The sequence below is a fragment of the Hymenobacter duratus genome (assembly GCF_014698995.1).
GTDB lineage: Bacteria > Bacteroidota > Bacteroidia > Cytophagales > Hymenobacteraceae > Hymenobacter > Hymenobacter duratus.
Genome location: NZ_JACWZZ010000001.1, coordinates 1,855,280 through 1,910,563, shown reverse-complemented (window position 1 = coordinate 1,910,563; position 55,284 = coordinate 1,855,280). Strand labels below are relative to the sequence as shown.

Annotated in this window: 43 protein-coding genes and 1 tRNA gene (1 of these 44 running past the window's edge); 18 read left to right on the top strand and 26 right to left on the bottom strand. The window is 59.4% G+C overall.

The window, feature by feature from the left end; all coding sequences use genetic code 11:
* Positions 1–500: 500 nt before the first annotated feature.
* The 4 genes from IC231_RS07940 to IC231_RS07925 form a co-directional block, all read right to left on the bottom strand.
* A complete protein-coding gene (locus tag IC231_RS07940) occupies positions 501–1,772 on the bottom strand; it encodes an adenylosuccinate synthase (protein ID WP_190783938.1) in 1,272 nt (423 codons plus the stop codon).
* The gene (locus tag IC231_RS07935) at positions 1,772–2,119 is read right to left on the bottom strand and encodes an STAS domain-containing protein (protein WP_190783937.1); all 348 of its coding nucleotides are present in this window, start codon (positions 2,117–2,119) and stop codon (positions 1,772–1,774) included. Before IC231_RS07935 ends, IC231_RS07940 begins: the two co-directional genes overlap by 1 nt.
* Positions 2,116–2,589, bottom strand: coding sequence for a Fur family transcriptional regulator (locus tag IC231_RS07930; RefSeq protein ID WP_185889286.1), 474 nt, complete (start codon positions 2,587–2,589; stop codon positions 2,116–2,118). The genes IC231_RS07935 and IC231_RS07930 overlap by 4 nt, the downstream gene beginning before the upstream one ends.
* A 142-nt stretch (positions 2,590–2,731) precedes the next feature.
* A complete protein-coding gene (locus tag IC231_RS07925; RefSeq protein WP_190783936.1) occupies positions 2,732–4,939 on the bottom strand; it encodes a RelA/SpoT family protein in 2,208 nt (735 codons plus the stop codon).
* Between the two features lie 230 nt (positions 4,940–5,169).
* Between IC231_RS07925 and IC231_RS07920 the strand changes: the two genes are divergently transcribed.
* From IC231_RS07920 to clpX, 4 genes are all read left to right on the top strand, one after another.
* A tRNA-Leu gene (locus IC231_RS07920) sits at positions 5,170–5,251 on the top strand.
* A 123-nt stretch (positions 5,252–5,374) separates the two neighbouring features.
* A complete protein-coding gene (gene tig, locus IC231_RS07915) occupies positions 5,375–6,703 on the top strand; it encodes a trigger factor (RefSeq protein WP_190783935.1) in 1,329 nt (442 codons plus the stop codon).
* A gap of 112 nt (positions 6,704–6,815) precedes the next feature.
* Positions 6,816–7,523, top strand: a complete 708-nt coding sequence (locus IC231_RS07910; RefSeq protein WP_262892753.1) for a ClpP family protease — start codon at positions 6,816–6,818, stop codon at positions 7,521–7,523.
* A gap of 191 nt (positions 7,524–7,714) precedes the next feature.
* On the top strand, positions 7,715–8,938 hold the full coding sequence (clpX, locus tag IC231_RS07905) for an ATP-dependent Clp protease ATP-binding subunit ClpX (protein ID WP_190783934.1): 1,224 nt from the start codon (positions 7,715–7,717) through the stop codon (positions 8,936–8,938).
* A gap of 80 nt (positions 8,939–9,018) precedes the next feature.
* Here the strand turns inward: clpX and lpxB are convergent, their stop codons facing one another.
* The 4 genes from lpxB to IC231_RS07885 all read right to left on the bottom strand — a co-directional run bounded on the left by lpxB (position 9,019) and on the right by IC231_RS07885 (position 12,781).
* Positions 9,019–10,128 carry a lipid-A-disaccharide synthase gene (lpxB, locus tag IC231_RS07900; protein WP_190783933.1) on the bottom strand — a complete coding sequence of 370 codons (1,110 nt, stop codon included), beginning with the start codon at positions 10,126–10,128 and terminating at the stop codon, positions 9,019–9,021.
* A gap of 101 nt (positions 10,129–10,229) precedes the next feature.
* A complete protein-coding gene (locus tag IC231_RS07895; RefSeq protein ID WP_185889281.1) occupies positions 10,230–10,646 on the bottom strand; it encodes a 6-pyruvoyl trahydropterin synthase family protein in 417 nt (138 codons plus the stop codon).
* Positions 10,647–10,783: 137 nt separating this feature from the next.
* Positions 10,784–11,782, bottom strand: coding sequence for a FecCD family ABC transporter permease (locus tag IC231_RS07890; protein ID WP_190783932.1), 999 nt, complete (start codon positions 11,780–11,782; stop codon positions 10,784–10,786).
* A 78-nt stretch (positions 11,783–11,860) separates the two neighbouring features.
* A complete protein-coding gene (locus IC231_RS07885) occupies positions 11,861–12,781 on the bottom strand; it encodes an ABC transporter substrate-binding protein (RefSeq protein WP_190783931.1) in 921 nt (306 codons plus the stop codon).
* A 124-nt stretch (positions 12,782–12,905) separates the two neighbouring features.
* Between IC231_RS07885 and rfaD the strand changes: the two genes are divergently transcribed.
* Both rfaD and IC231_RS07875 read left to right on the top strand, forming a co-directional pair.
* A complete protein-coding gene (gene rfaD, locus IC231_RS07880; RefSeq protein ID WP_190783930.1) occupies positions 12,906–13,874 on the top strand; it encodes an ADP-glyceromanno-heptose 6-epimerase in 969 nt (322 codons plus the stop codon).
* 249 nt (positions 13,875–14,123) lie between these two features.
* Complete coding sequence (locus IC231_RS07875; protein ID WP_190783929.1) at positions 14,124–15,497, top strand: FAD/NAD(P)-binding protein; 1,374 nt, start codon at positions 14,124–14,126, stop codon at positions 15,495–15,497.
* Between the two features lie 64 nt (positions 15,498–15,561).
* Here the strand turns inward: IC231_RS07875 and IC231_RS07870 are convergent, their stop codons facing one another.
* The 4 genes from IC231_RS07870 to IC231_RS07855 form a co-directional block, all read right to left on the bottom strand.
* Entirely contained in the window at positions 15,562–15,855 is a 294-nt protein-coding gene (locus IC231_RS07870) for a hypothetical protein (protein ID WP_190783928.1), read from the bottom strand.
* A 125-nt stretch (positions 15,856–15,980) separates the two neighbouring features.
* On the bottom strand, positions 15,981–16,982 hold the full coding sequence (locus IC231_RS07865) for a zinc-binding dehydrogenase (protein ID WP_190783927.1): 1,002 nt from the start codon (positions 16,980–16,982) through the stop codon (positions 15,981–15,983).
* Positions 16,983–17,052: 70 nt separating this feature from the next.
* Positions 17,053–17,460, bottom strand: a complete 408-nt coding sequence (locus IC231_RS07860) for a thiol-disulfide oxidoreductase DCC family protein (protein WP_190783926.1) — start codon at positions 17,458–17,460, stop codon at positions 17,053–17,055.
* A gap of 60 nt (positions 17,461–17,520) precedes the next feature.
* The gene (locus IC231_RS07855) at positions 17,521–18,276 is read right to left on the bottom strand and encodes a Dph6-related ATP pyrophosphatase (RefSeq protein WP_211538939.1); all 756 of its coding nucleotides are present in this window, start codon (positions 18,274–18,276) and stop codon (positions 17,521–17,523) included.
* Positions 18,277–18,352: 76 nt separating this feature from the next.
* Here IC231_RS07855 and IC231_RS07850 point away from each other — a divergent pair, with 76 nt between their 5' ends.
* Positions 18,353–18,562 carry a hypothetical protein gene (locus tag IC231_RS07850; protein ID WP_190783925.1) on the top strand — a complete coding sequence of 70 codons (210 nt, stop codon included), beginning with the start codon at positions 18,353–18,355 and terminating at the stop codon, positions 18,560–18,562.
* Between the two features lie 49 nt (positions 18,563–18,611).
* Complete coding sequence (locus IC231_RS07845; protein ID WP_190783924.1) at positions 18,612–18,932, top strand: hypothetical protein; 321 nt, start codon at positions 18,612–18,614, stop codon at positions 18,930–18,932.
* Between the two features lie 70 nt (positions 18,933–19,002).
* On the opposite strand, the gene IC231_RS07840 is transcribed toward IC231_RS07845, so the two are convergent.
* The 5 genes from IC231_RS07840 to IC231_RS07820 all read right to left on the bottom strand — a co-directional run bounded on the left by IC231_RS07840 (position 19,003) and on the right by IC231_RS07820 (position 25,601).
* Entirely contained in the window at positions 19,003–19,506 is a 504-nt protein-coding gene (locus IC231_RS07840; protein WP_190783923.1) for a DUF4126 family protein, read from the bottom strand.
* A gap of 85 nt (positions 19,507–19,591) precedes the next feature.
* Positions 19,592–20,224 (bottom strand): flavin reductase family protein, encoded by a 633-nt coding sequence (locus tag IC231_RS07835; protein ID WP_190783922.1) that lies wholly within the window; start codon positions 20,222–20,224, stop codon positions 19,592–19,594.
* A gap of 90 nt (positions 20,225–20,314) precedes the next feature.
* The gene (locus tag IC231_RS07830; protein ID WP_190783921.1) at positions 20,315–22,264 is read right to left on the bottom strand and encodes a S9 family peptidase; all 1,950 of its coding nucleotides are present in this window, start codon (positions 22,262–22,264) and stop codon (positions 20,315–20,317) included.
* Positions 22,265–22,511: 247 nt separating this feature from the next.
* Positions 22,512–24,359, bottom strand: a complete 1,848-nt coding sequence (locus tag IC231_RS07825; RefSeq protein WP_190783920.1) for a DUF885 domain-containing protein — start codon at positions 24,357–24,359, stop codon at positions 22,512–22,514.
* A 135-nt stretch (positions 24,360–24,494) separates the two neighbouring features.
* Complete coding sequence (locus IC231_RS07820) at positions 24,495–25,601, bottom strand: T9SS type A sorting domain-containing protein (protein WP_190783919.1); 1,107 nt, start codon at positions 25,599–25,601, stop codon at positions 24,495–24,497.
* A gap of 536 nt (positions 25,602–26,137) precedes the next feature.
* On the opposite strand from IC231_RS07820, the gene IC231_RS07815 reads away from it, so the two are divergent.
* Both IC231_RS07815 and IC231_RS07810 read left to right on the top strand, forming a co-directional pair.
* The gene (locus tag IC231_RS07815; RefSeq protein ID WP_190783918.1) at positions 26,138–26,854 is read left to right on the top strand and encodes a 3-ketoacyl-ACP reductase; all 717 of its coding nucleotides are present in this window, start codon (positions 26,138–26,140) and stop codon (positions 26,852–26,854) included.
* A gap of 169 nt (positions 26,855–27,023) precedes the next feature.
* Entirely contained in the window at positions 27,024–27,773 is a 750-nt protein-coding gene (locus IC231_RS07810) for a superoxide dismutase (RefSeq protein ID WP_190783917.1), read from the top strand.
* Positions 27,774–27,947: 174 nt separating this feature from the next.
* On the opposite strand, the gene IC231_RS07805 is transcribed toward IC231_RS07810, so the two are convergent.
* Both IC231_RS07805 and IC231_RS07800 read right to left on the bottom strand, forming a co-directional pair.
* The gene (locus IC231_RS07805; protein WP_190783916.1) at positions 27,948–29,243 is read right to left on the bottom strand and encodes a carboxypeptidase-like regulatory domain-containing protein; all 1,296 of its coding nucleotides are present in this window, start codon (positions 29,241–29,243) and stop codon (positions 27,948–27,950) included.
* A gap of 172 nt (positions 29,244–29,415) precedes the next feature.
* Positions 29,416–30,036: a hypothetical protein gene (locus IC231_RS07800; protein WP_190783915.1), complete on the bottom strand. Its 621-nt coding sequence runs from the start codon at positions 30,034–30,036 to the stop codon at positions 29,416–29,418.
* Positions 30,037–30,227: 191 nt separating this feature from the next.
* Between IC231_RS07800 and IC231_RS07795 the strand changes: the two genes are divergently transcribed.
* The 3 genes from IC231_RS07795 (at position 30,228) to IC231_RS07785 (ending at position 35,553) form a co-directional block, all read left to right on the top strand.
* Positions 30,228–33,425 carry a glycoside hydrolase family 3 N-terminal domain-containing protein gene (locus IC231_RS07795; protein ID WP_211538937.1) on the top strand — a complete coding sequence of 1,066 codons (3,198 nt, stop codon included), beginning with the start codon at positions 30,228–30,230 and terminating at the stop codon, positions 33,423–33,425.
* A gap of 53 nt (positions 33,426–33,478) precedes the next feature.
* Positions 33,479–33,856 (top strand): GxxExxY protein, encoded by a 378-nt coding sequence (locus IC231_RS07790; protein WP_190783914.1) that lies wholly within the window; start codon positions 33,479–33,481, stop codon positions 33,854–33,856.
* Between the two features lie 68 nt (positions 33,857–33,924).
* The gene (locus IC231_RS07785; protein ID WP_190783913.1) at positions 33,925–35,553 is read left to right on the top strand and encodes a 3-(methylthio)propionyl-CoA ligase; all 1,629 of its coding nucleotides are present in this window, start codon (positions 33,925–33,927) and stop codon (positions 35,551–35,553) included.
* Between the two features lie 131 nt (positions 35,554–35,684).
* Here IC231_RS07785 and IC231_RS07780 read toward each other — a convergent pair whose 3' ends face one another.
* The 4 genes from IC231_RS07780 to nagB form a co-directional block, all read right to left on the bottom strand.
* Entirely contained in the window at positions 35,685–36,851 is a 1,167-nt protein-coding gene (locus tag IC231_RS07780; protein ID WP_190783912.1) for an acyltransferase family protein, read from the bottom strand.
* Between the two features lie 131 nt (positions 36,852–36,982).
* Entirely contained in the window at positions 36,983–38,299 is a 1,317-nt protein-coding gene (locus IC231_RS07775; RefSeq protein ID WP_190783911.1) for a RagB/SusD family nutrient uptake outer membrane protein, read from the bottom strand.
* A 34-nt stretch (positions 38,300–38,333) separates the two neighbouring features.
* Positions 38,334–41,534 carry a SusC/RagA family TonB-linked outer membrane protein gene (locus IC231_RS07770; RefSeq protein ID WP_190783910.1) on the bottom strand — a complete coding sequence of 1,067 codons (3,201 nt, stop codon included), beginning with the start codon at positions 41,532–41,534 and terminating at the stop codon, positions 38,334–38,336.
* 306 nt (positions 41,535–41,840) lie between these two features.
* Positions 41,841–43,760 carry a glucosamine-6-phosphate deaminase gene (gene nagB, locus IC231_RS07765; RefSeq protein ID WP_190783909.1) on the bottom strand — a complete coding sequence of 640 codons (1,920 nt, stop codon included), beginning with the start codon at positions 43,758–43,760 and terminating at the stop codon, positions 41,841–41,843.
* A gap of 352 nt (positions 43,761–44,112) precedes the next feature.
* On the opposite strand from nagB, the gene IC231_RS07760 reads away from it, so the two are divergent.
* From IC231_RS07760 to IC231_RS07740, 5 genes are all read left to right on the top strand, one after another.
* On the top strand, positions 44,113–47,238 hold the full coding sequence (locus tag IC231_RS07760; RefSeq protein WP_190783908.1) for a SusC/RagA family TonB-linked outer membrane protein: 3,126 nt from the start codon (positions 44,113–44,115) through the stop codon (positions 47,236–47,238).
* Positions 47,239–47,364: 126 nt separating this feature from the next.
* On the top strand, positions 47,365–48,924 hold the full coding sequence (locus IC231_RS07755) for a SusD/RagB family nutrient-binding outer membrane lipoprotein (protein WP_190783907.1): 1,560 nt from the start codon (positions 47,365–47,367) through the stop codon (positions 48,922–48,924).
* 38 nt (positions 48,925–48,962) lie between these two features.
* Positions 48,963–50,252 (top strand): hypothetical protein, encoded by a 1,290-nt coding sequence (locus IC231_RS07750; RefSeq protein WP_190783906.1) that lies wholly within the window; start codon positions 48,963–48,965, stop codon positions 50,250–50,252.
* 157 nt (positions 50,253–50,409) lie between these two features.
* Positions 50,410–50,847, top strand: a complete 438-nt coding sequence (locus tag IC231_RS07745) for a Fur family transcriptional regulator (protein WP_190783905.1) — start codon at positions 50,410–50,412, stop codon at positions 50,845–50,847.
* A gap of 33 nt (positions 50,848–50,880) precedes the next feature.
* A complete protein-coding gene (locus IC231_RS07740; RefSeq protein WP_190783904.1) occupies positions 50,881–51,372 on the top strand; it encodes a hypothetical protein in 492 nt (163 codons plus the stop codon).
* Between the two features lie 86 nt (positions 51,373–51,458).
* Here the strand turns inward: IC231_RS07740 and IC231_RS07735 are convergent, their stop codons facing one another.
* The 3 genes from IC231_RS07735 to IC231_RS07725 all read right to left on the bottom strand — a co-directional run.
* Entirely contained in the window at positions 51,459–53,237 is a 1,779-nt protein-coding gene (locus IC231_RS07735; RefSeq protein WP_190783903.1) for a glycoside hydrolase family 10 protein, read from the bottom strand.
* A 124-nt stretch (positions 53,238–53,361) separates the two neighbouring features.
* Positions 53,362–53,985: a M15 family metallopeptidase gene (locus tag IC231_RS07730; protein WP_190783902.1), complete on the bottom strand. Its 624-nt coding sequence runs from the start codon at positions 53,983–53,985 to the stop codon at positions 53,362–53,364.
* On the bottom strand, positions 53,982–55,284 hold the 3' portion of the coding sequence (locus IC231_RS07725; RefSeq protein WP_190783901.1) for a serine hydrolase. 8 nt of this gene lie beyond the right edge of the window; only the last 1,303 of its 1,311 coding nucleotides appear in the window; its start codon lies off the right edge, out of view; it ends in the stop codon at positions 53,982–53,984. The genes IC231_RS07730 and IC231_RS07725 overlap by 4 nt, the downstream gene beginning before the upstream one ends.

Sequence of the window (55,284 nt, the reverse complement as noted above, 5' to 3'; positions counted from 1 at the left end):
CTCAGTGACTCATCCGCTGAGTCCGTATGCCGGCTTCCGATCGAAGCGGGCTGCAAAGGTAACACCGTTTTTCCAACTGACAAGAAAAAGTTGCTTTCTTTTTTCCTGTCGCCCCGTTTCGCTTCTCGTTCGAAGCGCGGCGGGCTGCAAAGGTAAGTACCTTTTCTTCGTTTCCAAGTTCTGAGCGAAAAACTTTTTAGTGCTTTTCTCAGAACCTGCAACCGCTTCCGATCGAAGCGGGCTGCAAAGGTAAGAGTTGTTTTTCATCAACCAAACTCTTTTTTTCACTTTGCTACTTTCGACCCATATCCTTTCGATTTGGGAGTGCAAAGGTGCGACGATACATCTAGAAAAGCAAGCGTGTAGTGTAAACTTCTCTTGCACTGCACATGATGTTTTAGCTACTATCCTGAAAATCAAATACTAAATTGTTTACAGCACTAAATGAGCGAGCCGGGACGCCTTATATAGGCATCCCGGCTCGCTCATTTAATGGGTTTCTACTTTAACCGTAAGGTGCTCTTTCGGTCAGGTCCAACACTCACGATGCTTACTGGCACTGACAAGTACCGTTCCAGGTACTCTATATAAGAGGTGAGGGCTGCCGGAAGAGCCGTGGGGTCCGATATAGACTGCAGGGTTACTTTCCAGCCGGGGAGGCTAACGTATACCGGCTGCATGTTTTCCAAGTCGCCGTGGTCTGGGAGTTGGTCGGTGAGACGACCATCGGGAAACTGGTAATGAGTGCAGACTCGGATTTCGTCAAACTCATCGAGTACGTCGGCTTTCATCAGATGAATCTCGGTGACACCGTTGAGCATGATGCTGTAGCGTAGAGCCGGCAGATCAATCCACCCGCAACGGCGGGGTCGGCCTGTGGTAGAGCCAAACTCGCGGCCCGCCTGCCGAATCTGCTCCCCTACTTCGTCGTGCAACTCGGTTGGGAACGGCCCGCTGCCTACACGCGTGCAATATGCCTTGCTGATGCCATATACCTTCTGGATATGCTGCGGCGCAATGCCAAGGCCAGTGCAGGCACCAGCTACAATAGTGCTGGAAGAAGTAACGTACGGATACGTACCAAAATCAATATCCAGCATAGAGCCTTGGGCCCCTTCCGCCAGAATGTTTTTGCCTTGTTTTAACAAGTCATTCAGCAGATACTCTGTGTCGGTGAGCTTGAGGGTACGCAGAAATTCTACGGCGGAAAAGAAATCGGCCTCGAATTCTTCAATTTCGAGGCCGCGGCCGTGGAATTCAGAGAGAGTAGCGTGGCGGGATACGGCCTCCTGGTAGCGCTGCTGGAAGTCGGGGAGCAGAATATCGCCGACACGAAGACCGGTACGGCCAATTTTATCCTGGTACGTAGGCCCGATTCCTTTCAGAGTAGAGCCAATTTTGCTGCCGCCGCGTGCCTCTTCGTTGATACGGTCGAGGGCGCGGTGCGAAGGCAGAATCAGCTGGGCCTTGCGCGAGATGTAAAGAGTCTTGCCCCAATCGATGCCACGGTCGGTGAGTTTTTGGAGCTCCTGGCGGAACACTACCGGGTCGAGCACGACACCGTTGCCGACAACATTGATGATGTGCGGATGGAAAATTCCGGATGGCACCTGGTGCAACACATGCTTGATACCATCGAAATAGAGGGTGTGGCCGGCATTGGGGCCACCCTGGAAGCGGGCTACTACATCGTAGGTGGGGGCCAGCACATCGACAATCTTGCCTTTGCCTTCATCCCCCCACTGCAATCCTACTAGTACGTCAACGGGCATTAGTTTGCGGCTTTCAACTGTTGGGCAGCCGACTGCTCGTCGTCTGCGATGGAAAAAATAGCGTTCAGCTTGGTCAGAGCGAGCATCTTGCGTGGATGATCCGCAGGATTTATGAGTACCAGCTCACCGCCGCGGCTACGAAACTTGGTCAGCAACGACACCAGCACGCCGATACCGGTGCTATTGATGTAGCGGATTTCGGACAGATCGACGGCACAATGGCGAACATCTTCGCCTAGGTGCTGATCAACGGATTGCAAAAGCTGCTGAGTATCGGGGCTGCCGATAAGGTCGCCGGAGAGGCGCACAAAGAGGATGCCGTCTTGGACAGTAGATTCGGTTTTCATTCAGCTAGAGAGCGGGCAGCGGCTTTGGCACGGCAGTCGCCGCATACGCCGTAAAGGTTCAAAGAGTGATGCAAGATATGGAAGTTGAGTAACTCCCCGACCATCGTCTGGATGCCATGAATGCGCGGGTCGCAGAATTCAACCACCTTATGGCACTCGGTACAAATCACGTGGTCGTGCTGACGGTAGCCGTACGATTTCTCATACTGCGCCAAGTTACGGCCGAACTGGTGTTTGCTGACAAGGCCATGCTCTACCAGCAGGTCGAGGGTATTGTACACCGTTGCCCGGCTCACCTGCAGGCCTTGCTCCTTCATGCCGGCGTAGAGTTCCTCTACATCGAAGTGACCGGTGCGGGAATAAATTTCTTCCAGAATGGCGTAGCGCTCTGACGTCTTGCGCAAGCCTTTGTTTTCGAGGTAAGCGGTAAAGATCTTCTTTACCTCCTCGTACTTTTCTTTATCAGGCATCTTAGGCAACCTTATATATAAGGAGTGGTGCAAAGGTACTAGATAACAATCGGTGGACACTTAAGCTGGCTGGATAGCAAAGGAAAGCCGCTTTTTTATGTGCCATTTTATACTCACACTCTATTTTAAAGCTATTTATAACTTACGTATCGAAGCGCTCCACCTGCAGCACCCCGTTTACCCGTGATAGGCGCTGAATCAGCTTGGTCAAGTGGTCGGTATCGTTGACGAACACCATAATCTGGCCCTCGAACATACCATCATCAGAGTCGATAGTGATGGAGCGCATGTTTACCTTCAGGCTGTTGCTGATGATGCGCGTGACATCGTTTACCAGCCCTACCCTATCGGAGCCTTTGATGCGGATACCCGCCAGAAACGCCAGCTCCAGCTGATCGGTCCATTTGGCGCGCACGATCCGGTTGCCGTAGTTGGACATCATCTGCACGGCCTTGGGACAGGACGTACGATGGATAACGATGCCATCTTCGGTTTCAAACCCAAACACATCATCGCCGGGAATTGGGTTACAACAGGGCGCAATGGTGTAATCGAATTTGTCTGTCCGCTCCCCGATGACGAGCATATTGGCATTTACGCCGCGTACTTTCTGCACCTCATGGTCAAAAGCTTTGGGCTCCAGCATGGAAGGCAGGCGGGGCACTTCAATATTGGGGTCGAACAGCTCGGTTTTTATTTCGCGCCCATCAACCTGCCCAATGGCTACGCGGTAAAAAAATTCCTGCGTGCTGTAGGTGTTGAAATGAGCCAGCAGCCGGTTGAGGTTTTCGGGCGTAAACTCTATTCCCAGCAGTTCCAGGCGCTTTTCCACCAGGAAGCGTCCGTCTTCGGCCTTGGCGCGCTTGTCGTCACGGAGCCAGTCCTTGATTTTGGAACGGGCCTTGGACGTAATAACGTACTGCAGCCACTCTTCAGTAGGCTTCTGGCGCTGCGAGGTCAAAATTTCTACTTGGTCGCCGTTGCGGAGCTGGTAGCTGAGCGGCTGCAGCTTCTGGTTTACTTTGGCCCCGAGGCACTGCAACCCGATGTGGGTGTGGATATCGAAGGCAAAGTCCAGGGCAGTGGCCTTATCCGGCAGAATGATCAGCTTGCCTTTGGGCGTGAAGGCGTAAACTTCCTTCACGAAGAGGTTTTGGCGGAACTCGTCCATGAACTCCAGGGCGCTGGAGTTGTTGGTTTCGAGCATCTCGCGCACCTTGTTGATCCAGGCTTCCAGCGTTGATTCGGGCTGCGGAACACCAGTGTCCTTGTATTTCCAGTGCGCGGCGTAGCCCTTCTCGGCAATATCGTCCATGCGGCGGCTCCGAATCTGCACTTCCACCCACTGGCCCGAACGGCTCATGACCGTGGTATGGAGGCTCTCGTAGCCGTTGGCCTTGGGCGTGCTCACCCAGTCGCGCAGGCGGTCGGGGTTGGGCTGGTAGAAGTCCGTGACGATACTATACACCTGCCAGCAAGCGGCCTTCTCCTGCTCCTGCGGCACATCCAGAATCACGCGAATGGCAAACAGGTCGTACACCTCGTCGAAGGTGATGTTCTGCTTGCGCATCTTCTTGAGGATGGAGTAGATGCTCTTGGGCCGGCCTTTGATTTCGAATAAGAAGCCCTGGGCCGCCAGCTCTTCATCAATGGGCTGCACAAACTCCTTGATGAACCGGTTGCGGGCACTACGGCTCTGGCGCACGCGGTTCACCAGCTCGTTATACACCTCCGTATCGGTGTATTTTAGGTGAAGGTCTTCCAGCTCCGTCTTGATGGCATAGAGGCCCAAGCGGTGCGCCAGCGGCGCGTAGAGGTAGATGGTTTCGGAGGAAATCTTGAGCTGCTTGTGACGCGGCATCGAGTCGAGAGTCCGCATGTTGTGCAGGCGGTCGGCGAGCTTGATGAGAATCACGCGCACATCTTCCGACAGTGTGAGCAACATCTTGCGGAAGTTTTCGGCCTGCTCCGAAGTGCCGTATTCGAAGACGCCCGAAATTTTGGTCAGGCCATCCACAATGCGGGCGACCTTCGTCCCGAACTCCCGCTCTACATCAGCAATTTCCCAGGGTGTGTCTTCCACCACATCGTGCAGCAGCGCCGCCACAATGCTAGTGGTACCCAGTCCTATTTCCTCTACCACAATCTGGGCTACCGCCAGCGGGTGCAGAATATATGGCTCGCCGGACTTGCGGCGCATTTCCTTGTGCGCCTCCAAAGAGGTATTGAAGGCTTTTTTGATGAGTTTGGCGTCGCCGGGCTTGAGGTACGGTTTGGCGGTGCGGAGGAGGCGGCGGTAGTGGCGCAGGATTTCCTGACGCTCTACTTCGGGGTCGATGAGGGTGGCCATGCTACACGGGCGGCGCCAGAGCGCCAGAGTCAATGAGTGCTAAAGTACGGCATCAGGCCCCAGCTTGGACCAGTACACAGGAGAATTTGCCGGTTTTTGCCCATATAACAAGCCTGCGGCTCATAAGGTGCGCAGTACCCGCCTTAGCAACGCAGCTAAAGTGAATACTGCGTTGGAATTTCCGGTTGGCTTCTGTAGCTTTGCGCCCCCAAGGCACTTGGCCTCAGGACGCGGATGTGGCGAAATTGGTAGACGTGCCAGACTTAGGATCTGGTGCCGCAAGGCGTGTGGGTTCGAGTCCCTCCATCCGCACTATAGTTTAGGTTTTTACTCTAAAAACCGCTTCTCAACCCTCAACCCACCCGTTGGGGGTTTCTTTTTAACCGGGCTAGCCCGCTGTTTACCACACGTAGTACCCTTAACCGACCTCTCGTTTTGGACATTACCCTCGACAAAAAAGACGACCAGCTGAATGCCATCCTGACAGTACATCTCACGGAGGCTGACTACGCTCCTGCCGTAGATGCCAAGCTGAAGGAATACAGCAAAAAGGCGCAGATCAAAGGGTTCCGGCCGGGCAAAGTGCCGGCTACACTGGTGCGCAAAATGTATGGTAAAGGCATCCTGGCCGACGAAATCAACGCGTTGCTGGGCAAGGCGGTAGATGGCTACATCAAGGAAAACGACCTCAAAATCCTGGGCGAGCCCCTGCCGATGTCGAACAACATCGACCTGGACGCGCAGAAGGATTTTGCTTTCCAGTTCGAGCTGGGCTTGCTGCCTAACTTCGAGCTGCCCGCCGACCAGAGCATTTCGGTGGACCGCCACAAGGTAGACCTCGACGAGAATACGCTCAACGAAACCTACGAGCAGATTGGCCGCCAGTTCGGCGAAACCTCGGAGCCTGAGGCGTCGGAAGCTGGCGACTACATCTTCGGCAAGCTGAAAAAGGCGGACGAAGAAGGCGAAGGCCGCCAGGTGCTGCTGCCCACGAGCAAAGTGACGAAAGGTGCTGACAAGTTTGTAGGCGTAAAAGCTGGCGACGTTGTGACCTTCGACCTGAAAGATTCGTTCGGTGGCGACGCTACTGCTATCCGCAACTTCACCGGCTTCGGCAAGGAGGAAGCAGCGGCTGTGGAAGGCGACTACACGCTGACCGTGGACAAAGTGAACCGCACTGTTACGCCGGAGCACAATCAGGAACTGTTCGACAAAGTGTTCGGCAAGGATATCGTGACTTCGAAAGAAGAGTACGACGAGAAAATCCGGGGCACGGTACAGGAAAACTACGATCGGGAAGCTGACAACCTGGTGAGCCGCCAGATCATCGACAAGATGCTGGAAAACACCACGATTGAGATTCCGAAGGAGTTCTTCAAGAAGTGGTTGCTGCGCGCTAACGAAGGCAAGCTGACTCCCGAGCAGATTGAGGAGCACTACGACGACTACGAGAAGGAGTTGAAGTGGAGCCTGATCCGCAACAAAGTGGTGGAAGAGCAGGGCCTGAAAGTGGACAACGAGGAAATCGTGGACCGCACAATGCAGAAGATTCTGGGCCAGTTCAACATGGAAATGACCCCGGAGCTGGAAGAGTCGGTACGCGGCTTTGCTGACAACTTCCTGCGCCAGGAAAACGGCAAAAACTACGTACAGGAGTATGAAGCCATTCTGGCAGAGAAAGTGCTGGAAAACCTGCGCGGCAAAGTTGTTGTTAACGACAACCCGATTACGGCCGAGGACTTCCGCAATCAGAATGCTGGCTAAGCGCTGACATTTCCGGTTTTCGAACCAACAAAAAAGCCCTTACTTGCCGTATGGGCTTTTTTGTTGCCCGTCGGTTTCGGTTTGACACATTTCATCTCCCACTTTTTCTCCCATGCTGAATAAACAAGAGTTCCGCAAATTTGCCGTTAAAGGCCAGGGCCTGAACGGTCTGGGCGTTGACCAATACATCCAGCACGTAGAAGGCCAGACTCGCAACGGTCTGATTATGCCTACCGGCATGACCCGGTCGGTAATTGAGGAACGTCCGACGCGCTTTGCTGAAATTGACGTGTTTTCGCGCCTGATCATGGACCGGATTGTGTTCCTGGGTACGGCCGTTGACGATTATATTGCCAATATCCTGACGGCGCAGATGCTGTTTCTGGAGTCCGTAGACGCCAAGAAGGATATTCTGCTCTACATCAACTCGCCTGGTGGCTCGGTGTATGCCGGCCTCGGTATCTATGACACCATGCAGTATGTGAACCCCGATGTGGCCACTATCTGCACGGGTCTGGCTGCCTCCATGGGTGCCGTGCTGCTGGCTGGTGGTGCCAAGGACAAACGTTCGGCCCTGCCCCACGCCCGCGTCATGATTCACCAGCCTTCGGGTGGTGCGCAAGGCCAGTCGTCGGATATCGAAATCACAGCTCGTGAGATTCTGAAACTCAAGAAAGAGTTGTACGACATTCTGGCTGACCACACCGGCAAAACTTACCAGGAAATCCACGACAACTCGGACCGTGACTACTGGATGCGTGCTGATGAGGCGAAGGAATACGGCCTGATTGACGAAGTTCTGGAAAAGAAGAAGGCGTAATTTCTTCCTTTCACGTCATTCTGAATGACGCTTGTATAGTAAAAAGCCCGCTTCGGCGGGCTTTTTCTTTTTAGTAGAAGGCAACCCCGACGGCACTTTTTTAACTCTGTGGGGCGTTGGCCTTTTCGTACCTTTGAGGTAGGTTTAGTGTAAACAGCCTACCCTCCCCTACCCTGAGAGCTTCCCTGGCAATGGCAGATATAACGTGTTCTTTCTGCGGAAAGAATAAAAAAGACGTCTCGGTTATGATTTCCGGCATCAACGCGCACATCTGTGAGCGGTGTGTCGGGCAGGCCCAGCAGATTCTAAACGAGGAAAATAAGATTCGGACGAACTCGAAAGCGCCGAAGTTCAACCTCGTGAAGCCACGCGAAATGAAGGACTACCTCGACCAGTACGTGGTAGGCCAGGATGAAGCCAAGAAGGTGATGTCGGTGGCGGTGTACAACCACTACAAGCGCCTGATGCAGAAGCCGCAGAAGGACGATGTGGTGATTGAGAAGTCCAACATCATCATGGTGGGCGAAACCGGTACCGGTAAAACGTTCCTGACGCGCATGCTGGCCAACATTCTGCAGGTGCCTTTCTGCATTGCTGATGCTACTGTACTTACCGAAGCCGGCTACGTAGGTGAAGACGTGGAAAGCATCCTGACGCGGTTGCTGCAGGCTGCCGACTACAACGTGGAAGCCGCCGAGCGCGGCATAGTGTACATCGACGAAATTGATAAGATTGCCCGCAAGAGCGACAACCCCAGCATCACCAGGGACGTGAGCGGCGAAGGCGTGCAGCAGGCCATGCTGAAGCTGCTGGAAGGCACCACGGTGAACGTGCCCCCGCACGGCGGCCGCAAGCACCCCGAGCAGAAGATGATTACGGTGAACACCGAGAACATCCTGTTCATTTGCGGCGGCGCCTTCGTGGGCATTGAGCGTATCATCAAAAATCGCCTCAACACCAAGCCGATTGGTTTCGCCAAAACCCAGCTGGACGAGAAGGTGGACACTAACAACTTCCTGCGCTATGTAACGGCCCAGGATCTGAAAGCCTTCGGGCTGATTCCGGAGCTGATTGGCCGCCTGCCAGTACTCACGCACCTCAACCCGCTCGACCACGCCACGCTGCGCAAAATCCTGACGGAGCCCAAGAACTCCATCGTGAAGCAGTACCAGCGCCTCTTCGACATGGAAGGCATTCAGCTCAGCTTCTCGGAAGGTGCGCTGGAGTACATTGTAGTGAAAGCCGACGAGTACCGCCTCGGCGCCCGCGGACTGCGCAGCATCTGCGAAGGCATCATGACCGACGCCATGTTCGACATGCCTTCTGAGGAAGGTGTGAAAGAACTGGTGATTGATGAGGAATACGCCCGGAGCAAGTTCGAGCAGACGGCTATTAAGCAGCTGCGCGCGGCGTAGAAGCCAGCAGACAACTAAAAAGAAAAGCGGCTCACTACATGGAGAGCCGCTTTTCTTTTTAGTTGTCTGCTGGCTATGATCTACTTTTTCAAATACCCCACCATCAGCTTAGCGGCTTTTTCGGCGGAGTTCTGCTGGCCTAGTTTCTCGCGGATTTCGGCATAGCCGGCTTTCTGCTGGGCAATGAATGCTTCGTCGGCAGTTACCTTTTTCAGCTCCGTGACGAGGTTGCGGGAGTTGAAGTCGCCCTGGATCAACTCTTTCACCACTTCCTTGTCAGCAATGAGGTTGACAAGGGAGATGTACGGGACTTTGATGACGGCTTTACCAATAGCATACGACACGGCACTGGTGCGGTAGCACACCACCTGCGGTACATCGAACAAGGCGGTTTCCAGCGTGGCGGTGCCGCTCGTGACGAGGGCCGCTTTGGCGTGGGCCAGCAGGTCGTAGGTCTGGTCGAAGATAATGCGGACGTTGTTGCGCTCGAAGTGGGCGTAGTAGTTCGGGTCCAGGTTATCAACGCCGGCGACGATGAACTGGTAGTCCAGAAATGGCGGAATGATGGCCGTCATTTCGTAGAGCATTTCTTCGATTTCCTGCTTGCGCGAACCGGGCAGCACCGCAATAATGGGCCGTTTCGGGTCGAGGTGGTTGCGCTGGTAGAAGTCGGGGGACGTTTGGTGCTCGGCCACGGAATCGGCAATAGGGTTGCCGATATAATCTACGTCATAGCCAAAGCGCTGGTAGAATTCCTTCTCAAAGGGCAGGATGACGAACATCTTGTCTACCAACTTCTTGACAGTATGCACGCGGCTCTGATTCCAGGCCCATATTTTCGGCGAGATATAATAAAACACCTTAATTCCCTGGGCCTTGGCAAACTTGGCTACGCGCAGGTTGAAACCGGCGTAATCTACCAGAATCAATACATCGGGCTTATACTGCAGCAAATCCTGCTGTACTTGCTTCAGGTAGCCCCGGAACTTGAGCAGGCTGGTAGCGGCTTCCCAGAAACCCATGATGGCCATTTCCTGGTAATGACGCACTTGGGTACCTCCTACTGCCTGCATCTGGTCGCCGCCCCAGAAGCGGAACTCGGCCTGCGGATCCTGCTGCTGCAGCTCTGACATGAGACTGGCAGCATGAAAGTCGCCGGACCGTTCGCCAGCAATGAGGTAGTATTTCATTTGTTGTATTAAGAATTAGTAATTAAGAATCGGGAATTGGAAACAATTAAAACGTAGCGCCGGGCAGCAGCCATTCTTACTTGTTAATTCCTAATTATTAATTATTCTCCCAGATATTCCACGAAGTTCCGAGGAGTCTCGTAGAGCTTGATGCTGTGCAGCCGGGCCGAAGAAATCAACTCAATTTCGGGAGCCAGAATCTGCCAGAACGCAATAGCTAGATTTTCGGTGCTGGCCATCTGGCCTTCCATGAACGGCACATCTAGGTTGAGGTTCTTGTGGTCTACCTTGTCGATGACATGTGTGCGGATGAGCGTACTAAGCTGCTTGAGGTCGATGACAAAACCGGTTTCCGGGTCGGGCTTGCCCTTCACGGTCACAATTAGGTCGAAGTTATGGCCGTGCCAGTTGGTGTTGGCACAGGGACCGAACACCTCCCGGTTGCGCTCCTCGCTCCACTTGGGGTTGTAGAGCTTGTGCGCGGCGTTGAAGTGTTCCTGTCGGCTGATATAAATCATGGGTAGGCGGGTGGCTGCAAGACGGTTGTTGACAAATAGCCTGTCATCAGGAGTGGTACGAAGCGCCTAAGCTGTAGGGCGAATTCTACTCGCACCACAGCCAGATTGTTCGTTTCACGCGGGATGACAGGCGACAATCAACCTTTATTTCGCAGCAAATATACGAAGAACGGTACGCCGAACAGGGCCGTGACCAACCCTACGGGCAGGCCGGCAGGTGGATAGAGCAGCCGAGCCAATAGGTCGCAGGCCAGCAGGAAATTACCGCCGAGCAGTGCGCAAAACAGCATATTGGCCCGCCCCGTGACACCCAGCAGCCAGCGAGTAAGATGCGGCACCATGAGCCCGACAAAGCCCACCGGGCCGCACAACGCCACTACGCAGCCTGTCAGACCGGAAGCCGTGAGCAGTAGCAGCCAACGGGTACGGGCCACGTTTACGCCCAGGCCTTGGGCGCGTTCCTCTCCCAGCAGCAAAATATTGAGGTCTTTCTGGACGAAGCCAAAGAGCAGTAACGCCGCCGCCAGCATAAGCGCCGGATAGGGCAATACGCTCCAGCCGGCCCGCTCGAAGCTACCAGCCGCCCAAAACGTGACACTCCGCAGCTTCTCCTGCGTGGCTGACAGAAAGGTGAACACACCGCCAATGGCTGTAGTGAGCGAACCAACCGCCACACCTGCCAGTAGTAGCTGCGCCGGAATAATCTGCCCCCGCCGGCTCCCTACGGCCACCACCACCAACGTAGTGCCCAGCGCACCAGCCAAGGCAAAGAACGGCGGCAGATAAAATCCGCCCAAGGTGAGGCTGGGCAGCAACGAGAGGCACAGAATAGCGCCCAATGAGGCTCCGGAAGCCGTACCAAGCAGATAGGGGTCGGCCAGCGGGTTGTTGACCATGGCCTGCATCAGATAGCCGCTGAAAGCCAGTCCGGCCCCGGCCAGCAACGCCAGCAGAATGCGTGGCAGCCGCAGTTCTACCAATACCAGTTGCGCCGGGTCCTGAGGGTTGTAGTGCGTGAGCGTGCGCAGGATGAATCCATAATCGGTTTCGTAGGAACCGATGCGCAGGCCCAGCACTACCAACGCCAGCATCAGCAGCAGGCTGGCCACAATCCAGGGCAGGGCGCGTTGGTTCATGCAGTCAAAGGTAGTTTGCAGGGGGCGTCGGTTGTTTGTTGCAGCTGTCTCCTTGATTCGATAAGTGCTTGCGAGCAGCTAGCGGCCGGATACTATCCGCTGCAGTTCCCGCACCGACTCTACTACGCGCGGGCCGGGGCGCTCCATCAGGTTGCCGGTGATACTGTAGACGCGACGGTTGCGGTAGGCGTTGATGCGCTTTAGTTCGGGGTAATTTCTGAAGAATGTACTGTCCAGCTTGCCGAAGCTGCCGCCAATCAGCACGTCGGGGTTCAGTTTGAGAATATATTCCCGGGTAAGCGCCGGATAGGGCTGAGCAAATTCTTCTGTCACCGCATTCTGGCCGCCTGCCAGACGGATTTTATCAGTGAAAAGCGTGTTCTGGCCATACACATAGATGGGGTCCTGCCAGGTGATGGCCAGCACGCGCGGACGTGGCTTACCTGCAGGTGTAGCAGTTGTCACGGCTTGTAGCTCTGCCTGCAGCGAGTCGGTGAAGTGCCGAGCCTGGGCCGGGCGGCCAAGAATTCGGCCCATATCATTCAGGGTCCGGAATATATCCTTCATGCTACCGAAACGCTGGAAATAGACTGGAATACCAAATTTTTCCAGCCGGGCGGCATCATCCAGAGACGTAATGCCTTCCACGGTAAACACGATGTCGGGGTGCAACTGCACAAGCTTCTCCATATCCAAGGGGTAGCTGCTGACAACAGGCTTGCGCAACACCGCCGCCGGGTAGTCGCAGACCTGGGTGCGCGCCGCAATGGTGGCTGTGTCGGCCACGGCGTACAGCATTTCGGTTGCGGAAGGTGCCAGCGCCATTACACGGCGCGGGTATGCCACTACGGTGAGGCGGCGGCCCAGGTCGTCGGTGAGTTGCTGCGGGGCAGTAGCTGGCGTGGGTTTCTCGGTGGTAGCGGGCGTACCGGGGCGGCAGGCCAGCAGCAGGAGCAGCGGCAGAGCCTGTAGTAGTGGCTTCAGGAACGGGTAGTGCATGCACCAAAGGTAGAACACAGCCGGGGCCAATAACGCAAATCTGCAGCGGCCCCTGTTTAGCTGAAAGTGGGCCGGGGCGCGTACTGAACCAAATCGGTCCTACTTTTGAGAAAATTTCTGCCCTATGATAGTCGTCACCGGAGCCGCCGGCTTTATTGCCAGCTGCCTTGTCACCCGCCTCAACGCCGCCAATTTCAACGACATCGTGGTGGTGGACAATTTTGCCGTGGAGCGTAAGCTGGCCAACCTCGCCGGCAAGCATCTGCGGGAATACGTAGACCGCAACGAGTTTTTTGAGTGGCTGGATGCCAATCATGAGGAAGTGGAATTCATCTTCCACCTCGGAGCCCGCACCGACACCACCGAGCAGGACCGTGCCGTGCTGGACCTGCTCAACCTGAACTACTCCAAGCAGATGTGGCAGGCCTGCGTACAGTACCAGCTGCCGCTAGTCTATGCCTCGTCGGCGGCTACTTACGGCTCCGGCACGCTCGGATACTCCGACCACGACGACGCCCTGCTCCCCCTCTACCGCCCGCTAAACCCGTATGGCGACTCTAAGAATGACTTCGACAATTGGGCTGTCAACCAAGCAGAAAAGCCGTTTTTCTGGGCTGGGCTGAAGTTTTTCAATGTGTACGGCCCCAATGAATACCATAAGGGCCGCATGGCGTCGGTGATAATGCACGCCTTCGAGCAGATCAACAAAACCGGCTCCATGTCGCTGTTCCGCTCGCACAACCCCGACTACACCGACGGAGGCCAGATGCGCGACTTCGTGTATGTGAAAGACGTAGTGGAAGTGTGCTACTTCCTGATGCACCACCGCCAAAATTCCGGTATCTACAACCTGGGTACCGGTGAGGCGCGCTCCTTCCTCGATTTGGCCCTGAACACCTTTGCGGCACTCGACCGGGTGGCAGATATCCGCTTCATCGACACGCCGGAGGACATCCGCGACAAGTACCAGTACTTCACCCAGGCCGACATGAGCAAGCTGCGCGGCATCGGTTACGACCGGCCTTTCACTCGCCTCGAAGACGGCATCAACGACTACGTGCGCAACTACCTGGTGCCGGGCACATACTACTAAGCCTAAATTTTGTTGGCTCCCTCCTACTCGCGGGATGCAGCAGTAGGCTTTCGGGCGCAAATACTATCCTGACAGTTCGCCCGGCCCGGTTGTGGTAGCTCCACAACCGGGCCGGGCCTTTTTAGAAAAGCCTGTAGCTCGGGCATTTTGACTTTCTGATTTGGATGGAAACAGCCGGCCGGATTTGTTAAGAACTATTTTTCACCCATTTTTTCGGGCCGATTCGCCACTTTTCACCTCTCTCCCCTAGTGCAGCAACGAACTATTACGATTGTAGGCGGTGGCTTTTCGGGTTCTATGGTAGCCATGCAGCTGGCTCGGCTACCCGGGCCGCTGGCAGGCACGGTGCACATCGTAGAGCCGCGCCCGGTACCAGGGCCCGGCCTGGCCTATACCGCCCGCCGGCCCGAATATCTGCTCAACGTGCGGGCCTCTTTTCTGAGTGCATTCCCCGATGAGCCGTCTCACTTCTCGGACTGGCTGCGCACCAATGCTCTTCGCTGCGAGTATGATTTCTGCTCCCGCCAGACCTACGGCCGCTACCTGCAGGAAATGGTAGCGGGCCTGCTACAGCAGCCCGCCGCCAATGGCCTGGCTTTTCACTGGCATCAGCAGGCGGCCGTAGCGGCTGAAGCTGCCCCTGACGGCCTCCGCGCCACTGTGCGCCTCGCCAGTGGCACGGAGCTGCTCAGCGACGCAGTTGTGCTGGCCCTAGGCAACTTTCCGCCTGCCTCACCTGCCCACCCCGGTGCCTACCTCGCGCATCCGAATTTCCATGGCAATCCGTGGGCCCAGGGCGCGCTCCGCAATATTGCCCCCGACGACGAAGTGCTGCTCATCGGGACGGGCCTGACAGCCGTGGATGTGCTGCTGGGCCTGCGTGCTGATGGCCACCGCGCGCCTGTCACGGTGGTGTCGAGGCACCAACGCTGGCCGACGGCGCACGGGCCAGCCAGCGCACCATATCCCAGCTTTTACGAACAGGAGCTCCGGGGCCTGCACACGGTGGCGGAAGTGCTGGCCGCCGTGCGCCATCGTGTCCGGGAGGCGGCGGCGGCAGGATGGGACTGGCGGCCGGTATTTGACTCGCTTAGGCCAGATCTGGGCCGGATCTGGGCGGCGTGGCCACTTGCCGAGCAGGCGCGGTTTCTGCGGCATCTGGCGTCCATCTGGGCCGTACTGCGCCACCGCAGCCCCCCGCAAAATGATGAGATAGTACGCGGCATGATGGCAACAGGCCAAGTACGCATGCTTAGCGGCCGGGTGAGCGGTATTGCAGTGGAAGGAGAAGAACTGGTGGTCCAGACCCACTACAGACAACAACAGCACGCGCTGCGCACCCGGCACGTCATTAGCTGCACCGGCCCCCTGCTGAACTACAGCCGCATTCAGGACCCGCTGGTAGTGAGCCTGCGCGCTGCCGGCCACCTGCAGCCCGACCCGTTAGGCCTCGGTATCCGGACGGATGCGCATGGCGCACTGCTCGATGCCGCCCAGCAAGCGTCGCCGCTGTTCTTTACGCTTGGCCCCAGCCGCCGCCCTGCTTACTTCGAGTCGACAGCTGTGCCGGAGTTGCGGCAACAAGCGGTGGCACTCGCGCAGGAACTGGGGCGGCGCTGGTAATATCGTTTGGGCACAAAAAAGCCAGACCCTAGGGTCTGGCTTTCGCAATAGCACTACATACTAGTTAAGCAGCCTGCTCGTCGGGGTAGAGTGGGAGAACGGGCGTATCGGGCTGCGCAACATATTCCTGGAATCGGGAGACCGGCGGTATCAGCGACGGGCCCACTGCCGTATTAGCATGGTGGCGGCGCAAGGCGCGCATCAACAGATACTTGTATTTCTCGGCATCGGCCAAGGCCGCATCCACAGCGCGCAGCGCGTCGTCGTAAGCAACTACCGGCACCGATTCGGCTGCATCACCCGTAGGATACGTCAGTTCAAAAACCGGACATTGCAGGTATTCAGCAGGCGTTTTCATAGAGGCAAGTTAGTAGGTTTCCGAGTTAAAATCCCATCAAAATACTAACACAGCTAGCATCCTTTTCATTCCGCGCATTTCAACTATTTATATTGGCTTTTACACGCCTAAGCACCTGAACACAACTACTTTATTTTCAATACTATTTTCCCAAACTGCAGGCCCTCGTCCATGCGACGGAGCGCTGTTTCTCCTTCGGCCAGAGCAAAGGTTTCATCAATAGCAGGCACGATGTGGTAGTGCTCCACCAAACGTACCATGTCGGCAAAATCCTGCGCCGTGCCCATCGTGGAGCCTAGTAAGGAAAGTTGCTTCCAGAACACTTTGCGGGCCGCCAACTCCGGAATGTCGCCGTGGGTAGCTCCGTAAAACACGATGCGCCCGCCGGGGGCAGCGGCATCAATCAGGTCGTTGAAGCCCGGTCCAGCAGCACTATCCACAATAACGTCGAAGCCGCCACCAGCCTGTTTGGTGAGCGTAGCAGGCCATTTTTCGGCTTTGTAGCTGATGCCTCCCTTAGCTCCCAGCGCTACGGCTTTGGTTATCTTCTCCTCTGAGCTCGATGTAACCCACACGTCGGCGCCAACGGCTACTGCCATCTGCAGCGCCAGCAATGCCACTCCGCCGCCTACTCCGCTGATGAGCACCCGCTCACCGGCTTGTAACTGCGCGCGCGTGAACATGGCGCGGTATGCAGTGAGCCCGCCCAAGGGCAGCGTCGCGGCCTGCTCGAAGCTGAGGTGAGCCGGCTTGGCGCGCACCTGCGCTGCCTCGACGCACACATATTCGGCAAAAGTACCATCCTGCGGCAAGCCCAGAATTTGGAAGTCGCGGCCCTGCGCGGCAGGCTGGCTGCCCCAGTGGCTGCCGGGGTTGATAAGCACTTGCTGGCCCTGCAGAGTGGCATCTACCCCTTCGCCCAGCATCGTAACAGTACCAGCACCATCAGAGCCCAGAACGATAGGAAACTTCAGGCCGGCGTACTGCCCTTTCTGAATCCAGATATCACGGTGGTTGAGAGCGGCGGCGTGTAGCTGCACCTGCACTTGGCCTGGCGCGGGCTGCGGGGTAGTAACTTCGCGGAGTTGCACGGATTGGTTGATGCCGTCGAGGACGAGTGCTTGCATGTGGAGAGGTAATGAGTGAGTGGATGAGTAAATCAGAACGGAATAGGGGATTGAGTGCGGACGCAACGCCTCAGAGAAACCGTGCTTTCAGCTCGGGAGTGGGCATCCAGCAGCTTTCTTCGCGGCCAAACCACCGGTAGCGGTTCCGGGCCACGAAGCGGTACGCGGCGTCGCGCAGGAAGCGGGGAAGCAACAGGGACGCCGCGAAACCGCGCCACGGCCAGCCCAACTGCCGGGCAATTCGCAAAGCCGCCGTAGAATGGGTGTAGAGCCGGCCATTTTCGAGCAGCAGCACTGTTTCGGGAGCGGCTGCTACTGTCTGGCCATGCGCCGCCAGTAGCGCCTGCCCGGCCTCCGACTGCAAGGAGGCGAAACGGAACCGGCCGGCCGCATCGTGACGGATGATGAACTGCACAAAGCCGTTGCAGAGGTTGCAGACCCCATCAAAGAAGACAATACGGACAGATGAATCGGGCATGGAGGGTATACGCTGGTGGTGTCGTAACAGACAATGGCATAAAACTTCCCGTCCGCACAGTTAGGCCGGCAGCAAGTCGCAGTACCAAAAGCCGGTAGCATAAGGATCTGGTGTAGCAGAAGCAGCTTCATCAGGGCCATTGGGCTGGTAGCCGGTAGATTGGGCAACGGCGGGCGGTGCATACGTGCGGTGCACCAACTCGCCTCGCTCAACGGCAATGGGCGCGCTGAAGTACGGCGCATCGTACACGAAGCTGTGGTATTCACCATTCTCACCGCAGGCATCTACTTCTGGTGGCAGGTCGCGCAGAAATTCTGCATCCAATTCACGGCCGCAGAAACTGGCATCCAGCATCTTCTCGTTGACACACACCACAATGGCCCGAAACCCCAGGTCGAGGTACTCTCTTAGCAGGTCGGCGGTAGGACGCTGCCACAGCGGAAACACGGCTTGCATGCCAGCCCGGGCCAACTGCTGCTCGCGGTAGTAGCGCAGGTCTTCCAAATGAATATCGCCGAAGATGGCGTGCTGTATGCCGCGGGCCTGCAAAGGCACCAATGCGGCCTTCATCAGCCGTTCGTAGTCGTCCATGCCGGGCATTTCGGGGAGTTCCAGCTTGGTGAGCGGCAAGCCAATGCGCTGCGCCTGCTGCTCCAGTAGCGCTACCCGCACGCCATGCATGGATACCCGCTGGTACTGCGCGTTTACGCTGGTCAGCAGGTCCGTGACGTGGTAGCGGGGGTTCTGGAGGGCGTGGTAGAGAGCGAGGGCCGAGTCTTTGCCCCCACTCCAGTTCATGAGGGTTGGGGCGGGCATGAGCCAAAGGTAAGGGTCTCGCAACCGAAGCAGGCTTGCGGCCGTTTGCCCAAAGCATCCTTTTCCGATTTCGCCCATGCACTATCCTGTTCGTATTCTGTCCCTTTCCGCTTTGCTGCTCAGCCTTATGCTGGCCAGCTGCGGCTCCGGCTCCTCCACTTCGGGCGCGGCCAATCCCTCTACCCCAGCCAACACCTCCGACTCTACCGGCACCGATGGTGCCCAGAACCAGAGCGCCGTACAGAACTCGACGCAGGCGGGCCCCGCGCCCGGCCCCGCCCAGTAGCACGACGGCTTCCTTGTCTTCCCTTCCATCTCTACCCTACTCTTCTTCTATGAAACGCTCCTTCACTTTCCTGCTGGCACTCAGCCTGGGTGCTGCCCTCACGGCCTGCGACTACAACAACACGCCGGGCAAAGACCCGCAAGCCAGCCAGGACTTCTCAGACGCGCCCAAAGCCACGACCAACGAAACCGACCGGGACAGTCTCAGCGGCGGGCAGAACGTGGAAACACCAACTGGCTTAGGCTCAGCCGCCGACCAGAAGACCTCGACCAACGCAGCGCTGGAAGGCGCCCCAAGCAGCCCTGGCTCCCCTACTACCACCATGCCAACCGAATCGGAAGAAGGCCGCTCTACAACTCGTGAAGAATAGCAGCCAGTCTGTTGCATAAAAAAAGTGCCGCCAGCATTGCTGGCGGCACTTTTTTTATGCAACAGACTGGCTACAACGCCCGGCCGGCGGGTGCTCCAATATCAGTACCCTTAGAAAGAGCTAGGCCACTGCTTAGTACCACTATATCCTCAAAGCCCCCCACCAGCGCACTGGGTAGGCCCGATTCGTCGGTGGTCTTTTTGCGTAGCCAGAAGCTACCAAATGTGGCCAGCCCCGCCACAGCGCTACCCAAAAGCGCACCATTCAGGGTTTTGCCGTGGTTTATTTTGTAGAGCGTGGCCCCTACCAAAGCCCCCGAAAGCAGCCTGCCCAACAGCACGGGCGGGGCAATCCGGTTGGGTGTTTGTGGGAGCTTGTCGCCTACCATCTCGCCGCCGGCCAGCAGCTTGAAACCCGTAGCTACCAGCGGTTTTTGCAAGTAGCGAAGCGGGGAGCCGGCCAAGGCCTGCGGATGGAATTTAGCCAGGTTGCCCGTCAACAGCGCCGGGGCCATCATGCTACGGAAGCCGGCTACAGTGCCTAGGCCAATGGTTTGCCAAAAGTGTTTGCTCATGATTTCAGGTAGTCAGATGAGGAAGGTAGTTGGCTTAAACGGCCCACGCGGTATCGTGGCTATGCGGGCTACCACTCTGCCGCAGCTATGGCTTGGGCTGCGGCCCCTGCCCCGGCCGGGCATAGGCAAAGGCTCCCACTGGCTGGGCCCGGAAATAGGTATCAAGCCCCGAAATACTTACGTCCTCGACGGCCGCCAGGTCGAGTGTACCGTCGGCCAGCAACACAGTATCCGGCAGATAGATATGTTCTACGCTGCCTACCAGCAGCACGGTGCCATTATGAATCGGTAGCTCTTCCTGCAGCCGCAGCCCAATGCCGATCTGGCTTTCGGCTACGTAAGGGGCCGGAAAATCGTCGCGCCAGACCGGGGTGAAGCCGCACGCGACAAACTCCGACTCGCCGGCCGGGAAGTCGGCGGAGGTGTAGTGAGCCTGCGCCACGAAACCGGCGTGCACATGGTTGATGGTGAAGCAGCCGGTGGCTTTCAGATTCTGGTAGGTGTGGCGCGGCACCGTGGTAGGCCGCGTGACGATGCCCAGCACCGCCGGCGCCGAGCCCAGATGCAGCACGGAGCTGAAAATAGCCAGGTTGGTAGCACCGTCGGCATCAGCCGTCCCGATAAGGTTGGCAGGTTTGTAGCCGGGTAGGGCGTTTATCAGGTTGAGACGAAACACCTTTTCAAAGGCCTGCAGGTCGGTGGGCGTAATATGGCGCATACTGGCGTACGGAGAGTGGATTGATAAACGCCACGGCCGGCCGGCGCATCATGCGCGCCGGCCGGCCGTGATACTTCTGTAGGCTAAGCCCTATTTCAGCAAATTGTTGCGCAGAAACAGCAGCATGGCCCCGTAGGTGTAGTCGCGGTTGGCTTTTTTGGCAAGGCTGTGGCCTTCGTCCTTCGCCATGATGTACCACACAGATGTGCCCTGCTGCTGCAAACCAGCTACCATCTGCTCCGATTCGGAAAGTGGCACGCGCGGGTCGTTTTTGCCCTGATACACCAGCATAGGCTTCGTGATATTCTTGATTTTGCTGATGGGCGAAATCTGCGCAAATATGGCCTGCATGGCCGGGTCCCGCTCGTCGCCGTACTCGGCGCGGCGCAGGTCGGCACGGTAAGGACTGGTGTTTTTGAGGAAAGTGGTGAAGTTGCTGATGCCGAACAGGTCAATACCGCAGCGCATCTGGTCGTTGTAGTTGGTCATGGTGGCCAGGCTCATGTAACCGCCGTAAGAGCCGCCGTACACCGCCACTCTGCCCGGATCCAGATCAGGCTGGCGGCCAATCCATTCCAGCAGCGCGCCAATATCTTTCACCGATTCTTCGCGCTTGGCCCCGTTATCTAGCTTGAGGTAGGTCTTGCCGTAGCCGCTGGAACCGCGCACGTTGGGCACCACCACCGCAATACCCAGCTCATTCACCAGCAGATTAATCAGCGGGCTGAACGTCGGCAGCGACTGGCCTTCGGGCCCGCCATGAATGCTGATGAGCACCGGCGTTTTGCCCGTCGCGTTTTTGGGCTTATACAGGAAAGCCGGTATCAGGCGCGCCTGCCCGTCTACTTGGTCGAAGGTGGAATACTGAATCAGGCTGGGCTCCACGAAGTTCGCCGAGTTCAGGCCCCCCAGCTCACTGGTGGTCCAGCGCGTCAGGGTCTTGGTGGTCAGGTCGGCTACATACACGTCGCTGCTGGCGGTGGGCGTCGATACGCTCAGGGCCAAGCGGCGGCTGTCGTCGTTGAGGCGGAAGTTGCTGATCACGCCTTTCGGCACGTTGGCAACGGGCTGATACTTGCGGGTTTTGGTATCAAGCATATAGAGCTTCGAGTAGCCATCCTCGTTCGTGGCAAACACGAGCTTTGTGCCGTCCTTGCTCAGGTCCATGCCTTGCACGTCCCAGGGGATGGGTGCCGTGAGCGGAGCTTGCTGCTTGCTTGCCAGATCCACGTAGCGCAGGGTCTGGAACTCGGTGCCTTCGTCAGAAACAAGAAACAGCCCTTTGCCATCTTTGGTAAATTCCGCGCCGCTATAGCTCACGGGGCCAGCCGTGGCAAACAGCCGCTCCAGCTTGCGGCTGGCCACATCGAAGCGGTAGAGCTCGGCTTCGTTGATGGATTTGTAGTTACTGAGAATCATCTGCTTTCCATCATCCGACCAGGCCGACACGCCCCAGCCCCCACCCTTCAGCTCCGTAAGCAGGGTGGGCTTGGCCTCGGGCTGGAAGTTGAGCAGATACAGGTCGAGGTCGGCACCGTTGCGCTGGTTGCTCATGTACGCCAGCTGCGACCCGGCCCGGTTCCAGCCCTGAAACTGGTTGCGGCTTTTGCCATCCGTCAGCAGCCGGGCGCGGCCCGTACTCAGGTCGAAGAAGTAGATCTGGTAGTTCTCATTGCCACCATTGTCGCGGCTGAAAACGAAGCCGTTTTGCTTTTTGTCGGGCGCTACGGCAGCAGCGGCCAGCGGCTCTTTATAGAACGTAATCTGGCGTCGGTCGGCGCCGGGTGCCGCCACATGGTGGATCTGGGGCACCTCGGCGAAACGAGTGGAGATGAACAGACCTTTGCCTTCCCGGTCCCAGTCGGCCACTGTGGCGCCGCGCACGTTCTGGTACTGGTCGACGCGCTCCATCAGATCGGCGGGCAGAGCCGGGATATTGCGCACCACCAGATTACCGATTTCCTGCGTAGCTTCTTGATTTTGAGCGTCTCCGCTGTATGCAACAGCCAGCAGCCCTGCGAGTAGTAGTTGTTTTCTCATCATGAAAAGATAGAGTTCCTGAACAATCAAAGCTACCCTTTTTCATGTCCCAAAAAACACCACCTCACGACGCAATAACCACCTGTGTCACAGTCAGCCTGTCGCACGAGAAGGTGCTGAATCCGGTACGCACGCACCTCCTATCCAACAGATGCGAATACGCCAGCCAAGTGGCTCCAACAGAACACTGCCCGCCTCATCCGGAAACCAGAACTGAAGCGGGCAGTGCAAGCGGCATGCAGGGCCTCTACCGATGGCGAGAAGCCCAGTTGTCCATTTTGCGCTCCAGCACGGCCAGTGGCATCACACCGTCCTTCAACAGCTCGTCATGAAACTGTGGGAGTCGGAAATGCTCCTTATTCTGGCCGGCATATTTTTCCCGCAGCGCATTTGGCTTGCTGCCGAGCTGCTTGGCGTATTTCTCGCGCATCTCTCGGATTTTGAGCGCTCCTATCTTGTAAGACAGTGCTTGGCCAGGAATGGCCATATACCGTTCAATTTCGGCAGTAGCACCTTCTTCGCTAATGGCTTCGTTGCTCATCATGTACTTGATAGCCTGCTCGCGGGTCATATTTTTGGTGTGCATGGCCACGTCCACTACCAGGCGTACAGCGCGGTGCATTTCGTCGCCGAGGGCGCCCATATACTGGTACGGGTCGGTGTAGAGGCCCAGCTCTTTGCCCAGACTTTCAGTGTAGAGCGCCCAGCCTTCGCCTATGGCCCCATACCACGCAAAGCGGCGGAACTTAGGCAAGTCGGTGTTTTCCTGCTGCAGCGAAATCTGGTAGTGGTGTCCGGGAATAGCTTCGTGCAGAAACAGCGACTCCATCCCCGACGTCGTGTTGAATTTCGTGGCATCTACAATCGGAATATAGAAAATGCCGGGCCGCGAGCCATCCGGGGAGCCTTGGTTGTACTCGGCGGAGGCAGAGGCAGCACGGAAGGCTTCGGTCTGCCGGATTTCGAACGGCGTTTTGGGGGTGCGCCCAAATAGCTTGGGCAGGTTTGGGGTGATTTTGGCCTGGATACCGCGGAAAGCGTTCAGCACATCTTCCGGCATCTTGTAAGGCATCAGCTTAGGGTCGGTTTTCAGCGAGGCGAAGAAGGCCGGCAGGTCGCCTTGGAAGCCTACCTGTGCTTTTACCTTCTCCATTTCACCCCGGATGCGGGCCACTTCCTTCACGCCGGTTTCATAGATTTCCTCCGGCGTTTTGTCGGTGGTGGTCCAGCTCTTCACGTAGTAGCGGTAGATGTCGGGGCCGCCGGGCACCGCCGAAATGCCGGTGCTGGGGCGTGCTTTAGGCGCATACTCCTTCTCCAGGAAGTCGCCGAGCTTCCTGTATGTAGGCACCAGTTCCTCCATGATGGCCTTCTTGTAAGCAGCCGTAATACGCTGCTTGTCAGCGGCCGAAATATCGGCGGGCATCTTGTTGATGGGACCGTAGAACAGGCTCTTAGTAGGATCTGTCACTTGCAGGTCGCGCATCTGCGGAATCATCTTCGTGACCAGCGTTTTGGGCAGCACCACGCCAGCCTTCATGCCCTGCCGAAAATTGCTGATGGCCGTATCGGCCCACACCGAGAAGCCGCGCACGCGGCCCAGCCAGTTGTCGTAGTCCTTGGCAGTTTTGAAGGGCTGCATGCCCTCACCCGAGCCGTATTGCCCCATCGTGATGGGCAGCCCCCAGAACTGCTGGAAAGGTATCATCCAGGTGTTTAGCTTCAGTCCTTCCAGCTTGGTTTCGAGGTCGTACTGGAAAATATCGTAGCTGATTTTGTCGTTGTCGGCCAGCGTAGCGCGGTCAAACTTCTTCAGGCCATCCAGATATTTCTGGTAGAAGGCCGTCAGATTCTGCCGGAAAGCTTTGGTACCGTCGTTCGGCAGCTGGTCGTTGTAGCGGTTGTCGCCTTGCGTGGTAGCATCGAGCGGAAAGAGCTTGGCGTTTTCTTCCCAATACAGTTCAAACAACTGGTTGATTTCTTTCACGTCGGCGAGGCTGGTGGGAGCTGTAGTGTCCCCTGTTTTCGGCTTCTGCTGGTTGCAGCCGCCAAGCAGCATTCCGGCCAGCAAGCCTGTCAGGACGATATTTTTCATGCGGAAAGCGGGAGTAAGGTTGGTACCGGGCAAGATAAGAGGTTTCGCGGGGCGCTGGCTGCCAGACACAAAAAGCCCCCGAAGAAAATCTTCGGGGGCTTCCGTGTAAAGTGCGACGTGGCTTACCGCTTTGGGCTATTCGGCCAGCATAAACTTGCGGCTGATAGTGCCTTGGTTCGTTATTGCCTGCACAATATAGACGCCTGAACCAGTGCTGCTCAAAGGCACCTCGCGGCTCACAACTCCAGTGGTGCTGGTAGGCATATTTTCGGTGTACACGACCCGGCCCATGCTATCCATCACACGGAGCATTTGGCACACGGCTGGCGTATTTACCTGGATGTTCAGGCGGCTGCTAGTGCCGTAGGCGTTCAGGTCCTGCTTATCGATACCAGCCAGTAGAACATTCACCACCGGCGAATAAGCGAAGGTGCCGTCTTTGTCAATTTGCTTGAGACGGTAGTAATTGTTGCCGGCCAGGGGCTTGCGGTCAATGGCCGAATAGGAGCGAAGCGTTTGCGACGAGCCCGCGGCAGCAACGGACGTTACCGGTACAAACTCCTTGCTTTCGCCTGCCCGCTCTATCAAGAAACTATCCGAGTTCTTCTCGGTAGCCGTGGTCCAGACTATCTGTACTGTACCGCCCGTGTTGCGGGCCGAAAAGCTGCGCAGCTCCACCGGCAGCGGCGCCCGGCAGCCATCAATCGTGATATACTGGGCAATATTGGGGTTGCAGCTGAGGCCTTCCGTGTCACAAGCATTGGCCGTGCCCTGCACACATACACTGATGTTAGGGCCAAAAAGACCGTTGAGCGAACCATTGTTGTTGGTAAGTACGCAGCCGCTGATGTTCACCTGGCCGGTACCTTCAATGGTAGGGTTGCCTTGGCGGACAATCAGATTTCCTTCAATTGTCACGCTGCCGTTCACTTCCAGCGTCGACTGGTTGGCTACCGATATGTTGCAGCTGGTGCGCAACGAGGCATTGATTTCAGCGTCAGCTTTGTAGAAACTCAACGACGTTACCTGCAGAGTCCCGTTCAGGACGAGACGCAGCTTGTCGTTGCCCTGCTGGCTTCCGAAACTCAGCCGGCGGCCGGCTCTGTCCTCGATGAGTGAACCACCAGCATTTACCGTCAGGAGGCCGTTGCCTCCTTCAATCGAATAATCCTGGTCGAGAACTACGGCCGAGTTGATGACGATAATGTTGTTCGTTTCTCTTTGGCGGGTGGTAGAATTCATTGCTGGAGCCGAGACACCTGCTATTCCATCTACAAGCCAAGTGTTGGGGTTACTCCAGGCGCCACCGCCGGGGCGAGAGACGTAAGTTGTCTGGGCCAGCACCCGCGAAGATGCGCCGAAGCCAAACAGAAAAAGTATAACAAAAGAAAGTAGGTAGGCTTTCATGGGAATGTGGTTTAAGTTTTATTTCTTTGAACTCGTTTGCGGCTTGTACGCCGCCACTGCTCATTAGGGTATCCATAACAAGACCGTATATAATATTTTTATATTTATTTATATAAATAAATCAATTTTTGTTAAAATTACACATATAACAAATTTGTACCTCGTATGCGGTGCATTCTGCCTCACACATTGCACTTAAATAATATCTCCGCGCTGCTATAAAGAGCAGAAAGCAGCGTATATTTTTTAGAAAAACTTTTCCCTTCTTAGGAATATGTCTGCTCAGGCCAACCCAGAGCCGACATTTCAGGTTATCCTACCTGCCGTCTTAGCGGTTTAAGACAGCTCACTCACTATCTAATCTGGAAGTAATGGCATCAATAGCCGGTAAAAACGCCCTTGTTACGGGTGCAGGCAAAGGAATCGGGCGGGCAGTGGCGGTGGCCCTGGCACAGGAAGGCGTGAACGTGGCGTTGCTGGCCCGCACTGAAGCGCAGTTGCAGGAGGTAGCGAAGGAAATAGAAGCCCTGGGCGTGAAAGCCGTGGTACTGGCCGCTGATATTGCCGACCGCGCCGCCGTGGAAGCCGCCGTAGCGCAAGCTACTGAGGCTCTCGGCTCCATTGATATCCTGATCAACAACGCCGGAATCGGCACGTTTGCCAAGCTCGTAGACATGGACCCCGCCGAGTGGGAGCACATCATTCAGGTGAACCTGATGGGCACGTACTACGCCACCCGCGCCGTATTGCCGGGCATGATTGCGCGCGAAACCGGCGACATCATCAACGTGGCCAGCACGGCCGGGCAGCGTGGCGCGGCTACCACCAGCGCCTACAGCGCCTCCAAGTTTGCCGTGCTTGGTCTCACCGAGTCGCTGATGCAGGAAGTGCGCAAGCACAACATCCGCGTGTCGGCCCTTACGCCCAGCACCGTGGCTACGGACCTGGCCATCAGCAACAAGCTCACCGACGGCAACCCCGACAAGGTGATGCAGCCCGAAGACCTGGCCGAGTTCATGGTGGCCCAGCTCAAGCTCAACCGCCGCATCTTCATCAAGGAAGCTGGCATGTGGAGCACCAACCCATAACAGCTGCGTGTCGCCTGTCATTCCGAGCAGCGCGAGGAATCTCGCTAGTGTAGTGTTTTACCATACTGGCGAGATTCCTCGCGCTACTCGGAATGACGGACAAGCTGCAACCCCAGCCCCGCCGTACGGGTACACTCCTCCAACCGACACCCTTTCTATCCTTTCCGCCATGCTTAAGAGAGATTTTCTAAAAAATGGCCTGCTGACGATGGTCGGCGCGCTGGTAAGCCCCGCTGTGCTGGCGGCGGCCCACGAAGAAAAGCTGCTGCGCGACGCCCGCGCCACCCCCATGGCCGATGGCCCCTTCACGCTGCCGGCTCTGCCCTATGCCTTCAATGCGCTGGAGCCGCATATTGATGCCAAGACCATGGAAATCCACCATGATGCGCATCACAAAACCTACGTTTCGAAGCTGAATGAGGCCGTAGCGGGCAAGCCGGAAGAGAAGCTGAGCCTGGCTCAGCTGCTGGCCTCGGCCAGCAAACAGCCCGACGCCATCCGCAACAACGCGGGCGGCCACTGGAACCACTCGTTTTTCTGGCAGATTCTGTCGCCGAAGGGTGGCGGTCAGCCTACCAGCGGCTTAGCGGCAGCCATCAACAAGGATTTCGGCTCCTACGAGAAGTTCACCGAGGAATTCACGAAAGCTGCAAGCGGCCGTTTTGGCTCGGGCTGGGCCTGGCTGATTCATGATAAAAAGGCGAACAAGCTCATGATTACGAGCACGCCCAACCAAGACAACCCATTGATGGATCTGCCCGGCGTACAGCGGGGCACGCCTATCCTGGGCCTCGACGTGTGGGAGCATGCCTACTACCTCAAGCACCAGAACAAGCGCCCCGACTACATCAAAGCGTTCTGGAGCGTGGTAAACTGGGGCGAAGTATCCAGCCGCTACGACGAGTCGCGCAAGGGATAAGCGTAGTTTTACAAGCAATAGAAAGGGCCGCCTCGTACTTGAGGCGGCCCTTTCTATTGCTATGTAACACCGTCATTCCGAGCGGAGCCGAGGAATCTCGCTAGTGTGGTAAATAATACTGCCGCAACATCAGCACGCGAGATTCCTCGGCTCCGCTCGGAATGACGGTCACGTTTACTCTATGCGCCCGTTGCGGATACGGACATCGGCCTTGGGCTCGGGCTTTTTGACCATCGTACCGAACGCGCCTTTCTTTTCAAACGAGGCAATAACTTCATCCTCCACCGGAGTGCGCTGCACAACGGGGTTGTTGGCCCAGAATTCGGGGTCGTACTTGATGGCTTTGATGGCGGCTAGGTCCCGGTCCTGCACACTCACGCGGGCATAGGGAATGGTAGTAGGCTTGGTGGTGGTGTCGTAAAAAAAGGTAAACGACGAGACCGTAAGCGGAGTCGCCTGCTTGCCACTGACCAGATCGGCGGCCAGATTCACCTTCATGTATTCCAGCGGCGCCACTGCCACGGCCGGGTCGTCGTTGCGGAAAGCCATTTCGATTTCCAGCTGCGTGTTGCGGAATTTCTGGTTGGGGTTCGACGTGGAGCCCGTGAAATTGGGCGACTTCATATGATAGCGCACCACTTTATAGGAGTCAATATCAATCCAGATGGTGCCCTCAGAGCGGTATTTAGTCAGTTCGGGGCGGGTTTCGAAGTCGATTTCCGCAATGCCGCCCTTGGTGCTGTCGGCGCCCGACACAATGCCTTTCAGCTCCAGCAGGTAGTTTTTCACCACGTTGGGGCTGAGCAGCGCCAACGATTTGGTAGTATCAGCATTGGCATCGTAGAGGCCGTAGGACTTGGTGTAGAGCGAGAAGTTGCTGAAGTTGGTCATGCTCGGAACCGCCGCGTAGCGCCCCTGCGCAATGGCCGTGCCCTCGATGCGGGCGTTGCTGGACTTCACGTTCCAGACCACTTCCTGCAGTTCCGTGGGCTGCTTGTCGATGCGGGTAAGCTGGCGGTAGAAGGCCTTACCGTAGAATTTCTGGTCGTAGTGGGCCTGCATCTGGCGGTAGGCACGGTCTACGAGCTGGAACGGGTAGCTGCCCACTTTCACTTCCGGCAGTGCTACGGCGGCCGTAGCCAGGGGCAGCTTCAGCGGCTCCGAGGCGCTGGTCACCCGAATTGTATCCTTCAAGTGGCCTAACTCTGATACCAGCAGCGTAACCGGCAGTTTGGGCACGTTTAGCGTGAATTCGCCATCGACGTTGGTGGTGGTGCCAAGTGTGGTGTTGCGCACTACCACGCTGGAGAAGGGCAGCGTCTCGCGGGTGTCCTTATCGATGACGGTGCCGCGCAGCTGTATCTGGGCTTGTGCTACCTGCACGAGCAACAGCGCGGCCGTAAGCAGGCCTACTGGCCGGCTCAGACGGCGGAGGGAAAGGGCGAGGGAGAAGAAGGAGCGCAGAATCAAAATGGCCGGGGTTGAGGTGAAACGATAAACCGGACAGCCATAACGCCGCCACGGCCCGCAGGCATATACCACACCGCAAAAGTAGGCCCACTCTGCTCAACGCCGCCAGATTTTCACTTGCGCTGCCATCTGCCGTCTGCTTTGTGGCAATGAAATCAGCGGTTGGGGCAGGTTACTGCCGTTTCAGAAGAATCGGCAGTGGGCGCTGTTCGGCGGGAGTGCCGTAGCCGCTGCCGCGCGTCTGGCCTTGCCAGCAGCTTCCTATCAGTGTGTCGCAGGAATTCAAAATCAATACGTGCGAATTGGGGTTGCTGCTGGAAATCAGGGCGACGTAGGGTTTCGAAAAATCCCGCATTTCTATACTCCAGTTTCCGGAAGAAGCCGAATCGAGAGTTGGCAGCGTGGTTTTCCACGTGTACCGTCCGTCGGCCCCAAGTTGCAGGTCGAAGCTATAGCCGGTTCCAGCAGACAGCGTATCCGTAGTAGTCGCCTGATACCAACCCACGCATTGCTGCGTGCCCCGGGCGTCCTCAGCATCCTCCTGCCACTCCTGATAGGCCTGCGTACTAAACGAATAGACGACTCCAGACAACCAACTGCCGGCCGGCAGCAGCAACAGCACTCCGCCAACAGTTCGCAGCCAGTTCCCCGAGTTGGCCGGTTTCCGGCGCAGGCGAATCAGCATCCGGGCACCAAAAAAAGCCAGCGCCAGCAGTAGCAGCACGCCAAGCGCCTGTGCCAGTTTGAAAAGCCCGTAAGCCAGGTCGAGGGGTCCGGCGTCCAGTAGAAGCATTGCTACGGTAGTAGAAGTGTGAAGGTCCTAGTTAGGCGAAAGAATCGGATTAGGCAGCGGCCAGCCGGCAACGCCACCAACAGGTTGGCCTAAACAGATTTTTCTGCTTCCTGCAGCATCCATGCAGCACTCCGCCCGTGCATCCTGTCAATTACCGTAAATTCGCATCCCCACTAACCACCGTATCTATCTTGTCTTTTCCCCGCTTCCTCCCGTTCCTGTGGCTGCTGCTGGTATTGTTGAGCCTTCCTGATGCTTCAGCCCAGCGCCGCCGGAAACCAGCCGCCAAGAAGAAAACCAGCCGCACCGTAACCCGGACGCCGGCTCCCAAACCTACCGCTAAAGCGCCTGCCCAGCCTGCAGCAGCCAAAGCCACTGCCAAACCAGCGTCTAAAAGCCGTAACCAGCCCGTGCCCTTTGCGGCCCAGCTGGCCAGTTCGCGGTGGGTTGATTCGGTCATGAAGACGCTCACGCCCGACCAGCGGGTGGCGCAGTTGTTCATGGTGGCCGCCTACTCCAACCGCAAGCGCATCGACGAAGACTCCATCACAGCCCTGATTCAGCAGTATGGCATCGGGGGTATCGTGTTTTTCCAGGGTGGGCCAGTCCGGCAGTCGCGCCTGCTGAACCGCTACCAGGCGCAGAGCAAAGTGCCGCTGCTGGTGGCTATGGACGCCGAATGGGGCGTTGGCATGCGCCTCGACAGCGTGCAGCGCTTCCCGTTCCAGATGAGCATGGGCGGCATCCGCGACAACCAGCTGATGTATGACATGGGCACCGAGGTAGCTGCGCAGTTTAAGCGCCTGGGCATGCACGTCAACTTCGCGCCGGTAGTGGACGTGAATAACAACGCCGCCAACCCCGTCATCGGCTACCGCAGCTGGGGCGAAGACCGGCAGAGCGTGACCGAGAAAAGCTACCTCTACATGAAGGGCATGCAGGATGCCAACATCCTGGCCGTCGCCAAGCACTTCCCCGGCCACGGCGACACCGATACCGACTCGCACCTGGCCCTACCGCTGCTGCGCATCGACCGCAAGCGCATTGACACGCTGGAGCTTTTTCCGTTCCGCAGCCTGATGGCCCGCGGCCTCGGCGGCATGATGGTGGCCCACCTCAATATTCCGGCGCTTGACACGACCGGCATGCCCAGTACGCTTTCCAAGCCAATTACCACAGGTTTGCTGAAGCAGAAAATGGGTTTCGAGGGCGTGGTGTTCACGGATGCTATGAACATGAAGGGCGTGATTTCAAAGTATCCGCCCGGCGACGCCGACGTGCGTGCCCTGCAGGCCGGCAACGACATTCTGGAGTTCAGCAAGAACATTCCGCTGGCCATCCGCATGGTGCGCGACGCCATCAATGCCGGCCAGCTGACGCAGGAATCCATTGATGCGCGCTGCCGCAAGATGCTGGCTTTGAAGCAGTGGGCCGGCCTCGACAAGTACAAGCCCATCGACCTGAAGAATATCACCGCCGACCTCAACACGCCGCACGCTCAGTACTTGAGCCAGCATCTCACCGAGCTGAGCGTGACCGTGCTGCGCAACCAGCGCAACCTGCTGCCCCTGCAGCGCCTCGATACGCTGCGCCTGGCCACGCTCACCATCGGCACCAAAGACACCACCGACTTCCAGCGCATGGTGGCTGACTACGCCCCGGCCCGCCACTTCTGGATTTCGGCCACGCCGAGCCTGGATGAGCTGACGCAAATGCGCGAAACGCTGAAGGGCTTTAACACGGTGCTCATTGGCGTGAACAACCTGGGCCGCCTGCCTGCCACCAATTTCGGCGTAACCTCGGAAACCAACGTGCTGCTGCACGAGCTGGGCAGCCAAGGCCAGAAGCTCATCGTGTCGGTGTTCGGCAATGCCTACGCTGTGGCCAAAATCCGGGACCTGGACCGCGCCGATGCCGTGGTGCTGGCCTACCAGGAAAGCAAAAACGCCCAGGACGTGGCCGCCGAGGTGATTTTCGGGGGCGTATCGGCCAGCGGCAAGCTGCCCGTGACCGTGAGCGACAAGTACAGCTACGGCGCCGGCCTCACCACGCAGGGCGGCACCCGTCTGCGCTACAGCTTCCCGGAGGCAGTGGGCATGAACAACAACCTCGAAGCCCGCGTGGACTCGATTATGAACGGCGCGGTGGCGGCCAAAGCCTTCCCTGGCGGCGAGGTGGTCATTGCCCGGCGGGGCGTGGTGGTACTGCGCAAAAGCTACGGCACCCACTCCTTTGCTGATGCGCCCAGCCAAGCCGGCAAGCCCAGCCGCGCCGTCCGCAACACCGACCTCTACGACCTGGCCTCGCTGACCAAAGTGTCGGCGGCGCTGCCGGCCCTGATGCGCCTGCAGGACCAGGGCAAGTTCAACCCCGACATGACCATGGGCCAGCTATTTCCGGAGCTGGTGGGCACCAACAAGCAGGACCTGAAGCTGCGCGACGTGCTGACGCACCAGGCCCGCCTGAAAGCCTGGATTCCGTTCTGGAAAGACTATACCAAGCCGCGCGGCCTGTTCAATTCGCTGCTCGGCAAAAGCCCGGAGCCCAAGGAAGTGTCGCTCACGAAGCCTTCGGAGCTTAGCCGCCGCTACTTCCGCCCCGACTCATCGGCGCGCTTCCCGCTGCGGGCCGCCACCGGTCTGTGGGCCCGCCAGGATTTCCCGGAGCTGATAACGAAAGCCATTGCCGAGTCGCCGCTGAACGAGAAGCCCGGCTACGTCTACTCCGATTTGTCGTTTATTCTGTACCCACGCTTCGTGCAGGCCGCCAGCGGCAAGCCCCTCAATCAGTTCATCACCGACGAAATCTACCGGCCCCTGGGCGCCACCTCGCTGGGCTACAACCCCACACGCCGCTTCCCACTGGCCCGCATCACGCCCACCGAGTACGATTCGCTGTTCCGCAAGCAGCTGCTGCACGGCACCGTCGATGACGAAGGTGCGGCTTTGCTCGGCGGCCTCTCGGGCCACGCCGGCCTGTTTGGCAACGCCAACGACCTGGCCAAAGTGGTGCAGCTCTACGCCTGGAACGGCAAGTATGGCGGCCAGCAGTTGCTGAAGGCCGAAACCGTGCAGGAGTACACCAAGTGCCAGTTCTGTCCCGATAACCGCCGTGCCCTCGGCTTCGACCGTCCCGCCGCCAACCCCACGGTAAATTCGGCCAAAAGTGTGTCGCAGCAGAGCTACGGGCACACTGGCTTCACGGGCACCTATTTCTGGGTCGACCCCAAGGAGGAGCTGACTTGCATTGTGCTGACCAACCGCGTGAACCCCTCGCGCCGCAACAACAAGCTGTCTGAGCTAAGTGTGCGCTCCGGCGTGCTGCAAGTGGCGCTGGAAAGCGTGCGGCAGCCAGTTAAGCAGGCGGTGGAGACAACAGTGGAGGAATAAAGTTTTCTCGCAGAGGTCCGCAGAGGGATGCGCAGAGGTTAAAAGGAGGAAAGATGAGCGAGAATGATGTTTCATATGCGGTGCGGGGTGCGGCCTTTAAGGTGCACACGGCGCTGGGACCGGGACTTTTGGAGTCGGTGTATGAGGCAGCTATGGCACATGAGCTGCGCAAGAATGGCTTGCTGGTTGCTACGCAGGTTGGTTTGCCCGCTTATTACGACAGCGTAAAGCTGGAGGTAGGCTTCCGCCTCGATTTGTTGGTGGAGGACAAGGTAATTGTTGAAATCAAATCTGTTGATGCACTTCTCGATGTGCATCATAAGCAACTGCTAACCTATCTGCGGCTCTCAAAGCGCAAGCTGGGCCTGCTCATCAACTTCAATACCCCCCACGTTAAAGACGGCATCATTCGTATAGCCAACACCCTGTAAGAACGTCCTCCCTTTTACCTCTGCGCATGCCTCTGCGGACCTCTGCGAGAAAACCCGTAGCTTGAAGTATGCTAGGACTCATGATGCAGGAGCCGCTGCGTATCGCTGGCCTCCTCGAACACGCCGAAAAGTGGCACGCTGACACCGAAATCGTGAGCCGGCTGGCCGAGGGCGGCATGCACCGCTACACCTACGCCGGCCTGGGCACGCGCAGCCGGCAGCTGGCCCACGCGCTGGCCCGCCTGGGCATCCAGCGCGGCGACCGGGTGGGCACGCTGGCCTGGAACACGCACCGCCACCTGGAGCTGTACTACGCCGTGTCGGGCAGCGCCGCCGTGTGCCACACCATCAACCCGCGCCTGTTTTTCGAGCAGCTGGTCTACATCATCAACCACGCCGAAGACCGGCTGATGTTCTTCGACCTCACCTTCCTGCCGCTGGTAGAAAAGTTGGCCATCAACTGCCCGAAAGTGGAAAGCTGGGTGCTGCTGACCGACCGGGCCCACATGCCCGAAGCCACCAGCCTCCCCGACCTGCGCTGCTACGAAGACCTGCTGGCCACCGAAAACGACGAGTACGCGTGGCCTTATTTCGACGAGAATACGGCTTCTTCGCTGTGCTACACTTCCGGCACCACCGACCAGCCCAAGGGCGTGCTTTACTCGCACCGCTCCACGCTGCTGCACAGCTACGCCGCCTCCCTGCCTGACTGCTTCAACTGCTCGGCCCGCGACACGGTGCTGCCGGTGGTGCCCATGTTCCACGTCAACGCCTGGGGCATTCCGTACGTGGCGCCGCTCAACGGCTGCAAGCTGGTGCTACCCGGCCCCGGCCTCGACGCGGCCAGCCTCTACGAACTCTACGAGACGGAAGGCGTGACCTTCACGGCCGGCGTGCCTACCATCTGGTTCGGCCTGCTGACGTTTATGCGCGAGAAAAACCTACAGTTCACCACGCTGCGGCGCATGATTGTAGGTGGCGCGTCCTGCCCGCCGGCCCTGCTCAAGGCGTTTGATGAAGAGTTGGGCGTGGAAATCCGGCATGCCTGGGGCATGAGCGAAACCTCGCCGCTGGGCACGGTCTGCACTCTCAAAACCCAGCAACTCATCCTCAGCCCCGATGAGCAGTTTGCCATCCAGACCAAGCAAGGCCGCGCCATTTTCGGCGTCGATATGAAGATTGTGGACGATGCCGGCCAGCCCCTCCCCCACGACGGCGTGGCATTCGGCGACTTGCTGGTGCGCGGCCCGTTCATCGTGGCCGAGTACTTCCGCGCCGCGCACCCCGGCGAGCTGACCGCCAGCGGCTGGTTCCGCACCGGCGACGTGGCCACCATCGACCCCAACGGCTTCATGCAAATCACCGACCGCAGCAAGGACGTCATCAAGTCGGGCGGCGAGTGGATTTCGAGTATCGAGCTGGAGAACCTGGCCATCGGGCACCCGCACATTGCCGAGGCGGCCGTCATCGGCGTGCCCCACCCCAAATGGAGCGAGCGGCCGTTACTGGTAGTAGTACGCAAGCCCGAAGCCACCATCACAGCCCAGGAACTACTGGCCTTCTACGACGGCAAAGTGGCCCGCTGGTGGATTCCGGAAGCTGTGGAATTCGTGACCGAACTCCCACACACCGCCACCGGCAAGCTCCTCAAAACCAAGCTCCGCCAAGACTTCGCGGGGTATTCGTTTCCAGGATAGGAGCTGCCCGCAAAGTCTGTCATCCTGAGCGGAGCGAAGGACCTTATCACGTCTGAACGAGTCGTTGTAGCATCGATCGTTCTAACGTGACAAGGTCCTTCGCTCCGCTCAGGATGACAGACTTTTTTTTATCATACCTTAATAATTACGCCCTTTTTGTACATCACCCACAGCACGCCCAGCCAAATCAGCACGCACACCAGCGCGCCGGCCAGCGAGGCGTTGACGGGGCTGAAGTAGGGCGTGAAAAACGTGTTGTAAAGCCAGGCGCGCAACGTCACGTCGCCGACTTTGATCAGATTGAGGGTTTTGGAGACGATGGCCGACAGGAAGAACACGGTGATGGCATTCACGCCGTAAGCCAGGGCCGGCTTGGTCCACCAGCCGCGGTAGTTCTGCACGTCGCAGAGCCAGTAGAGGGCCGCCAGGGCCATCATGGCCAGGCCGCCGGTGTAGAGCACGTAGGAGCTGGTCCAGAGGCTTTTGTTGATGGGAAACCAGCCGTTCCAGATCAGGCCCAGCAGCACGGCCGCGCCGCCCGCCACAAACAGCCACGCCACGCGGGTGGCTGGCTCCATGTCTTTGCGGCGTAGCCACTGGCCCGTCAGCATCCCGAGCAAACCGGTGCCGACGGCGGGCAGCGTGCCGAGCAGACCTTCGGGGTCCCAGGTACGGCTGCTTTTCCAGAGGTGGTTTTCGGTGAACACCAGCCGATCCAGCCAGGCGCCGAGGTTGGTGGCGGCCTCCAGGTTGGCGGGGCCGTAGCCAGGCACCGGCACCACTTGCAACAGCACGTTGTAGAGTATCAGAATAAAGGCCAGCAGCCCGATCTGCTGCCGCCGCGTGGTTTTCAGAAACAGCACCCCGCACACTAGAAACACCCATGAAATACGCGCCAGAACCCCCGGAATCCGCACCGTTTCGAACTCGAACTTCGGATACAGCGCCCCCAGCAACCCCAACCCAAACAGGATGGCCGACCGTTTCAGGATTCGCACCATCGTGCGGCCGTGGGTTTCGGGCTGCCGCCGCGCGCCGTCCAGCGCATACACGATGCTCACGCCCACAATGAATAGGAAAAACGGGAAAATCAGGTCAGTGGGCGTGCAGCCGTGCCAGTGCGCGTGCTCCAGCGGCGCGTAGATGTGGCCCCAGTCGCCGGGGTTGTTCACCAGAATCATGGCCATGACGGTGAGGCCCCGGAATACGTCGAGCGAAATCAGGCGGGCTGGCTGCGACGCCTCGGCCAGCGGCACGGCACCGGTGGTTTCTATGGCAGCTTGGGTAGTGGTTTGCATGGCGGAACCAGTGGAAAAACGAGCAACTGGGACTGGCAACTTACTACATTTCTCCCCCACGCGGGCACCCATAAACAGAACTTCCTCTCCCCGAAACGGGAAGAGGAAGTTCTGTTATTCGGCCGTTGCTTCTAAATCACCGGGTCTTCGGGCGTAGCCGTGTTGTTTTCGCGTTCCACCCGCGGATACGGATAGAAATTGCGGTTGCGCTCCGCGCCGGCGCCCCCGGGCCCGGGCCGGTTGAACCGGCGGCTGTCAGCAAGCCGGAACCCTTGGAAGGCCAGCTCCACTTGGCGGTTGCGGTAAATGTCGAGCAGAATAGCATCCTGGGTAAGAGCCCCACTGTAAGGGGCCAGGCCAGCGCCGGGAGGCGCGACAGGCAAGTTGTTGGCCAGCACGGCCGTTGTCGTACTCGTGCGCACCCGGTTCAGCTCCGTTACGGCGTTGGGCAGGTCGCTTTTACGGGCGTAAGCCTCAGCCCGGATCAGCAGCATTTCGCCGGCTACATACACCGGAATGGGCGCGGCACTGGCCGTATAGAAACCGGTGCCGCGGTTCTGGGTAGCCGTCGGGTTGGCGCGGGTGTAGAACGGAATGCGCCGGTCGCCGGCTTCGGGGGCCAGTGCGCCGGTCAGGCCCAGGTTCACGTCGGTAGGCTCAAACACGTTGCGGTTGCCGAACGCCACTTCAAACAGCGGATTGCGCGCCAGATCGTCAAACACCAAAACCGACCGGCTGGCCAGGTCCACACGGCCGGCCGCCGCAATTGCCTTGTCATAGTCGCCGGCCATCAGGCTATAGCGCGCAATCAGGGCCTGCACCGTGTTGGGCAGGTTGATGCCGCCAATAATCTTGCTGTTGAAGTCAGCCGAAACGGGCGCGGACGCCAGCTGCGTGGCAGCGGCTTCCAGCTGCGTCACGGCCGACTGCAACACTTGTATGCGGTCCACGAATGGGGCGTTGGTTTGGGTGGCAATCGGGACCTGCTGGAAATATTGCGCCAGCGTGCCCAGCGCCAAGGCCCGGAAGATGCTGGCGTAGGCTATGATCCCGCTGCGGGTGCCTGGGTCGGCGGCGTTGCCGGCGTTGGCCAGCACCAGGTCGGCGTTGGCGCGCACCAGCTGGCATTGGGTCCAGAGGTTGCGAACCACCCCGTTGAGGTTCGTGACGTTGCCGGCCCCGAGGCTGATGTTGAACTCCTCAATGTTGCCGACGTTAATCACCGTCAGCTCGCGGGTGCTCAGGCCCCCGGCCGCCACCGTGTTGTAGAGCGGGCTCAGCGCGCCGCCCGTAGTGAAGCGGGACTGCAGGCCGTTGCACACCGTAATCAGGCCGTCGGAATTGGTGAGCACCTGCACGTCGCTGGCGGTGCTGGGGTTGAGGTATTCCTTGTCGCAGCTGCCCATCGTGAGCGACAGAGCAGCCAGTAATAGCAGTATCTTTTTCATGGCGAAAAGCGAAGTAAAGTGGAAACCCAGGCGGCTAGAAGGTGGCCGCCAGCCGAACCTGGTAGGTGCGCGGAATCGGCACGTTGCCGAAGTCGATGGCGCGCAGCAGGTCGGAAGAGCCGCCCGCGCTGGTTTCCGGGTCGAAGCCCTTGTAGTCGTCCCACGAATACAGGTTGCGCCCAATCAATGACACGTTCAGGTTGCTGATGAACTTGCTGAACGTGGGCAGCGTGTAGCTCAGGGCCGTTTCGCGCAGCTTCACGAACGAGCCATCATCTACCCGAAACTCCTGGGTGTTGTACACGGCAAAGATGTAGCCGCGCGGCAGCTCGCCTTTCAACTCTTTCTCCGCCAGGTCGCCGAGGCCTACGCCTTGGCGGGTGCGGTAGTCAGCATTGAACACGTCCACGCCCTGCACGGCATCCAGCAGTACCCGTAGCGAAAGTCTTTTGTAGGTGAAGCTGGTCGTGAACGAGCCGGTCCAGTCGGGGTTGGGGTTGCCGATAACCACGTTGGCAATGCTGGTGCCTTGGGCGTAGCTGGGCTGGCCGTCGGCGTTGCGGGCGGGCGTGAAGTTTACGGCGCCGGTGCTCTGCCCGGTGGTGCGCTCATCCTGCGGGAAGCCCTGCGGCGTGAGCAGCAAAGAGCCGTCGGGGTTGCGGGCGTAGGCCGAGCCGTAGAACACGCCCGCCGGCTGCCCGTTGATCAGGTACACGGGCGCCCCGGTCACGTTGTCAATCAGGGCGGCCGACGAGCCTACCAGATCCACAATCTTGTTGCGGTTGCGGCTGAAAATGGCAGTGAAATCCCAGCTAAAGCTGGCCGTGCGGACCGGCACCACGCTCAGCTGTACCTCCACGCCTTTGTTGGTGAGCCGGGCCACGTTTTCCACAATCGACGAGCCGCCGCGCGACGGGGCAATCTGCCGGTCTACTACCAGGTCTTTGGTGTTCTGGTCGTAGAACGTGACGCCCAGCCCAATCCGGTCGTTCAGGAAACCCAGGTCGGCTCCTACTTCCAGCTCGGCTACGCGTTCAGGCCGTACCCGCGGGTTGGCCAGGCGGGCACCCGGCAAAAAGGTAGCGCGCCCCTGGAAGGCCACCGGCGTAAACTGATAAAACCGGTCATACGAATTAATAGCCGTCAGCCCGCCGGCCTCGCCGTAGCTGGCCCGCAGCTTCAGCGAGTTGAAGGCTTTGGCGTAACCCGCATTCTTCCAGAAATCCAGGTCCGAGAGCACCAGTGAGCCGCTCACTTTAGGATAGTACTGGTTGGTTTCGGAGTCAGAGAACTTCGAGGACCGGTCGCGGCGGATGGCGCCCGTCAGGAAGGCCAGGTTGCGGAAGCCGAACGTGGCCTGCGCGAAAATCCCGCTCAAATCAAACTGGTCCAGGTCGTAGCCGGAAGCCACCGTGGTACTGGAGGAGCCACTTACGGTAGATATAAACGGAGCCTGCCCCTGGCCCTGCGTACGCACCAACTCGCCGCGCAGATACTGGTAGCTGTAGCCGGCCAGCAGGGTCATTTTGATGTTCTCGGTGAACTGCCGCTCGTAGCCCAGGTTCACGTCGGAGTTCAGCTGCAGCACGTTGTTGTTGGCGTTGGCCGCGAAGCCGTTGGGGTAGCGCTGCAGCGGCAGGCCGGCCGTGGCCTGGTATGGGTAGGGCCGAATGTAGTTTTGGCCCGCCTGCGAGTAGGTATCCACGCCCAGAATGTAGTCGAGCGACACTCCTTTAAACGGGGTCAGATTCACCTGCAGGTCGCTGATGGTGCGGTTGATGCGCTGCGTGAACTTCATGTCCTCTACCGTAGACAGCGGGTTGACGCGGGTGGGCTCCACAGCCAGCAGGTTGCCGCTGGCGTCGCGCCGCGTGATGTCGTAGATGTTGTTGGTGATGTTGACGGAGTTGATGGGGCTGTAGAACACGTTGCCGTTGGCTTTCTCATTGGAGAAGCTGTTGTTGTAGGCCACACCCACCGAGGCCCGCGCCCAGTTCGTCAGGCGCTGGTCTACCCGGGCCCGCACGTTGTAGCGCGTGAAGTCCGTGCCGTCGATGATGCCTTGGTTCTTCAGGTACCCCACCGATACTAAGTACTGCGTCCGCTCGGCTCCGCCGGCAATAGACGCGCCGTTGTCGGTGCCGTAGCCGGTCCGGAAAATCTCATCGAAATAGTTGTAGCGCGTCACGTCCACGAGGTTGGTGGCCAGCTGCGCCGTAGCGCCGGCCCGCGTGATGCCGGTGGTAGTCGTGCCGGGGTTGTTGGCCAACTCCTGAGCAGTGGGCGCGCCAATGGTGTACAGGCGCAGGCCCGGAAAGCCGAACTGCTTGCCGTAAGTGTTCACCGGCACCGATTTGCGCAGCTCATTCACGTTGAAGCTGGTGTACACGGATACCCGCGCCGCCCCCGCCGTGCCACGCTTCGTGGTGATGAGCACCACGCCGTTGCTGGCCCGCGAGCCATATTGCGCGGCGGCGGCGGCCCCGTTGATGACGTTGATGCTGGCAATGTCGTTGGGGTTGAGGTCGGCCAGCCGGTTCTGGCCGGCGTTGGCCGACCCGATATCCGGCCCGGCTGCCAGCTGCGACACGTTCGTGCTGTTGTTGCTCACAATCACCCCGTCGATGACGTACAGCGGGTCGGAGGAGCCGCGCAGCGAGTGGATACCCCGCAGCCGCACCGACATGGAGCCAGAAGGGTCGCCGGAGTTCTGCACAATCTGGGCGCCGGGCAGCTTACCCTGCAGCGCATTGAGCGCGCCACCCGTGCCGGTCTGCTCCAGGTCGCGGGCCGTTACAGTGCTGATGGAGTTGCCCAGCTCACGCTTGTTTACGCTGATGGTGGAGCCGATAATCACCACATCATCGAGGTTCATCCGGGCCTCGGTCAGGGCCACATCCGTAGTGACGGCCGTGCTGCTGCCCAGCGTGAGGGGCCGCGTCTGGGTGCGGTAGCCAATAGTAGAGAAGGTGAGCGTGTAGCTGCCGGGTGCCATTTGCACGGGCAGCGTGTAGTTGCCATCGGTGTTGGTAGCCGTGCCGAGGGTAGTACCTCCCAGCAGCACGGTTGTGCCGGGTATGCCCTGCCCCCGCTCGTCCGTGACGCGGCCCTGCAGAGTGTACAGTTGCCGCGTGCCATCAGTCGGCTGGGCCAACGCCGTGCCCCCAGGCAGCACGCAGACCAAAAGCCAACTCAATACCAGAGCCAGCCTCGAAAAGAAGTAGGTGTTCCGCATAGCAGAAATGGAAAAAGGTGTGGGAAACAGAGGCAATACCTCGTTAATATAGAATATTTATAATTCAAATAGTACCAGTTATTACTTCCGATATTCTTCTGCTGTACCTCCCGTCTGGCACACTGCTAGCCCAACAGCGCCTGGATGTCTTTCCTTCTGAAAGTCCAATAGCGCCTGTTGCTCCGCCAGCGCTGCCCGTTCTGAATAGAAACGGCTGTCTGGCTTACCAGAATAAATTATCCTGGTAAATCAGACAGCCGTTTTCACAAGGCTTATTTCCTGCTACAATCTAATTATCAGATTCTGTCAGAACTTCCACCGTACAAACGCCTCAATTCCCTCATACTCCGGCAAACCTAGCTGGTCGTAGATGCGGGCGGTGGTGCGGTTGCGCTCCTCAGAACGCTGCCAGAACTCACGCTGGTCGGCCCCAGGGAAGAGTGGACGGTCTTTCTGCGACTGGTGCTTGAAGATGGCCCGGCGCTTGCGCGTGAGTTCTTCAGGCGAGAGTGGCACGGCCATTTCAATCCGGTCGATGTCCCACTCCTGCCAGGCCCCGCGGTAGAGCCATACCCAGCAGTCATCGAGCCAGGGCGTGCCGGCCGCCTTCAGGCGCTGCACGGCCTGCATAATGGCGGCCAGACATACGCGGTGTGTGCCGTGCGGGTCAGAAAGGTCGCCGGCGGCATAAATCTGCTGGGGCTGGATGCGGTTGAGCAGCTCCATGGTCAGGCGAATGTCCTCGTCGCCGAGCGGTTTTTTGCGGACGCGGCCGGTTTCGTAGAACGGCAGGTCCTGGAAATGCGCCTGTTTGTCGGGGTCGAGACCGGCATAGCGGCAGGCGCTTTTGGCTTCGCCGCGTCGGATGAGACCTTTTATCTGCTGCACCTCATCGGAATCTACCTGGCCGGGCTGCTTGTTTTTTAGAAAGTCGGCCACGCGCTGGTAGAGCGTTTCGGCGGGCTGGTCGTCGAAGCGGAACGCGCCGTCATAATCGGCCACGAACTCGGCAAACCGGATGGCCTCGTCATCAAATACGGCAATGTTGCCAGACGTCTGGTACGCCACGTGCACCTCGTGGCCCTGGTCTACGAGCCGGAGCAGCGTGCCGCCCATCGAAATAACGTCGTCATCGGGGTGCGGGCTGAAGATGAGCACGCGTTTGGGAAAAGGCGCGGCGCGCTCAGGGCGGTACGTGTCGTCGGCATCGGGCTTGCCGCCGGGCCAGCCCGTAATGGTGTGCTGCAGTTCGTTGAAGACCCGGATGTTGATGGCATACGCCTGCCCCGATTCGGCCAGCAGCCCGGACAGCCCATTTTCGTTGTAGTCTTCGTCGGTGAGCTTCAGAATAGGCTTTTCGAGGCGGCGCGCCAGCCACGTCAGGGCCTTGCGCACCAGGGCCGCGTCGTGCCAGTTGCAGGCTTCGTCGGCCAGCCAGGGCGTTTTGCGGGGGCTCAGCTCGGCGGCGGCGGCTTCGTCCAGTATCACCTGCACGGCCGGGTGGTGCTGCAGATACGTGGCCGGTACGGTATCGGTGGGCTCGCCTTCTACCATGCGCTTCACCACGGCCGCTTTGCCCTCGCCCCAGGCCAGCAGCACTATGTTGCGGGCCTCCAGAATAGTGCCCACGCCCATCGTAATGGCGCGGCGCGGCACATTTTCCTCACCATAAAAATCGGAGGCAGCATCAGTGCGCGTGATATGGTCGAGGGTGATGAGGCGGGTGCGGGAGGCGGCGCCGGAGCCGGGCTCGTTGAAGCCAATGTGGCCCGTGCGCCCGATACCCAGCAGCTGCCAGTCGATGCCGCCTACGGCCCGAATCTGCTCCTCGTAGTGGCGGCAGAAACCGCCTACCTGGTCGGCGGGCACGGTGCCGTCGGGGATGTGCACGTTCTCGGGCAGAATGTCGATGTGGTCGAAAAGGTACTCCCGCATAAAGCGCACATAGCTTTGCAGCGAGTCGGGCTGCATCGGAAAATACTCGTCCAGGTTGAACGTCACGACGTTCTGAAAACTCAGCCCTTCTTCCCGGTGCAGGCGCACCAGCTCCTCGTATACGCGCGTCGGCGACGAGCCCGTGGCCAGGCCCAGCACGGCCAGGCGTCCTTCGCGGGTCCGGTGCCGGATAAAGTCGGCCAGCTCGCGGGCAATTGCTACGGAGGCGTGCTCAGAATCGGAGAAGATTCGGACCGGAATGCGGGCAGCGGGTGGGCTGATGGATGACATGGCTCTGGCAGTTGGTGGAACGGGAGGAAATTGGTGCTTTCACAGGAGCAATCAAAACATAATTTCCACTAAATAAAATACCATATATAGTTGATTTCGCTTTGTGGGACTTCTAGCTTTATCCGCATCTTTGCCGCCCTTTTGATCAGCAATTCGCCACTACCCGGAGGACAGTGTTGGTTTTAATGTCTTTCCGCCTTATTTTTCCTTATGAACGTCTTTCCTTCCTGTTGTTTCGGGCCCGCATCAAAACAGACGTTTCTCCGGCCGAAATCCAACTGCTACTAGCAGCCGGATTTCGGCCGTACGCATTTCCTGCCTTTTCCCTCACCCCCAATCCCACTCTCTCATTATGAACAGACTCTACCTGTTAGCGCCGGCGCTCAGCGTGGTGGCGGCCCTGCCGGGCCACGCCCAGCAGAACCTGCGCACCATCTCGGGCACCGTAATCGACGCCAACCGTACGCCGCTGCCCGGCGTGACGGTGCTCGTGAAGGGCACCACCACCGGGGCCAGCACCGGCACCGACGGCCGCTATACCCTCCAGGCTGCCCCCGGCAGCACGCTCACGTTCAGCTTCATCGGCTACACCACGCAGGAGCGCGCCATCGGCGACGATACCAGCATTGATATCAGCCTGAAGGAGAATACTACCGCCCTGAACGATGTCATCGTCACGGCCTTCGGCATCAAACAGGAGCGCCGCCAGGTGAACTATGGCGCGCAGGAAGTCACCAGCAAGGACATCATCGAGTCGCGCCAGCCCAACATCGTGAATGCCCTGCAGGGCAAGGTGGCGGGCGTGCAGGTGACCAGCTCGGGTGGTGGGGCCGGCGAAGGCGCTTCCATCGTTATCCGGGGCGGCAACTCGCTGGACGGCGACAACCAGCCGCTGTTCGTCATCGACGGCATCATCATGGACAACACGTCGTTCGTGGAGTCGACGGCGCCGGGCGGGGGCTCGGCCTTCAACGGCTTGCTGGGCCGCTCGGTATCGTCGCAGAACCGCGCCGCCGACATCAACCCCGAGGACGTGGAAACCATGACCGTGCTGAAAGGCCCGGCCGCCGCAGCGCTCTACGGGCTGCGGGCCGCCAACGGCGCCGTTATCATCACCACCAAGAAAGGCAAGTCGGGCGTGGTAACGGTGGACTACCGCACGCAGGTTTCAGTGGACCAAGTGAACCGCCTGCCCAAGCTGCAGGGCGTATACAAGCAGGGCGCGCTTGGCGTTTTCGATGCGAATACGCGCAGCTCGTGGGGGCCGCAGTTTGCGCCCGGCGAAACCGTGTACGACAACCTGGGCGACTTCTACAAGACGGCCTATAACTTCCAGAACTACCTGACCGTGACGGGCGGCACTGACAAGGGCTCATTCCTGCTTTCGGCCTCGCACCTCGACCAGACCGGCGTGGCCCGCAACTCGGAGTTCGACAAGAGCACGGTGCGCCTCTCGGGCACGCTGCAGGTGTCGCCGAAAATCCGGGCTCAGGGCTCGGCGCAGTACCTGAACTCGGGCGGCCGCCGGCCGCTGCAGGGTCCGGGCCTGTTTGGAGGCTCGGGCGGCTACATGGTGAGCTTGCTGACCTGGCCCCGCAACGACGACGCCCGCAACTACCTCAATCCCGACGGCACCCGCCGCCGCCTGATTGGCGGCATCGGCAGCTCCGACGCCGACAACCCCTATTTCACGGTGGAGCGCAACCCGATTACGGACCGCACCAACCGCGTCATCGGCAACGCGCAGGTAACGTATGAGCCCACCAAATGGCTCACACTGAACTACAACCTGGGCACGGACTACTACACCGAAAAAGTACGCTCCATCCGGGCAGTGGGCACCTCGCAGCCCGGCAACCAGGACGGCGGCATTTCCGAAACGACCACCCAGAACCGCCTGCTCAACTCCAACCTGACGGCGGTTTTGTCGCACTCGTTTTCGGAGAACATCAGCGGCTCGCTGCTGCTGGGCAACTCCGTGGAACAGGGCCAGCGCGAAACCACCGACATCATCGGCCTGGTGTTCCGCTCGCCCAACTTCAACTCCATCAACAACACCGTGAACCGGGGTGCGCTGACCACCAACTCGACACGCCGACTGGTGGGAAACTTCGCCCGCGTCAACCTGGACCTGTTCAAGCAGGTGACCATGGAAGTAAGTGCGCGCTACGATATGTCGTCGACGCTTCCCCGTCCTAGCAAAGGCAAGAACTACGGACAGGGCTTCCTCTACGGCTCGGCTACGCTGGGCTACGAGTTTTCGCGCACGCTGGGCCTCGACAACAACTCCATCCTGAACTACGGCAAGCTGCGGCTGGCTGTGGCCGAGGTGGGCAAGGATACCGGGCCCTACCGCGTGGAGTCGCCGCTGGCGCAGAGCACCTACATCGGGCAGGGCTTCCGGCAGGGCTTCTTTGGCTCGAACTCGCTGCTGAAGCCGGAGCGCACCCGCTCCTATGAGGCCGGACTGGACTTCCAGTTCCTGAAGGGCCGCCTGGGCCTGGATGCCGGCGTGTATTACTCCGAAACCCGCGACCAGCTGATTGCCCCCCGCGTCAGCCAGGCTTCTGGCTACATTCTGCAGTACATCAACGGCGGCACGGTGACCAATAAGGGCGTAGAAATTGCCCTGAATGGCCGGCCCGTGCAAACGACCTCCGGCTTTACCTGGGACGTACTGGCCAACTTCTTCCACAATCAGAACCGCGCCAAAAATCTGCCTAGCTTCCTGACCGAGGTAAACCAGTCGGACTCCTGGGTGATTGACGTGGCCCGGGGCAGCGCTTTCCCCAACCGGCCCATCACCTCCATCGGCGTGCAGGACTACGCCCGCGTCACCGACCCCAACTCGCCGGCTTTCGGGCAGATAATTATCAGCCCCACTACCGGCTATCCGTCGGTGGTAGCGGGCACCTACGTGTACGCCGGCGACCGGGCCCCGCAGTTCACCACCCAGATTACCAACACGCTGGCCTACAAAGGCCTCTCGCTGGCCTTCATGCTGGACTTCCGCAAGGGCGGCGACGTAGTGAACGGCAACGAATGGGTGGCGGTGCGCTCGGGCCTGAGCGAAAAAACCCTGGACCGCAACAAAACCGCCGTTATTGAAGGTGTAGTGCGCAACTCCGACGGCTCGTACTCGCCGAACACGCGCCCCGTGGAGCTGACGCAGGGCTACTTCATCAACCAGGTGGGCGGTACCGGATGGGCCTTCGTGGAAGACGGCTCCTGGACGCGCCTGCGCTACGCCACGCTGGCCTACCGACTGCCGGCTGCGTGGCTGGGCAAGAGCTTCGTGAAAGGGGCGGAGCTGAGCGTGACGGGCCGCAACCTACTGCTGCTGACCAACTACTCCGGCGCCGACCCCGAAACAGCCGCGGCTGGTGCCGGCGTGCGCGGCGGTGGCTCGGGTGGATTCGACTACGGCAGTACGCCCGCCACCCGCGGTGTAGACATGGCCATCCGCGTGAATTTCTAACTCCGTTCTGTTGATTGTGGAAAGCATGCCGGAACTTAGGCCGGCTACACTTTCCAGCGGCTGGCAGCCTTCCTGGCTGGCAGCCTCTTATCAATCAACCAGCAACTATCAACTCTTCAACATTCCATGAAAAAATACCTTCTTCTTCTGGGTCTGCTGGTAGGTGGCGGGGCACTGAGCTCGTGCGAGAGTTTCCTCGACGTGAACACCGACCCCAACAACCCTATTAGCTCGACGCCCAACTTCCTGCTACCCGGCGGCATTTCCCAGGCCTTCCAACAGCAAATGTTCACGTCGCTGGTGACGCCTTATATCACGCAGCATATCGTGCGCCGGGCGCCGGCCTCCAGCACCGACCAGTACTACTTTGCTACCGGCAACGGCAACAACACGTTCAACTACTTCTACTTTTACGCTTCCGGAAACCTGCGCGCCGCCATCAGCGCCGCCGAGGCAGAAGGCTCGCCCCACTACGTAGGCGCGGCCAAAATCACGCAGGCCATGTCGCTGGCCCACCTCACCGACATGATGGGCGACGTGCCGTTTACGGAAGCCTTTCAGGGGGCTGGCAACTTCTCGCCCAAGTACGACCCGCAGGAGCAGATCTACGCCACGATTTTCCGACTGCTGGATGAGGGCGAGCAGGAAATGCTGAAGCCGGCCTCGGCCAACGTGCGTCCGCTCTACGTAACCGTGCCCAGCCCCAGCGGCGACATCCTGTACCGCGGCGACGTTACCAGGTGGGTGAAACTAGCGTACTCGCTGCGCGCCCGCCAGTTGCAGCACCTTACCAAAAAAGGCAGCTACAGCGCCCAGGCCGTGCTGGCTGCCGTCGATAAGGGCTTTACCTCCTCGGCCGATGATGCGCAGCTGCAGATGGAAGTGCCCGTACCGCCCGTGACGGGCAGCACCAGCATCTTCGGCACGGCACGCGCCAACTTCGCCGGGGCTACGTTCTCGGTGAATCTGCTGCGCTACCTCAACGGCAGCGCCGCCAACGCCACCTACCCCGGCGTGACGGACCCGCGCTTTGCCGTGATGGCTACCCCCGTAAGCGTGGGCACCAATCCCGGCGTGTCGGGCGGCACGCCCATTGCCCAGACGCAGAATGCCTCCGACTTCTACTCCGGCTGGTATGCCCGCGACCTAGGCTACCACGAAATCATCACCTACCACGAGCTGAAGTTCATTGAGGCCGAAGCGGCCTTTCTGGCTGGCGACCGGAACCGTGCGTTGCGGGCTTACCGGCAGGGCATCGAGGCGCACATCCGCAAGATTGGGGGCGGCGGCACGTTCGCCTCGCAGGGCCTCACCGTCACGTTTCCCATCCTCACCCAGCAGCAGATTGACGGCTACCTCAGCAGCGCCGCCGTGGCCCAGAACGAAGCCCAGCTGGATCTGAAGCGTATCATGGAGCAGAAATACATTGCGCTATTCCTGAACCCGGAGGCGTGGTCGGATATGCGGCGCTACGATTTCCGCTCCGATATCTACGTGAACCTGGCGTACCCGACGGGCGTGAATCCCGTCTTCAACCCGGTTCCGGCCGACCCCACGCAGCGCAAGTTTCCGCGCCGCCTGTTGCCGGCTCTCACCGAAACCCAGTACAACCCGCAAAACGTGCAGGCCATCGGGGGCCTCGAGCCGGACTACGCCACCCGCCCCGTGTGGTGGGACCAGCGCTAGGCACTGTGTGTTTTCTCTTCTTCTGATGTACTCCCACTATGAACCTACTTTCTAACATACGGGCGCTGGTGCGGCGCCCCTGGCCCCTGTTGCTGGCCCTGTCCGGCCTGGCCATCACCGCCTGCGACGATGAATTCGAGCCGCCCTATGCGCTAACCGGCGATGGGGGCTTCTCCACGATTGGGGCCGCGCCGGCGGGCTTGCGCAACAAGTACGCTCCTGGCGAGGTGGTGAACCTGCTGGTTGGCTTCAACGCCGCCGACAATGTCCGGGACTTTACCGTGTTTCAGGTGATTGGCCGGACAGACTCCGCCGTGGTAGCTACCCTGCCGCCCACCAATCCGGTTTTCGACACGCGGGCCGGCATTACGGCTCAGCCGATTGCCTACACCGTTCCGAACCTACCCAACCAGACGGCCGTGCGGGTGGACGTGACGACGACCTTTGAGAACGGGGCTACCCGCCGCCAGCGCTTCACCTACAACGTGGCGGCCCGGCCAATCCTGCGCTTTGGCACCACGGCCTCGCCGACCACCATCACCACCTTCCGCAACAACCTAGCCGCCACGGCGCAAACCGAAAACGACATCATTGGGTACAATCTGGTGCTTAATGAAGGGGGTATTGCGACGGCCCCGGCTACACCTTCCACGGCCACGTTGTTCAAGAATGTGGATAGCCTGACGACCTATTACCGCATCGGCACGGGCCGGCGGGTGCGGTTTAGCTCTATCCTCAACCCCAGCACCGGCGCGGCCAACGCCCGCACCGTAGACGTACGGGTGCCAGTCGGTGCCCAGGGCCAGGCCGTGACGTTCGTATTCAAAGCCTTTTCCGGCCCCGATTCGGCCGTGGTAACTTCTGCGCCGCTCAACGTGGTAGCGCCCACGGCCCTGAGCCGGGTGCGCACCGGCCGCGTAACGGCGGGCCCCAGCGCCCCGCAGGATTCGGTAGCCTACGACCTGCGCCTGGGCGCCAACGTGCTCAGCAGTGCGCCGGCCACCACCAAAGACCTGTTTGCCAGCGGCGTGCTCGGCACCACGGTCAACCTTTCGTCGGCTAATACCACCGTGTATTACCGGATTCCGGTAGCCACAGCCGCTACGGGCTATTACACTACGGCTTCAGCCAACGCCGTAGGTACGCTGCTGTATCAGAATGCGGCCTCGCTGACGGGCATCACGGCACTACCTGGTGCGGTGGCCGCCGGCGACCTGTTCGCCGTGCGCGTGCGCGGTGCCGAGCCCATGCTGTTGCGCGTTACGGGCGTGAAGCCCAGCACGGCGGGTTCTACGGCCCGCGTTGTATTTGAGTATCGCGCGTTCTAGCGCTACCTCTTTACCTCTCCCTGAACAGCCCGCTGGTACTTCCGGCGGGCTGTTTGCGTTATGAATGACGCCGATTCTGAGCGTGATGGCCGTTGGCACGGCCATCAACTGTGATTGTTAAGCAGCCCAAGTCTGGCTGAATCCGTAATTTTGAGATATGCCACTTACCATCCGCATCAACGAAACCCTGGCCCGGCACGGCTTGCGCGCTACGCCCATCCGGCGGCAGGTGTTGCAGGTATTGCTGAGCAAGTCCTACGCGCTGTCCAGCAACGATATTGAGCAGGAACTGGGCGCCGAGGGCATCGACCGGATTACGCTCTACCGTACGCTGCGCACCTTCGAGCAGCAGGGCGTCATTCACCGCGTCATCGATGCGACGGATATTATCCGCTATGCTTCCTGCACTGTAGGCTGCACCGAACACGCGCACTACGACAACCATGTGCATTTCAAATGCAACGCCTGCCAGCACACCTACTGCCTCAATCAGGTTTCTATTCCGCCGGTAGTGTTGCCGGGCCAGTTTCAGGCTGAGCGCAGCGACTATCTGATGTCGGGCGTCTGCAACAAGTGCCGCACGGCAGCGGCGTAGCGGTTTTCGGCGCGTGCAGTATACTTAGCTCTCATGCTTACTCTTTCTTCCCGCTCTCTGTATCGGCTGTTGCTCTGCGGCGGCTTAGTGGTAGCTTCGGCAGGTGGCGCACAGGCACAAACAGGGTTGGTTGGCCGGTGGTCGTTGCAGCAGATTGCCTTTGAGGCCCCGGCCACCCTCCCCGACTCGCTGCAGGAGCAACTGTTTCATAGCCCGGCCGCCGACACCAACATCGGCATAACCAATGGCGAACTGACGCTGATTGTCGAGTTCAAGGCTGACAGCACCTACACCTATACTACCTCCCGCAGGGGCCGGACTGTGCATAGTGAACAAGGCACGTATGGGCTGCGGCAGGGCAAACTTTACAGCCAGGCAGCTACCAAAGACAGCCCGCTGTTCGATGGCCAAAGCGTTGTGCAGCTTACCCGCCGCAAGCTGCTGCTGCAAAGCCCAATTCTGGCACCCGAGCTACAGGTGTTCGAGCAGATTCTTTACATGCGCCTTCCCAAAACAACTAAGTAGACTACAAGACTCAACAACGCAAAACGCCCGACCTAGCTAGGTCGGGCGTTTTGCGTTGTTGGAATAAGTAACGAGCGTCCAAAGAATCAACCGCCAAACAGACGACCGAAAAAGCCGCGTTTTTTCGATTTGGTCTTCGTTTTGATTTTGGTCGTTGTGGTCGTTGTTGGGCGGGAGGCTGCCGGTTGTGAAGCGGCCGGGCGCGGCCCGGGCACTACCGCTGGCACAGTAGTACTTGGGGATGTGGCTGGTGCTGCTACCGGCGATTCAGCAGGCGCCTGCGCCAGTATGATTTCGCCGGCCCGGCCCGTAGTGCGCACACTCACGGGGCGGCTTTCGTTGTGCAGCCGGTCCACGGCCGTCAGGTAGTAGGCATAGGCCTGGCCCCGCCGGGCAGTGGTATCCGTGAAAACGAGGCCGGTACCGGCGCGAGGCCGCACGACAGCCAGAATACGGCGCGGGTCGTTCGGCGATGGGGTTTCCTCCTGCTCGAACCGGTACAGCACGTAATAGGCGGCCAGGTCGCCGTCGGGGGCAGCGAGGGCAGGCTGCCAGGTAAGCGTGTTAGTGGGCAGCGCTGCCGTCAGGGTTAGGTTCTGGGCCGGGCGGGGCGGCACAGCGTCGAGCCAGGGCATGGTAGGCACTAGGGCCGGATACCGGAACAGGTTCTGCCGCAGCGAATCGGTGGTGTGCATGGCATTCGTGAGCAGCGACTTAGCGCTGAAGAATACGCTGCCGCCTACTTCCGTGGGGAAGGTGCGGTTCAGGCGCACCTGCCGGGGCAGCTCACTCGGGTTGCGCCAGGTGGTATCGGCCTTGGTACTTTCCGACATGCGGTAGGCCCCGTGCCCGATGTAGAGGTGACGGCCGTTGGCATTGCGCGCCCACCACTCCACCAGCACCGGATACTGCGCCAGCCGGAAGTTGGAGCTCCAGTACAGTTGCGGCAGAATGTAGTCGACCCAGCCCTGGCGTACCCACTCCAGCGCATCGGCATACAGCCCGTCGTAGCCTTGGAAGGCTTTGGTAGCCGAGCCGTTGGGGTCGGAGGCCTGGTTGCGCCACACCCCGAAAGGCGAAATACCGAACTTCACCCACCGCTTGGCGCTCTGGATGGAGTCGTGCAGGTCCCGAATGAGCACGTTCACGTTCTGACGGCGCCAGTCGGGCAGGGCCAAGCCGTCGGGGTTGTACTGCGCGAAGGCCGCTTCGTCGTGGATTACCTTGCCGGCTTCCGGGTACGGGTAGAAATAGTCATCGAAATGCACGCCATCAATATCATAGCGGCGCACCACGTCCAGAATTACGCGGCTGATGTACTGGCGCACCGCTGGCAGGCCCGGATTGTAGAGCAGCTTGCCGGAGTAGCGCAAAAACCACTCGGGGTGCTGCCGAAACGGGTGGTTGGGTGCCAGCCGCCGCGTCACAGAATCCATGCTGGCGCGGTACGGGTTGAACCACGCATGGAATTCCATGCCCCGGTTGTGGGCTTCCTCAATGAGGAAAGGCAGCGGGTCGTAGGCGGGGCTGGGGGCTTTGCCTTGGGTGCCGGTCAGCCACTTGCTCCAGGGCTCCAGACTGCTCTGGTAGAAGGCATCGGAAGCCGGGCGCACCTGCACAAACACGGCGTTGATGCCGTTGCGCTGCTGGGCGTCCAGCAGGCGGATATACTCGCGGCGCTGCTGCTCCGGCGTGAGGTTGCGGGCGCTGGGCCAGTCGATATTTTCTACCGTGGCAATCCAGACGCCGCGTAGCTCCCGCTTCGGGGGTACATCGGCGGTGGCAGGGCGGCAGGAAACGGCCAGCAGGCCGGTAGTGAGCAACAAGAACAGGAAGAGGCGGCCAGCGGCAAACAATCGGGACATCAGCACAACAAGGGGGTATCAGGCCGCAAGTTAGGGCTTCGTCAACAGTGCGTTGCGCTTGGCAACTCCTATTCCGCTGATTTCCTGTCAGAATTTCACCTCAGCCCAGGGCCGGCACCCGGTGCTACAGCTGCTCAAACGGCAGGTCCAGCAACGCAAAGTCGGCCCAGGCTGCGAAATCGAAGTGCCACCACTCGCCGGGGTAGTTCACGAAGCCAAACTGCGCCATCGTCCGCAGCAGCAGGGTTCGGTTGCGGCGCACTGCCGCGGGCACGGGCTCGTAGGTTGAGTGGGCAGCCGGCGTCAGCACATCGAAGGCAGTGGGCATAGGCAGCGGCAGGCCGGTGCGCAGGTCCTGCAGCGCCACATCCACGGAGCAGCCGCGGTTGTGGCGGGAGCCGCGCCACGGCGGGGCGGCATACGTTTCGTCCTGAATCTGCTCCCAAAACCGCACCGTGACGCTATAGGGCCGATACGCATCAAACACCAGCAGGCCTGCATCATGCGCAGCCAGGGCCGCCTGCACCTCGCGCAGCGCCTCGGCGGCCGGCCGGCGCAGATAGGCCGCGGCCGCGGCATACAGCGGCTCACGCAGCAGATTATTGGCGGTGGCGTAGCGGATATCAAGCTGCAGCCCGGGCAAAAAAACCGCCAGGTTCAGCAGCTCATTTGCCGGATTCTGCTGCACCTGCCGGCGGTACTCGCCCACTTCCCGGACTACTGCCGGCAATGCATACCGGCTGCTCATGGGGCGTCCTCGCCGGCTGGCTGATAATTGAGCCGGAAGCGGCGCAGGTCGGCGGGGTGGCGGCGGGCGCGCTGCTGCTCGTAGCGCAGCACGGCTAGGCCCAGGTCGCGCAGAAACGGGAAGCCGATGGTAGCGTAGTCGTACTGGTCGTCGTTGAGCACGCCGTCGGCGTTGACGTAGATGACCGCACTGAGCAGGAATTCCACGTGCTGCGTAGCATCAGTCACGTAGGCATTGTCAATCAGGAAGCCGTACGCCTGCCCTATTTTATTGAACACCCGCACGCCCGGCGGCAGCGGCGCCAGCCCTCCCCCGCCCAGCAGAAACTTCGCATACGAATCGGGGAAGTGAGCGGCATCGTAGCGCGGGTGCTGGCTCTCGCGCGGCAGCATGGAGAGGTAACGGTACAGGAACTGATAGTCGGCCTCTTCCAGCTGAAACCGTTGCTTTGCGGGCACCGATTCCGGAAACAGCAACGCCCGTAGCACCTGCTGCTGCTCGGAGAGCGGAAAGCTGTTCCTGGTGCTGAAATCCATCGGGCCTTCTTCCCGCTTCTCGCCCTGCATATATGCCTTGCCAATGCGGAAGTCGCGGGCGGCCAGCTGCGGCAGGGGCTGTCTGTTGTAGGCGGCCGGCTGCAGGTAGAGCGGCCGCGTCAGAGCCGTATCGGCATACAGCGCCAGCGGATTGGTGTGGCGCGAGCCGGGCTCCTGGTCCCCGACCGACAGGCGGTGCACGAGGCGCGTCCGGCGCAGGTTCAGGCGGTGTAGCTGCTCGTTCAGCTCCTGCTGGCCCACAAACTCGTAGAGCCGGTTGTAGGCCTCGTTGTCACTCACCAGCAACATCTTGCGGATGTAGTGCCCCACGCTGGCCCGGCCACTGGCCGCCGACGTGTCGTGCGTTACGCGCGTCTGCCCGGCAAAGGCCGAGTCGATGCGCAGGGGCGCGGCGGCCGTCAGGCCGGGGACCTGTTGGCGGATGAGGCGCACCTTCTGTAGGGCCAGCGCGGCCGCCGGCAGCTTCATGGTGCTGGCCGGATAGAAATACTGGTTTCCCGAAACGCCATACCGAAACGTGCGAAAATGCGGCCGACCCTGCGCATCCCGGTTGATGCGGGTATAGAGGATCTGCACGCGGTATGCGGCCGGGTTAGCCAGAATGCGCCCGAAACGGGCAGTATCGGCATGGAGCAGCTGCTTGAGTGGGTTGCGGCCCGGCTGCGCTGCACCTGGCATGCCCAAACCGAGCAGCAGGAATAGTAATGCCCCCAACAACCGCCGCTGCAACAGAAAACAGAGA

Coding starts and splice junctions, on each gene's coding strand:
- IC231_RS07940 (WP_190783938.1), bottom strand. CDS start 1,772: ATGCCCGTTGACGTACTAGTAGGATTGCAGTGGGGGGATGAAGGCAAA.
- IC231_RS07935 (WP_190783937.1), bottom strand. CDS start 2,119: ATGAAAACCGAATCTACTGTCCAAGACGGCATCCTCTTTGTGCGCCTC.
- IC231_RS07930 (WP_185889286.1), bottom strand. CDS start 2,589: ATGCCTGATAAAGAAAAGTACGAGGAGGTAAAGAAGATCTTTACCGCT.
- IC231_RS07925 (WP_190783936.1), bottom strand. CDS start 4,939: ATGGCCACCCTCATCGACCCCGAAGTAGAGCGTCAGGAAATCCTGCGC.
- IC231_RS07910 (WP_262892753.1), top strand. CDS start 6,816: ATGCTGAATAAACAAGAGTTCCGCAAATTTGCCGTTAAAGGCCAGGGC.
- clpX (WP_190783934.1), top strand. CDS start 7,715: ATGGCAGATATAACGTGTTCTTTCTGCGGAAAGAATAAAAAAGACGTC.
- lpxB (WP_190783933.1), bottom strand. CDS start 10,128: ATGAAATACTACCTCATTGCTGGCGAACGGTCCGGCGACTTTCATGCT.
- IC231_RS07895 (WP_185889281.1), bottom strand. CDS start 10,646: ATGATTTATATCAGCCGACAGGAACACTTCAACGCCGCGCACAAGCTC.
- IC231_RS07890 (WP_190783932.1), bottom strand. CDS start 11,782: ATGAACCAACGCGCCCTGCCCTGGATTGTGGCCAGCCTGCTGCTGATG.
- IC231_RS07885 (WP_190783931.1), bottom strand. CDS start 12,781: ATGCACTACCCGTTCCTGAAGCCACTACTACAGGCTCTGCCGCTGCTC.
- rfaD (WP_190783930.1), top strand. CDS start 12,906: ATGATAGTCGTCACCGGAGCCGCCGGCTTTATTGCCAGCTGCCTTGTC.
- IC231_RS07870 (WP_190783928.1), bottom strand. CDS start 15,855: ATGAAAACGCCTGCTGAATACCTGCAATGTCCGGTTTTTGAACTGACG.
- IC231_RS07865 (WP_190783927.1), bottom strand. CDS start 16,982: ATGCAAGCACTCGTCCTCGACGGCATCAACCAATCCGTGCAACTCCGC.
- IC231_RS07860 (WP_190783926.1), bottom strand. CDS start 17,460: ATGCCCGATTCATCTGTCCGTATTGTCTTCTTTGATGGGGTCTGCAAC.
- IC231_RS07855 (WP_211538939.1), bottom strand. CDS start 18,276: ATGCCCGCCCCAACCCTCATGAACTGGAGTGGGGGCAAAGACTCGGCC.
- IC231_RS07850 (WP_190783925.1), top strand. CDS start 18,353: ATGCACTATCCTGTTCGTATTCTGTCCCTTTCCGCTTTGCTGCTCAGC.
- IC231_RS07845 (WP_190783924.1), top strand. CDS start 18,612: ATGAAACGCTCCTTCACTTTCCTGCTGGCACTCAGCCTGGGTGCTGCC.
- IC231_RS07840 (WP_190783923.1), bottom strand. CDS start 19,506: ATGAGCAAACACTTTTGGCAAACCATTGGCCTAGGCACTGTAGCCGGC.
- IC231_RS07835 (WP_190783922.1), bottom strand. CDS start 20,224: ATGCGCCATATTACGCCCACCGACCTGCAGGCCTTTGAAAAGGTGTTT.
- IC231_RS07830 (WP_190783921.1), bottom strand. CDS start 22,264: ATGAGAAAACAACTACTACTCGCAGGGCTGCTGGCTGTTGCATACAGC.
- IC231_RS07825 (WP_190783920.1), bottom strand. CDS start 24,359: ATGAAAAATATCGTCCTGACAGGCTTGCTGGCCGGAATGCTGCTTGGC.
- IC231_RS07820 (WP_190783919.1), bottom strand. CDS start 25,601: ATGAATTCTACCACCCGCCAAAGAGAAACGAACAACATTATCGTCATC.
- IC231_RS07815 (WP_190783918.1), top strand. CDS start 26,138: ATGGCATCAATAGCCGGTAAAAACGCCCTTGTTACGGGTGCAGGCAAA.
- IC231_RS07810 (WP_190783917.1), top strand. CDS start 27,024: ATGCTTAAGAGAGATTTTCTAAAAAATGGCCTGCTGACGATGGTCGGC.
- IC231_RS07800 (WP_190783915.1), bottom strand. CDS start 30,036: ATGCTTCTACTGGACGCCGGACCCCTCGACCTGGCTTACGGGCTTTTC.
- IC231_RS07790 (WP_190783914.1), top strand. CDS start 33,479: ATGAGCGAGAATGATGTTTCATATGCGGTGCGGGGTGCGGCCTTTAAG.
- IC231_RS07785 (WP_190783913.1), top strand. CDS start 33,925: ATGCTAGGACTCATGATGCAGGAGCCGCTGCGTATCGCTGGCCTCCTC.
- IC231_RS07780 (WP_190783912.1), bottom strand. CDS start 36,851: ATGCAAACCACTACCCAAGCTGCCATAGAAACCACCGGTGCCGTGCCG.
- IC231_RS07775 (WP_190783911.1), bottom strand. CDS start 38,299: ATGAAAAAGATACTGCTATTACTGGCTGCTCTGTCGCTCACGATGGGC.
- IC231_RS07770 (WP_190783910.1), bottom strand. CDS start 41,534: ATGCGGAACACCTACTTCTTTTCGAGGCTGGCTCTGGTATTGAGTTGG.
- nagB (WP_190783909.1), bottom strand. CDS start 43,760: ATGTCATCCATCAGCCCACCCGCTGCCCGCATTCCGGTCCGAATCTTC.
- IC231_RS07760 (WP_190783908.1), top strand. CDS start 44,113: ATGAACAGACTCTACCTGTTAGCGCCGGCGCTCAGCGTGGTGGCGGCC.
- IC231_RS07755 (WP_190783907.1), top strand. CDS start 47,365: ATGAAAAAATACCTTCTTCTTCTGGGTCTGCTGGTAGGTGGCGGGGCA.
- IC231_RS07750 (WP_190783906.1), top strand. CDS start 48,963: ATGAACCTACTTTCTAACATACGGGCGCTGGTGCGGCGCCCCTGGCCC.
- IC231_RS07745 (WP_190783905.1), top strand. CDS start 50,410: ATGCCACTTACCATCCGCATCAACGAAACCCTGGCCCGGCACGGCTTG.
- IC231_RS07740 (WP_190783904.1), top strand. CDS start 50,881: ATGCTTACTCTTTCTTCCCGCTCTCTGTATCGGCTGTTGCTCTGCGGC.
- IC231_RS07735 (WP_190783903.1), bottom strand. CDS start 53,237: ATGTCCCGATTGTTTGCCGCTGGCCGCCTCTTCCTGTTCTTGTTGCTC.
- IC231_RS07730 (WP_190783902.1), bottom strand. CDS start 53,985: ATGAGCAGCCGGTATGCATTGCCGGCAGTAGTCCGGGAAGTGGGCGAG.